Annotated in this window: 50 protein-coding genes (1 of these 50 running past the window's edge); 38 read left to right on the top strand and 12 right to left on the bottom strand. The window is 71.2% G+C overall.

The features are described 5' to 3' along the window. Positions 1–465: the final stretch of an acyl-CoA dehydrogenase family protein gene (locus AC5WRT_RS04805; protein WP_496096297.1), read on the top strand. Its footprint begins 1473 nt before the window's first position; 465 of the gene's 1938 nt are visible here — the last part of the coding sequence; the start codon falls outside the window, past its left edge; the stop codon is at positions 463–465. 35 nt (positions 466–500) lie between these two features. On the opposite strand, the gene AC5WRT_RS04800 is transcribed toward AC5WRT_RS04805, so the two are convergent. Then, positions 501–968 carry a hypothetical protein gene (locus AC5WRT_RS04800; protein ID WP_496096343.1) on the bottom strand — a complete coding sequence of 156 codons (468 nt, stop codon included), beginning with the start codon at positions 966–968 and terminating at the stop codon, positions 501–503. A 279-nt stretch (positions 969–1247) separates the two neighbouring features. Between AC5WRT_RS04800 and dxr the strand changes: the two genes are divergently transcribed. The 8 genes from dxr (at position 1248) to AC5WRT_RS04760 (ending at position 9431) form a co-directional block, all read left to right on the top strand. After that, entirely contained in the window at positions 1248–2519 is a 1272-nt protein-coding gene (gene dxr / locus AC5WRT_RS04795; protein WP_496096298.1) for a 1-deoxy-D-xylulose-5-phosphate reductoisomerase, read from the top strand. Beyond that, on the top strand, positions 2516–3820 hold the full coding sequence (locus AC5WRT_RS04790; RefSeq protein WP_496096299.1) for a M50 family metallopeptidase: 1305 nt from the start codon (positions 2516–2518) through the stop codon (positions 3818–3820). The genes dxr and AC5WRT_RS04790 overlap by 4 nt, the downstream gene beginning before the upstream one ends. 170 nt (positions 3821–3990) lie before the next feature. After that, positions 3991–5148: a flavodoxin-dependent (E)-4-hydroxy-3-methylbut-2-enyl-diphosphate synthase gene (ispG, locus tag AC5WRT_RS04785; RefSeq protein WP_496096300.1), complete on the top strand. Its 1158-nt coding sequence runs from the start codon at positions 3991–3993 to the stop codon at positions 5146–5148. 302 nt (positions 5149–5450) lie between these two features. Continuing rightward, positions 5451–5681 carry a hypothetical protein gene (locus AC5WRT_RS04780; RefSeq protein WP_496096301.1) on the top strand — a complete coding sequence of 77 codons (231 nt, stop codon included), beginning with the start codon at positions 5451–5453 and terminating at the stop codon, positions 5679–5681. Next, complete coding sequence (locus tag AC5WRT_RS04775; RefSeq protein ID WP_496096302.1) at positions 5678–6241, top strand: barstar family protein; 564 nt, start codon at positions 5678–5680, stop codon at positions 6239–6241. The genes AC5WRT_RS04780 and AC5WRT_RS04775 overlap by 4 nt, the downstream gene beginning before the upstream one ends. Positions 6242–6253: 12 nt before the next feature. Then, positions 6254–7102, top strand: coding sequence for a GNAT family N-acetyltransferase (locus tag AC5WRT_RS04770; RefSeq protein WP_496099955.1), 849 nt, complete (start codon positions 6254–6256; stop codon positions 7100–7102). Positions 7103–7122: 20 nt separating this feature from the next. Continuing rightward, the gene (locus AC5WRT_RS04765) at positions 7123–7653 is read left to right on the top strand and encodes a GNAT family N-acetyltransferase (protein ID WP_496096304.1); all 531 of its coding nucleotides are present in this window, start codon (positions 7123–7125) and stop codon (positions 7651–7653) included. 74 nt (positions 7654–7727) lie between these two features. Next, positions 7728–9431: a proline--tRNA ligase gene (locus AC5WRT_RS04760; RefSeq protein WP_496096305.1), complete on the top strand. Its 1704-nt coding sequence runs from the start codon at positions 7728–7730 to the stop codon at positions 9429–9431. An 85-nt stretch (positions 9432–9516) separates the two neighbouring features. On the opposite strand, the gene AC5WRT_RS04755 is transcribed toward AC5WRT_RS04760, so the two are convergent. From AC5WRT_RS04755 to AC5WRT_RS04745, 3 genes are all read right to left on the bottom strand, one after another. Beyond that, positions 9517–10416, bottom strand: a complete 900-nt coding sequence (locus tag AC5WRT_RS04755; protein ID WP_496096306.1) for an aminoglycoside phosphotransferase family protein — start codon at positions 10414–10416, stop codon at positions 9517–9519. A 62-nt stretch (positions 10417–10478) separates the two neighbouring features. Then, on the bottom strand, positions 10479–10967 hold the full coding sequence (locus AC5WRT_RS04750) for a DUF4439 domain-containing protein (RefSeq protein WP_496096307.1): 489 nt from the start codon (positions 10965–10967) through the stop codon (positions 10479–10481). After that, on the bottom strand, positions 10964–11470 hold the full coding sequence (locus tag AC5WRT_RS04745; protein WP_496096308.1) for a hypothetical protein: 507 nt from the start codon (positions 11468–11470) through the stop codon (positions 10964–10966). Before AC5WRT_RS04745 ends, AC5WRT_RS04750 begins: the two co-directional genes overlap by 4 nt. Positions 11471–11751: 281 nt before the next feature. Between AC5WRT_RS04745 and rimP the strand changes: the two genes are divergently transcribed. The 9 genes from rimP to AC5WRT_RS04700 all read left to right on the top strand — a co-directional run bounded on the left by rimP (position 11752) and on the right by AC5WRT_RS04700 (position 24073). Next, positions 11752–12264, top strand: coding sequence for a ribosome maturation factor RimP (rimP, locus tag AC5WRT_RS04740; RefSeq protein WP_496096309.1), 513 nt, complete (start codon positions 11752–11754; stop codon positions 12262–12264). Between the two features lie 2 nt (positions 12265–12266). Next, positions 12267–13256, top strand: coding sequence for a transcription termination factor NusA (gene nusA / locus AC5WRT_RS04735; RefSeq protein WP_496096310.1), 990 nt, complete (start codon positions 12267–12269; stop codon positions 13254–13256). A gap of 128 nt (positions 13257–13384) precedes the next feature. Next, positions 13385–13681, top strand: a complete 297-nt coding sequence (locus AC5WRT_RS04730; protein WP_496096311.1) for a YlxR family protein — start codon at positions 13385–13387, stop codon at positions 13679–13681. Positions 13682–13826: 145 nt separating this feature from the next. Next, on the top strand, positions 13827–16874 hold the full coding sequence (gene infB / locus AC5WRT_RS04725; RefSeq protein ID WP_496096312.1) for a translation initiation factor IF-2: 3048 nt from the start codon (positions 13827–13829) through the stop codon (positions 16872–16874). A 272-nt stretch (positions 16875–17146) separates the two neighbouring features. Next, positions 17147–17440, top strand: a complete 294-nt coding sequence (locus tag AC5WRT_RS04720; RefSeq protein ID WP_496096313.1) for a DUF503 domain-containing protein — start codon at positions 17147–17149, stop codon at positions 17438–17440. Between the two features lie 61 nt (positions 17441–17501). Next, entirely contained in the window at positions 17502–17960 is a 459-nt protein-coding gene (gene rbfA, locus AC5WRT_RS04715; protein ID WP_496096314.1) for a 30S ribosome-binding factor RbfA, read from the top strand. Continuing rightward, positions 17957–18862, top strand: coding sequence for a tRNA pseudouridine(55) synthase TruB (gene truB, locus AC5WRT_RS04710; RefSeq protein WP_496099954.1), 906 nt, complete (start codon positions 17957–17959; stop codon positions 18860–18862). The genes rbfA and truB overlap by 4 nt, the downstream gene beginning before the upstream one ends. A 260-nt stretch (positions 18863–19122) precedes the next feature. Next, positions 19123–22977, top strand: a complete 3855-nt coding sequence (locus AC5WRT_RS04705) for a trypsin-like peptidase domain-containing protein (protein WP_496099953.1) — start codon at positions 19123–19125, stop codon at positions 22975–22977. Between the two features lie 148 nt (positions 22978–23125). After that, positions 23126–24073 carry a bifunctional riboflavin kinase/FAD synthetase gene (locus AC5WRT_RS04700; protein WP_496096317.1) on the top strand — a complete coding sequence of 316 codons (948 nt, stop codon included), beginning with the start codon at positions 23126–23128 and terminating at the stop codon, positions 24071–24073. Positions 24074–24160: 87 nt separating this feature from the next. On the opposite strand, the gene AC5WRT_RS04695 is transcribed toward AC5WRT_RS04700, so the two are convergent. The 3 genes from AC5WRT_RS04695 to eccE form a co-directional block, all read right to left on the bottom strand. Continuing rightward, positions 24161–27259 (bottom strand): SCO5717 family growth-regulating ATPase, encoded by a 3099-nt coding sequence (locus AC5WRT_RS04695; RefSeq protein WP_496096318.1) that lies wholly within the window; start codon positions 27257–27259, stop codon positions 24161–24163. Between the two features lie 368 nt (positions 27260–27627). Then, the gene (locus tag AC5WRT_RS04690; RefSeq protein ID WP_496096319.1) at positions 27628–28392 is read right to left on the bottom strand and encodes a hypothetical protein; all 765 of its coding nucleotides are present in this window, start codon (positions 28390–28392) and stop codon (positions 27628–27630) included. Further along, positions 28392–29753: a type VII secretion protein EccE gene (eccE, locus tag AC5WRT_RS04685; RefSeq protein ID WP_496099952.1), complete on the bottom strand. Its 1362-nt coding sequence runs from the start codon at positions 29751–29753 to the stop codon at positions 28392–28394. The genes AC5WRT_RS04690 and eccE overlap by 1 nt, the downstream gene beginning before the upstream one ends. A 207-nt stretch (positions 29754–29960) precedes the next feature. Between eccE and eccB the strand changes: the two genes are divergently transcribed. Both eccB and mycP read left to right on the top strand, forming a co-directional pair. Continuing rightward, positions 29961–31481 (top strand): type VII secretion protein EccB, encoded by a 1521-nt coding sequence (gene eccB, locus AC5WRT_RS04680; protein ID WP_496099951.1) that lies wholly within the window; start codon positions 29961–29963, stop codon positions 31479–31481. Positions 31482–31506: 25 nt separating this feature from the next. Beyond that, the gene (gene mycP / locus AC5WRT_RS04675; protein ID WP_496096322.1) at positions 31507–32784 is read left to right on the top strand and encodes a type VII secretion-associated serine protease mycosin; all 1278 of its coding nucleotides are present in this window, start codon (positions 31507–31509) and stop codon (positions 32782–32784) included. Between the two features lie 346 nt (positions 32785–33130). Here the strand turns inward: mycP and AC5WRT_RS04670 are convergent, their stop codons facing one another. Beyond that, positions 33131–33643 carry a hypothetical protein gene (locus AC5WRT_RS04670; RefSeq protein ID WP_496099950.1) on the bottom strand — a complete coding sequence of 171 codons (513 nt, stop codon included), beginning with the start codon at positions 33641–33643 and terminating at the stop codon, positions 33131–33133. A 412-nt stretch (positions 33644–34055) separates the two neighbouring features. Between AC5WRT_RS04670 and AC5WRT_RS04665 the strand changes: the two genes are divergently transcribed. From AC5WRT_RS04665 to AC5WRT_RS04630, 8 genes are all read left to right on the top strand, one after another. After that, the gene (locus AC5WRT_RS04665) at positions 34056–34508 is read left to right on the top strand and encodes a DUF2563 family protein (protein WP_496099949.1); all 453 of its coding nucleotides are present in this window, start codon (positions 34056–34058) and stop codon (positions 34506–34508) included. 2 nt (positions 34509–34510) lie between these two features. Beyond that, on the top strand, positions 34511–36307 hold the full coding sequence (locus tag AC5WRT_RS04660; protein ID WP_496099948.1) for a WXG100 family type VII secretion target: 1797 nt from the start codon (positions 34511–34513) through the stop codon (positions 36305–36307). 89 nt (positions 36308–36396) lie between these two features. Continuing rightward, positions 36397–37644, top strand: a complete 1248-nt coding sequence (locus tag AC5WRT_RS04655; protein WP_496099994.1) for a S8 family serine peptidase — start codon at positions 36397–36399, stop codon at positions 37642–37644. A 142-nt stretch (positions 37645–37786) separates the two neighbouring features. Next, positions 37787–38137, top strand: a complete 351-nt coding sequence (locus AC5WRT_RS04650; RefSeq protein ID WP_496096326.1) for a WXG100 family type VII secretion target — start codon at positions 37787–37789, stop codon at positions 38135–38137. A gap of 78 nt (positions 38138–38215) precedes the next feature. Beyond that, positions 38216–38515: a WXG100 family type VII secretion target gene (locus AC5WRT_RS04645; protein WP_496096327.1), complete on the top strand. Its 300-nt coding sequence runs from the start codon at positions 38216–38218 to the stop codon at positions 38513–38515. A 112-nt stretch (positions 38516–38627) separates the two neighbouring features. Next, positions 38628–38948 carry a hypothetical protein gene (locus AC5WRT_RS04640; RefSeq protein WP_496096328.1) on the top strand — a complete coding sequence of 107 codons (321 nt, stop codon included), beginning with the start codon at positions 38628–38630 and terminating at the stop codon, positions 38946–38948. Between the two features lie 226 nt (positions 38949–39174). Next, positions 39175–39603, top strand: a complete 429-nt coding sequence (locus AC5WRT_RS04635) for a hypothetical protein (RefSeq protein ID WP_496099947.1) — start codon at positions 39175–39177, stop codon at positions 39601–39603. Continuing rightward, positions 39600–39833, top strand: coding sequence for a hypothetical protein (locus tag AC5WRT_RS04630; protein WP_496096330.1), 234 nt, complete (start codon positions 39600–39602; stop codon positions 39831–39833). Before AC5WRT_RS04635 ends, AC5WRT_RS04630 begins: the two co-directional genes overlap by 4 nt. Positions 39834–40263: 430 nt before the next feature. Here AC5WRT_RS04630 and eccCa read toward each other — a convergent pair whose 3' ends face one another. Beyond that, entirely contained in the window at positions 40264–44229 is a 3966-nt protein-coding gene (gene eccCa, locus AC5WRT_RS04625) for a type VII secretion protein EccCa (RefSeq protein WP_496099946.1), read from the bottom strand. Positions 44230–44561: 332 nt separating this feature from the next. On the opposite strand from eccCa, the gene eccD reads away from it, so the two are divergent. Further along, on the top strand, positions 44562–46070 hold the full coding sequence (gene eccD, locus AC5WRT_RS04620; protein ID WP_496096345.1) for a type VII secretion integral membrane protein EccD: 1509 nt from the start codon (positions 44562–44564) through the stop codon (positions 46068–46070). Positions 46071–46142: 72 nt separating this feature from the next. On the opposite strand, the gene AC5WRT_RS04615 is transcribed toward eccD, so the two are convergent. Further along, positions 46143–46469 (bottom strand): DUF397 domain-containing protein, encoded by a 327-nt coding sequence (locus AC5WRT_RS04615; RefSeq protein WP_496096332.1) that lies wholly within the window; start codon positions 46467–46469, stop codon positions 46143–46145. A gap of 220 nt (positions 46470–46689) precedes the next feature. Between AC5WRT_RS04615 and AC5WRT_RS04610 the strand changes: the two genes are divergently transcribed. The 6 genes from AC5WRT_RS04610 to AC5WRT_RS04585 all read left to right on the top strand — a co-directional run bounded on the left by AC5WRT_RS04610 (position 46690) and on the right by AC5WRT_RS04585 (position 52604). Further along, positions 46690–46905: a hypothetical protein gene (locus AC5WRT_RS04610; RefSeq protein ID WP_496096333.1), complete on the top strand. Its 216-nt coding sequence runs from the start codon at positions 46690–46692 to the stop codon at positions 46903–46905. 176 nt (positions 46906–47081) lie between these two features. Further along, positions 47082–47369: a 30S ribosomal protein S15 gene (gene rpsO / locus AC5WRT_RS04605; protein WP_030657602.1), complete on the top strand. Its 288-nt coding sequence runs from the start codon at positions 47082–47084 to the stop codon at positions 47367–47369. 393 nt (positions 47370–47762) lie between these two features. Then, positions 47763–49985 carry a polyribonucleotide nucleotidyltransferase gene (locus AC5WRT_RS04600; RefSeq protein ID WP_496096334.1) on the top strand — a complete coding sequence of 741 codons (2223 nt, stop codon included), beginning with the start codon at positions 47763–47765 and terminating at the stop codon, positions 49983–49985. Next, positions 49982–51373 carry a M16 family metallopeptidase gene (locus AC5WRT_RS04595; RefSeq protein WP_496096335.1) on the top strand — a complete coding sequence of 464 codons (1392 nt, stop codon included), beginning with the start codon at positions 49982–49984 and terminating at the stop codon, positions 51371–51373. The genes AC5WRT_RS04600 and AC5WRT_RS04595 overlap by 4 nt, the downstream gene beginning before the upstream one ends. Before the next feature lie 13 nt (positions 51374–51386). Continuing rightward, complete coding sequence (gene dapB, locus AC5WRT_RS04590) at positions 51387–52139, top strand: 4-hydroxy-tetrahydrodipicolinate reductase (protein ID WP_496096336.1); 753 nt, start codon at positions 51387–51389, stop codon at positions 52137–52139. 12 nt (positions 52140–52151) lie between these two features. Continuing rightward, positions 52152–52604 (top strand): hypothetical protein, encoded by a 453-nt coding sequence (locus AC5WRT_RS04585; protein ID WP_496096337.1) that lies wholly within the window; start codon positions 52152–52154, stop codon positions 52602–52604. Between the two features lie 116 nt (positions 52605–52720). Here the strand turns inward: AC5WRT_RS04585 and AC5WRT_RS04580 are convergent, their stop codons facing one another. Both AC5WRT_RS04580 and AC5WRT_RS04575 read right to left on the bottom strand, forming a co-directional pair. Beyond that, a complete protein-coding gene (locus AC5WRT_RS04580) occupies positions 52721–53281 on the bottom strand; it encodes an SCO5741 family PH domain-containing membrane protein (protein WP_496096338.1) in 561 nt (186 codons plus the stop codon). Positions 53282–53370: 89 nt separating this feature from the next. Further along, positions 53371–53631, bottom strand: a complete 261-nt coding sequence (locus AC5WRT_RS04575; RefSeq protein ID WP_496096339.1) for a hypothetical protein — start codon at positions 53629–53631, stop codon at positions 53371–53373. 168 nt (positions 53632–53799) lie between these two features. On the opposite strand from AC5WRT_RS04575, the gene thyX reads away from it, so the two are divergent. The 3 genes from thyX to AC5WRT_RS04560 all read left to right on the top strand — a co-directional run bounded on the left by thyX (position 53800) and on the right by AC5WRT_RS04560 (position 57511). Further along, positions 53800–54549, top strand: coding sequence for an FAD-dependent thymidylate synthase (thyX, locus tag AC5WRT_RS04570; protein WP_496096340.1), 750 nt, complete (start codon positions 53800–53802; stop codon positions 54547–54549). A gap of 220 nt (positions 54550–54769) precedes the next feature. Beyond that, positions 54770–55669, top strand: coding sequence for a 4-hydroxy-tetrahydrodipicolinate synthase (gene dapA, locus AC5WRT_RS04565; protein WP_496096341.1), 900 nt, complete (start codon positions 54770–54772; stop codon positions 55667–55669). Between the two features lie 156 nt (positions 55670–55825). Then, positions 55826–57511 (top strand): ribonuclease J, encoded by a 1686-nt coding sequence (locus AC5WRT_RS04560; RefSeq protein WP_496096342.1) that lies wholly within the window; start codon positions 55826–55828, stop codon positions 57509–57511. Positions 57512–57671 lie beyond the last annotated feature (160 nt).

Genomic DNA, 57671 nt, shown 5'->3' with positions numbered 1-57671 from the left:
TTCAAGCACGGCATCGACTTGTCCGGACATCTGCGCTACGTCGAGCGCACCGCCCGCAAGCTGGCCCGCTCCACCTTCTACGCCATGTCCCGCTGGCAGGGGAAGATGGAGACCAAGCAGGGCTTCCTCGGGCGGATCGTGGACATCGGCGCCGAACTGTTCGCGATGAGCGCGGCCTGCGTCCGCGCCGAATGGCTGCGCAGCCGGGGCGACCACGGACGCGAGGCCTACCAGTTGGCCGACGCCTTCTGCCGACAGGCCCGCATCCGGGTCGACGAACTCTTCGACCGCCTGTGGACGAACACCGACGACCTGGACCGCAAGGTGGTCAAGGGCGTCCTCGGCGGCGCCTACACCTGGCTGGAGGAAGGCATCCTCGACCCGTCCGCGGAAGGCCCGTGGATCGCCGACGCGACCCCCGGACCATCCACCCGGGAGAGCGCGCGCCGCCCCTTCGAGGCCTGACCCGCTCTCCCGCCCGTCGACCGGGCGCCTGGGGGTCAGTTGCCCCAGGTGCCCTGGTTCACGGCACAGGTCCAGCCCGAGCCGTGCAGGGTGAACTTCGCCCTGTAGCTGTGGGTGTTGAGCAGGTGCGTCTGCACCTTCACCCCGAGGCTCGCCTTCTTGTTCAGCGTCCCCGTGTACACGGTCACCGTCTTCGACGTCTTGGAGGTGACCTTGCCGCCCGTGGCCTTGGCCGAACCGAAGCGGATGTTCTTCACGTCCGAGACGGTGAGGCCGACCTTCTTGAACGCCTTCGTCGTGCTCTTGTTCTTGATGCCGAAGTACAGGCCGCCGTTGGTCACCCACCCGTGGGAGTCGATGGAGAAGCGGGACGGGTAGACCAGGTCGATCGGGCAGCCGGAGCTGGTCGGCGCCTGTGCGGCGGCGAAAGCGCCCCCGGCGAGTGCGAGCTGAGCGGCGGTCAGCAGGCCGGCCGTCGCCAGAACGGTCGTGGTCGTACGCATACGGTTCAAGGCGGTGATTCCTCCCCCATCTTCTGCGCGCCCCTCGTGCCGGCCGCCTACGGAAGGATGCCATCGCCGGCGGCGCGACACGCTGAAATTCGGCAGGAAGGAGATCCGCTGCGGGGACAGGCCCCCGCAGCGGGGAACCGCAGTCTCACCAACGGCCTTCACCGATGCTTTGAAACCGGACAATGTTCCGTTCCGTGACGAAACCCGTTCACACACCCGCCCGAGGGACACCCTGTCCTCGCTGTCGGTGGATGCGGCAACAATGGGGGGATGACCGACAGCCCCGCCCATCCGGCACCCCTCGCCGATCCGCACCTCGTCTACGACCCCCTCGCGGCCGACGGCCCCAAGGACGTGGTGATCCTCGGCTCCACCGGATCCATCGGCACCCAGGCCATCGACCTCGTGCTGCGCAACCCCGACCGCTTCCGGGTCACCGCGCTGTCCGCGAACGGCGGCCGCGTCGCCCTCCTCGCCGAGCAGGCGCACCGGCTGCGGGTGCGCACCGTAGCGGTCGCCCGCGAGGACGCCGTACCCGCCCTGCGCGAGGCACTCGCCGCCGCGTACGGACCCGGCGAGCCGCTCCCCGAGATCCTCACCGGGCCGGACGCGGCCACCCAGGTCGCCGCCTCCGACTGCCACACGGTGCTCAACGGCATCACCGGCTCCATCGGCCTCGCCCCCACCCTGGCCGCCCTGCAGGCGGGCCGCACCCTGGCGCTCGCCAACAAGGAGTCCCTGATCGTCGGCGGGCCGCTGGTCAGGGAACTGGCCGAGCCCGGCCAGATCATCCCGGTCGACTCCGAGCACGCGGCGCTCTTCCAGTCGCTGGCCGCGGGGACGAGGGACGACGTCCGCAAGCTGGTGGTGACGGCGTCCGGCGGACCCTTCCGCGGCCGGACGAAGGCCGAGCTGGCGGACGTGACCGTCGAGGACGCCCTCGCCCACCCCACCTGGGCGATGGGCCCGGTGATCACGATCAACTCCGCGACCCTCGTCAACAAGGGCCTGGAGGTCATCGAGGCACACCTGCTCTACGACATTCCCTTCGACCGCATTGAGGTGGTCGTGCATCCCCAGTCGTATGTCCACTCGATGGTCGAGTTCACCGACGGATCCACGATCGCCCAGGCGACGCCCCCCGACATGCGCGGGCCCATCGCCATCGGTCTGGGCTGGCCCGAACGGGTTCCGGACGCGGCGCCCGCCTTCGACTGGAGCAAGGCCTCCACCTGGGAGTTCTTCCCCCTGGACAACGAGGCCTTCCCCTCGGTGAACCTCGCCCGGCACGTGGGGCGGCTCGCGGGCACGGCCCCGGCGGTGTTCAATGCCGCAAACGAGGAGTGCGTCGAGGCCTTCCTGAACGGCGCGCTGCCCTTCAACGGCATCATGGAGACCGTCACCAGGGTCGTCGAGGAGCACGGCACCCCGGCCACGGGAACTTCCCTCACCGTGTCGGACGTCCTCGAAGCGGAGACCTGGGCCCGCGCCCGGGCCCGCGAACTCACAGCCACGACGGCGACCGCGGAGGCGCGTGCATGACGACCTTGATGTTCATCCTCGGGATACTGGTCTTCGCGTTCGGCCTGCTCGTCTCCATCGCCTGGCACGAACTGGGGCACCTGTCCACGGCCAAGCTCTTCGGCATCCGGGTGCCGCAGTACATGGTCGGCTTCGGCCCGACCGTCTGGTCGCGGAGGAGGGGCGACACCGAGTACGGCATCAAGGCCATCCCGCTCGGCGGCTACATCCGCATGATCGGCATGTTCCCGCCCGACGAGAAGGGCCGGGTCTCCGCCCGCTCCACCTCCCCGTGGCGCGGCATGATCGAGGACGCCCGCTCGGCCGCCTTCGAGGAACTGCAGCCCGGTGACGAGACGCGCATGTTCTACACGCGCAAGCCGTGGAAGCGCGTCATCGTCATGTTCGCCGGCCCCTTCATGAACCTGATCCTCGCGGTCGCCCTGTTCTTCACCGTGCTCATGGGGTTCGGCATCCAGCAGCAGACCACCACGGTCGCCTCGGTCTCCCCCTGCGTCATTGCCCAGAGCGAGCACCGCGACAGCTGCAAGAAGTCCGACCCCGCGTCCCCGGCCCAGGCCGCCGGCATGAAGAAGCGCGACAAGATCGTCGCCTTCGCCGGCAAGCCGACCAAGGACTGGAACACCCTGTCGGACCTCATCCGCGACAGCGCCGGCAAGAGCGTCCCGATCGTCGTGGAGCGGGACGGCAGGCAGCTCACCCTGCACGCCACGATCGCCACCAACCAGGTCGCCGAGAAGGACTCCAGCGGCCAGTACGTCGAGGGCAAGTACGTGAAGGCCGGCTTCCTCGGCTTCAGCGCCGCCACCGGCGTCGTCCACCAGGACTTCGGCCAGTCCGTGACCTGGATGACCGACCGCGTCGGCGACGCCGTCGACTCCCTCGCCGCCATCCCCGGCAAGATCCCGGCCCTGTGGGACGCGGCCTTCGGCAACGCCCCGCGCCAGCCGGACTCCCCGGTCGGCATCGTCGGCGCGGCCCGCATCACCGGCGACATCGCCACCCTCCACATCCCCGCCTCCCAGCAGGTGGCGATGTTCGTGATGCTCCTCGCCGGCTTCAACCTCTCCCTGTTCCTGTTCAACATGCTCCCGCTGCTCCCGCTCGACGGCGGGCACATCGCGGGCGCCCTGTGGGAGGCACTGCGCCGCAACGTGGCCAGGGTCATGCGCCGCCCGGACCCGGGCCCGTTCGACGTGGCGAAGCTGATGCCGGTGGCGTACGTGGTGGCGGGGATCTTTGTGTGCTTCACGATCTTGGTCCTGATCGCGGATGTCGTTAACCCGGTGAAAATCTCCTAGCCGCATGGCGTTCGAGGCGGCCCGGAACCCTGTGCTCCGGGCCGCCTCCTCTCGAGGGTGTCTGCGGGGTGGGATGTGCTCGCGCCAAGGCTCGTGCCGTAATCTCGAAGCCTGGAGCCCGCCCGACGACGGGACCGGATCTTGATCCACGACTTGGGGTTGCACAGCAGATGACTGCGATTTCTCTCGGCATGCCGTCCGTTCCGACCAAGCTCGCCGAGCGCCGGAAGAGCCGGCAGATCCAGGTCGGAAGCGTGGCGGTCGGCGGGGACGCGCCCGTCTCGGTCCAGTCGATGACGACGACCCGCACCTCCGACGTCGGCGCCACCCTCCAGCAGATCGCCGAGCTGACCGCGTCCGGCTGCCAGATCGTCCGCGTGGCCTGCCCCACCCAGGACGACGCCGACGCCCTCGCGACCATCGCCAGGAAGTCGCAGATCCCGGTGATCGCGGACATCCACTTCCAGCCGAAGTACGTCTTCGCCGCCATCGAGGCCGGCTGCGCCGCGGTGCGCGTGAACCCCGGCAACATCAAGCAGTTCGACGACAAGGTCAAGGAGATCGCCAAGGCCGCCAAGGACCACGGCACCCCGATCCGCATCGGCGTCAACGCCGGCTCCCTGGACAAGCGCCTGCTCCAGAAGTACGGCAGGGCGACCCCCGAGGCCCTGGTGGAATCCGCCCTCTGGGAGGCGTCCCTCTTCGAGGAGCACGACTTCCGGGACATCAAGATCTCCGTCAAGCACAACGACCCGGTCGTCATGATCGAGGCCTACCGCCAGCTCGCCGAGCAGTGCGAGTACCCGCTCCACCTCGGCGTGACCGAGGCGGGCCCCGCCTTCCAGGGCACGATCAAGTCGGCGGTGGCCTTCGGCGCGCTCCTGTCCCAGGGCATCGGCGACACGATCCGGGTCTCCCTGTCGGCCCCGCCGGTCGAGGAGGTCAAGGTCGGCCTCCAGATCCTCCAGTCGCTCGGCCTGCGCCAGCGCGGCCTGGAGATCGTCTCCTGCCCGTCCTGCGGCCGCGCCCAGGTCGACGTCTACAAGCTCGCCGAAGAAGTCACAGCGGGCCTGACCGGCATGGAGGTCCCCCTCCGCGTGGCCGTCATGGGCTGCGTGGTGAACGGCCCCGGCGAGGCCCGCGAGGCCGACCTCGGCGTCGCCTCCGGCAACGGCAAGGGCCAGATCTTCGTCAAGGGCGAGGTCATCAAGACCGTCCCCGAGTCCAAGATCGTCGAGACTCTCATCGAGGAGGCCATGAAGCTGGCCGAGCGGATGCAGGACGAGGGCGTGGAGTCCGGCGAGCCGTCGGTGTCGGTGGCCCCCTGATCTTTTCTGCTCTCGTGAGTCCCGTCACCGCTGGGTGGCGGGACTCAGCCGTACCTCCGCCCGGACGGATGTGCCGGGGTGTAGCGGCGTGACGCCCCACTTGCCGGCGAGCGCCCCCGCCAGGATCAGCCCACGACTCCGAGGGCACCCCGCAGGCGATCGCGTCGTCCGGCGGCTACCGCCTGAGGAGCACGACATCCGGGGACCGGATCACGGCCCTGCACCTGGCGGGCGTGCCCCTGACGGCACGGACCAGGAGAAAAAGCGGTACACCTGCTCTGCCGAGGGCCAACCTGCAGCGCATGGGTCCCTCCTTGCCAAAGCCATTCGAAAACAGTGGAAATAACGGCGGCTACAAGCTTCCGGAGTTCGACAGCCAAGGGAACCCCATCACATATACAGAATGGGGAACGGTGCAGTCGGCCGATAACCCGAACTGGGGCGGCGAGCGAATAGTGGCAGGATCCGACGGCTCCGCCTACTGCACTCCGACCCATTATCAGACCTACATCGTCATGGAGGCCGGTCGATGAACGAAAGCTTCTGGTGGACGCGGGATGAAGCCGCGGTCCGTGTCACATCGCCGGATACCTCCATTCCTGCCACTCACGCTCTTCCGCCCACCGGCCTGATCTATTCCGCCCGCATGCAGGGCCGGGAGATGCGTGACTCCGACGGGGTGTTCACCCAGTACTACGAGGCTCTCCGCTTGCCGGACTGTTTCGGCTGGAACTGGAACGCCTTGCGAGACTGCCTTCAAGATCTGCATTGGCTTGATGCCGCACATTTCCTTCTCGTCATCGACAACGCGGAAGCGGTCCTGTCGGAAGATATCGAAGAACGCAAGATCCTGTGGCGTGCCATGAATGACTCGGTGAGGTTCTGGGCAGGGAAACCGGGACTGCCCGGACAGGAAAAGACGACCTTCGATGCCGTGCTGCTGTGCCCGCCCCACGTCCGAGGAACGCTGCACGGCGAGGTTCTCGGTACCCAGCCGCACTCTCCGCCGCTCTCGCCCGAGCCGGTTCCTCGCGATGAAGCGCTCCGCAAAGCTCCGGGGTACAGTTCCACGACCAGCAGAACCCCAGGGTGAGGCCCCCGCCACGTGTTGACCCAGACGACCTCTCGGGTGCTCGAACCGAGCGACCTTGACGCCGCGCTCGCCGTTCTCGACCGCGAGCCGGTCGCGAACGCCTTCGTGACCTCGCGGGTGCAGGTCGCCGGTCTCGACCCGTGGCGGCTCGGCGGCGAGATGTGGGGCTGGTACGCGGACGGCATGCTCACGTCCCTGTGTTACGCGGGCGCGAACCTGGTCCCGGTCTGCGCCACCTCGCGCGCCGTGCGTGCCTTCGCCGACCGGGCGCGGAGGGCCGGCCGCCGCTGCTCCTCCATCGTCGGCCCCGCCGACGCCACCGCCGCGCTGTGGGGACTGCTGGAACCCCACTGGGGCCCGGCGCGCGAGGTCCGTGCCCACCAGCCCCTGATGATCACCGACCGCATGCCCGCCGACATCGCCCCGGACCCCTACGTCCGCCGCGTCCGCAAGGACGAGATGGAGACGATCATGCCGGCGTGCGTGGCGATGTTCACCGAGGAGGTCGGCGTCTCGCCGCTGGCGGGTGACGGCGGGCTGCTGTACCAGGCGCGCGTCGCCGAACTCGTCGGCTCCGGGCGTTCCTTCGCCCGCCTCGACGAGGACGGCAAGGTCGTCTTCAAGGCGGAGATCGGCGCCGCGACGAACCACGCCTGCCAGATCCAGGGCGTCTGGGTGGCCCCCGAGTACCGGGGGAGGGGCCTTGCCGCCCCCGGCATGACGGCGGTCCTGCGGTACGCACTCGTGGACGTGGCGCCGGTCGTCAGCCTCTACGTGAACGACTTCAACACCGCGGCCCGCAGGACGTACAGGCGAGTGGGCTTCCAAGAGGTCGGTGCCTTCATGAGTGTGCTGTTCTGAAGCCGCTGTACGCTCCCCGCATGGACCTCGTGATCGGCCCCCTGGACCTCGCAGCCCACGTCGACGAGGCCCTCGCCGTCCAAGCCGTCGCCTTCGGCCTGGGCCCGGACGAGGTCGCCGTACGCCGGCAGATCGTCCAGCGTCACATGCGGTTCCCGGGCGCGCGGGCCCTCGGCGCGACGGTCGGCGGTCGCCTCGTCGGGTTCGTGTACGGCATGCCCAACTCCCGTACCCACTGGTGGTCCACCGTCGTGGAGCCCTACCTCCGCGCGGCCGGCAACGACCACTGGCTGGACGACTCCTTCGTGATCACGGAGCTGCACGTGCACCCCGATCACCAGAACCGCGGTATCGGCCGGAACCTGATCACCGGAATCACGGACACGGCCACCGAACCCCGCTCGATCCTCTCCGCGATCGACACCGACAGCCCGGCCCGCGGCCTGTACTTCTCCCTCGGCTACGTCGACCTCGCCCGCCAGGTGCACTTCCCGAGCGCTCCGAAGCCGTACGCCGTCATGGGCGCCCCGCTGCCACTGCGCAGGCGCTAACCGATTTCCGCCCGCACAGCCCGCCCGGCTAACCTCCTTGCCATCACTGTTTTCCCGGCAGGAGTACGAGAACCATGGCGAACGCATCGGTCCAGCGCATGTCCCAGTTGATGGCGAAGACCTTGCGCGACGACCCGGCGGACGCCGAGGTCCTCAGCCACAAGCTCCTCGTCCGCGCCGGCTACGTCCGCCGCACGGCCGCCGGCATCTGGAGCTGGCTGCCCCTCGGCATGAAGGTCCTCTCCAACGTGGAGCGGATCGTCCGCGAGGAGATGGACGCCATCGGCGCCCAGGAGGTCTCCCTCCCCGCCCTGCTGCCGCGTGAGCCGTACGAGGCGACCGGCCGCTGGGACGAGTACGGCCAGGAACTCTTCCGGCTCAAGGACCGCAGGGGAGGCGACTACCTTCTCGGCCCCACCCACGAGGAGATCTTCACCCTCCTGGTCAAGGACCAGTGCACGTCCTACAAGGACCTGCCGGTGATCCTCTACCAGATCCAGACCAAGTTCCGGGACGAGGCCCGCCCGCGCGCCGGCATCCTGCGCGGCCGTGAGTTCCTGATGAAGGACTCGTACTCCTTCGACCTGGAGGACGAGGGCCTGGCGACCTCCTACGCCCTGCACCGCGAGGCCTACCAGCGGATCTTCGAGCGCCTCGGCCTGGACTACCGCATCTGCGCGGCCACCGCCGGCGCCATGGGCGGCTCGAAGTCCGAGGAGTTCCTGGCTCCCGCCGAGGCCGGCGAGGACACCTTCGCGGACTGCCCGAACTGCGACTTCGCCGCCAACACGGAGGCGATCAGCCATCCGCTGAAGCCGGTGGACGGCTCGGCCGTCCCGGCGCTGGAGGAGATCCCGACTCCCGACACCCCGACCATCGAGACTCTGGCCGCCTCCCTCGGCGTCCCCGCCTCCGCCACCCTGAAGAACCTGCTCGTGAAGGTGGACGGCGAGATCGTCGCCGTCGGTGTCCCCGGTGACCGCGAGGTGGACCTGGGCAAGGTCGAGGCGCACTTCGCGCCGGCCGTCGTCGAGATGGTCACCGAGCCGGACTTCGCCGGCCGCCCCGACCTGGTGCGCGGCTACGTCGGCCCGCAGGGCCTGGGCGAGAAGGTGAAGTACATCGCCGACCCGCGCGTGGCCCCCGGCACCTCCTGGATCACCGGCGCCAACAAGGAGCACACGCACGCCAGGAACGTCGTCGCCGGGCGTGACTTCGAGGTCGACGAGTACGTCGACGTCGTGGTCGTGCAGGAGGGCGACCCGTGCCCGAAGTGCGGCACCGGCCTCAAGCTGGACCGCGCCATCGAGATCGGCCACATCTTCCAGCTCGGCCGCAAGTACACCGACGCCCTCAAGCTCGACGTCCTCGGCCAGAACGGCAAGCCGGTCCGGGTCACCATGGGCTCCTACGGCATCGGAGTCTCCCGCGCGGTCGCGGCGATCGCCGAGCAGAGCGCCGACGAGCACGGCCTGGTGTGGCCCAAGGAGGTCGCCCCGGCCGACGTGCACGTGGTCGCCGCCGGCAAGGCCCTGCAGACCGAGCTGGCCCTCGACGTCGCGGAGCAGCTGGCCGCCGCCGGCGCCCGCGTCCTGGTGGACGACCGGGCCGGCGTCTCCCCGGGCGTGAAGTTCACCGACGCCGAGCTGATCGGCGTCCCGCAGATCCTGGTCGCCGGGCGTCGCTCCGGCGAGGGCGTCCTGGAACTGAAGGACCGAAGGACCGGCGAACGCGAGGAGCTGACCGTCGAGGACGCGATCGCCCGCCTGACGGCCTGACAAGGACAGCCGCGCACAGAAGGCCCCTGAGACCGGCGGCGGTCTCAGGGGCCTCTCGCGTGGTCACAGGGCTGCTGGCCGCCGCTCACAGCCAGCCGGCGAACTCCAGCAGCAACTCCCCGTCCTTGGGCCGCCCCACCCGCAGCGCACGGACGCCGGACTCCACCGCCCGGAACAGGGTCCAGCCGCGCAGGCGGTCCTGGTCGACCTCCAGCGACTCGGCGAGGCGTTTGATCCGGCGGCGGGTCGTGGCCGGACCGGAGGGAGAGGCGATCAGGTCCTCCACGCGGTCGCGCACCAGGCGCGCGAGGTCGAACGCGCACTCGCCGAGCACCGGGTCCGGTCCCACCGCGAGCCACGGCATCCGCTCACCGGCGAGCACCTTGCTCTGCCGGAACGTTCCGTGCAGCAACTGGTGCTCGGGCGGCGCGGCGACCAACTCGTCGCGGACCGCGAGCGCCGCGTCGACCAGCGGCGCCACCTCGGGTTCGGCCTCGGCACCCGCCCGCATCGCCGTCGCCTGCCGTCCCGTGCGCTCGGCGACCGTCTCGAAGGCCTCACCTGCGGGCGGCTGGACCCACAGCCGCCGCAGCGTGCCCGCGGCCTCCAGCAGCGCCTTCGCCTCCGGCAGCGACCGCACCGAAACATCCGGGTGCAGCCGCTCCAGCAGCAGCACCCCCTCCTCCGCGCCGTCCTCCAGCAGCTGTACGGCGCCCAGGCCGCCCCAGTGCGCGAGGGCCGTACGCTCGCTCTCCGGGCGGGCCCGGGGCGGGGCCAGCTTCAGCACGGCCGGGGTGCCGTCCGGGCGCCGTACCAGGACCACCAGACTGCTGCGGCCGCCCGGCACCTGGACCCTCTCCACGGTCAACTCGCGTGCGGTCACGGCCTGTTCGGCGATCGCGGGCAGCCGGGCGAGCCAGTCGTCCCCGGCCGGTGCCGTCTCACCGAGCGCCCGTACCAGGCGCGGCGGCGGTTCGAAAGCCATGCGCGAGTCGTTCCCTTCCGGTCCGGGTCCTGTCGTACGGGCACACCTGGCGGGTCACCGGGTCACGAGGCCGAGGTGGAGGCCGACGGCGTGGCCCCGGCCGCGTCCGTCCCCTCGCCGGCGCGTTCGGCGAGCCCAGGGAAGGCTACGCTCTCCCCGCTCCAGCGCACCGCGCGCACCGCGGCCTCGCGCAGCGCCGCGGCGGCCGCGGCGCGCCGGGTGCCCGTGGCCGCCCGCACCAGGTCCGCGTAGACGTCGGCCACCCGCTCCTCCAGCCGGGCGGCGAGCCGTACGGCGGCGGGCGCGTCCGGCACCGGGAACGGCAGCGCGTACGCGGCGTTCGCGGCGACCGGCTCCCCGCCCAGGTCCCGGATCTCGCGGGTCAGCGCGTCCCGGCGGGCCCGGTGCGCGGCATAGGCCGCCCGCGCCTCGCTCCGGCGCGCCGCGCCGATCCGGCCGCCGACGACGCCGTAGCCGTACACCGCGGCGTGCTCCGCGGCCAGCGCCGCCTGCAGTGCCGTCAGCTCGGCCCGCTTCGCCCCGTCGCTCACTTCGCCCCCTCCGTCAGCAGGTACGCGTGCGTGGCCCCGGCCGCCGCCACCGACGCCAGCAGCCGCGCCAACTCGCCCGGCACGTCCAGCAGGGCCCGGGCGCGCCGGTCGGCGAGGGTGCGTTCGGCGGCGGCCAGGCCGGCGAGCGCGTCCTTCTCGGTGACCGGAACGGGCGGCGCGGCGGACGGGGAGGGCGAGGAGCTCGCCGGCGTGGGTGCCGTACCGGACCGCAACGCCCGGACGTGGGCCGCGACCTGGGCCCGCAGCGGGCCCAGTCGCTGGGCGAGCGCCGGGTGCGCGGCCAGGACGGCGTCGTACCGGGCGAGCAGGGCCTGGCTGTCCCCTGCCGCACGCGCGCGTGCCCGCTCCGCCGCGGAGGAGGTGCCGCCGCCGGAGCCCGGATCGGCCGTGCAGCCCGTCAGCAGGGCCGCGCCGGCGGCCGAGGCGAGCAGGGATCTTCTGCGCGGCCCCGAGGGGATGCGCGGCGGCGGGGGGTACGGCACTGCAGGCGTCCTCGGGGGCTCGTACGGAGGGGAAAACATGGGTGAAGGCCGCACGGGTGGTCGGCACGTCCGTGATCACGGTACCCGCGCGCCCGTCCCACACCAGTCACCGGCACCGGTGGTCCCGCACGGGCAGGCGAATCGTCCCTGCAGATGTGCTTTTCCACAGTGATCGTCCCGGTTGTCCACAGGTGGACGGCGACACTCCCCGCGACCGGATACGCTTTGACCAGACACGCGACCCATCCCACAACAGCACACGCGGCCGAGGAGTCACCCGGATGAGCACCACCCAGAGCGAGAGGCTGCGAGAGCTGCTGGAACCGCTCGTCACGTCCCAGGGACTGGATCTCGAAGAGATCGCCGTCGACTCCGTCGGACGCAAGCGGGTGCTGCGTGTGGTCGTCGACTCCGACACCGGAGCCGATCTGGACGCCATCGCCGATGTGAGCCGTGCGCTCTCGGCGAAGCTCGACGAGACCAACGCGATGGGTGACGCGGCGTACGACCTGGAGGTCGGAACCCCCGGCGCGGAGCGCCTCCTCACCGAGCACCGGCACTTCGTGCGCGCCACCGACCGGCTCGTGAAGTTCGAGCTGACCGAGGGCGGCGAGCTCGTCGCCAGGATCCTGAAGGTCGACGAGGACGGTCTGGACGTCGAGGTCCCCGGGGTGAAGGGCCGCAGGCCCACCACCCGCAGACTCGGCATCCCGGAGATCGCCAAGGCGCGCGTGCAGGTCGAGTTCAACCGCAAGGACACCGAGAAGGACATGAAGGAAGAGGAGGAGGCGTAGCCGTGGACATCGACATGAGCGCCCTGCGGGGCTTGGTTCGGGAGAAGGAGATCTCCTTCGACCTGCTGGTCGAGGCGATCGAGTCGGCCCTCCTCATCGCCTACCACCGCACCGAGGGAAGCCGCCGGCACGCGCGCGTGGAGCTCAACCGGGAGACCGGGCATGTGACCGTGTGGGCGAAGGAGGACCCCGAGGACCTGGAGGAGGGGCAGGAGCCGCGCGAGTTCGACGACACCCCGTCGGGCTTCGGGCGGATCGCCGCCACCACCGCCAAGCAGGTGATCCTGCAGCGGCTGCGCGACGCCGAGGACGACGCCACGCTCGGCGAGTACGCCGGCCGCGAGGGCGACATCGTCACCGGCGTGGTCCAGCAGGGCCGCGACCCGAAGAACGTCCTGGTCGACATCGGCAAGCTCGAGGCCATCCTGCCGGTGCAGGAGCAGGTGCCGGGCGAGACCTACCCGCACGGCATGCGCCTGCGCTCGTACGTCGTCCGGGTGGCCAAGGGCGTCCGGGGTCCCTCCGTGACCCTCTCCCGCACACACCCGAACCTGGTGAAGAAGCTCTTCGCCCTGGAGGTGCCGGAGATCGCCGACGGCTCGGTGGAGATCGCCGCGATCGCCCGTGAGGCCGGTCACCGCACCAAGATCGCCGTACGGTCCACCCGCTCGGGCCTGAACGCCAAGGGCGCCTGCATCGGCCCGATGGGCGGCCGGGTGCGCAATGTGATGGGCGAACTGAACGGCGAGAAGATCGACATCGTCGACTGGTCGGACGACCCGGCCGAGATGGTGGCGAACGCCCTGTCACCCGCTCGGGTGAGCAAGGTCGAGGTCGTCGACATGGCCGCCCGCTCCGCCCGGGTGACCGTGCCGGACTACCAGCTCTCCCTGGCGATCGGCAAGGAAGGGCAGAACGCCCGCCTCGCCGCCCGGCTCACGGGCTGGCGCATCGACATCCGGCCCGACACCGAGCCGACGGCCGCCGAGTGACCGAGTGACGCCCGCTGACCGCGCGGCTTGGGGAATAGATCCGAGCCGCAGGCCGCTGGATTTACGACAACAACCGTTCGATCTTTGCCCCGAAGGGGTGAGGCCGGAACGGGGAGGTAGACTTAACCGTGTCTGGCCGGACGCACGCCCGAGTACGCCCTGAGCGCACCTGTGTGGGGTGCCGGGAGCGGGCGGCCAAGAACGATCTCTTGCGGATCGTGAGGATCGAGGACGCATGCGCCCCTGATCCTCGCGGTACGCTGCCCGGCCGGGGTGCGTACGTACACCCCGCCCTGGTCTGTCTCGACCAGGCGGTACGCCGCCGGGCGTTCCCGCGGGCACTGCGCGCCCCGGGGCCGCTCGACACAAAGGCGTTGCGCCAATACGTCGAGCAGACAACAGTTGCCGAGCAGGCAACACCGTAAGACGTGCCGTACGGAACCCCGTGCGGCCTGGTACCTCGCGAGTCGAAAGCAGGTCGAGATTGCGATGAGCACTCGATGAGTACGCGATGAGTACGCCCATGAACTAGCGACGGTCCGGCTTCAACCCGGACCTCAAAGGAGCGAAGTGGCTAAGGTCCGGGTCTACGAACTCGCCAAGGAGTTCGGTGTCGAGAGCAAGGTCGTCATGGCCAAGCTCCAGGAACTCGGTGAATTCGTCCGTTCGGCGTCTTCGACCATCGAAGCGCCCGTAGTACGCAAGCTGACCGACGCCTTCCAGGGCGGTGGCAACGGCAGGTCCGCCGCGAAGCCCGCCCCGCGCAAGGCTGCCCCCAGGCCCGCCGCGCCCTCCCCGGCGCAGGCGGCTCGTCCGGCTGCCCCGGCCCCGAGGCCGGCGGCTCCCAAGCCTCCGACGGCGCCCGCCGCCCAGCAGCCCGCGGCCCCGTCGGCTCCCTCGGCGCCCGCGCCGGCCCCGGGCCCGCGCCCGGTGCCGGGTCCCAAGCCCGCGCCGCGTCCGGCTCCGGCCGCCCCGGAGTTCACGGCTCCGCCCGCCCAGACCCCGCAGGCCCCGGCCGCGCAGGGTCCGCGCACCGGCGCCCGTCCCGGCGCACCGAAGCCCGGTGGCGCCCGTCCGGGTGCTCCCGGCCAGGGTCAGGCCCGTCCGGGCCAGGGCGGCCCGCGTTCCGGTGGCCAGGCCGCGCGTCCGGGTGCCCGTCCGGCCGGTCCGCGTCCGGGTAACAACCCCTTCACCTCCGGTGGCTCCACCGGCATGGCCCGCCCGCAGGCCCCGCGCCCGCAGGGCGGTCCGCGTCCCGGTCCCGGCGGCGCTCCCCGTCCGCAGGCGCCCGGCGCCCAGGGCGGCGGTCCGCGTCCGCAGGCTCCCGGTGGTCCCCGTCCCTCTCCGGCCGGCATGCCCCGGCCGCAGGGCGGTCCGCGTCCCGGTCCGGCCGGTCCGCGTCCGAACCCCGGCATGATGCCGCAGCGTCCCGCTGCCGGCCCGCGTCCCGGCGGCGGTGGCCCCGGCGGCCGCGGTCCCGGTGCCGGCGCCCGTCCCGGTGGCGGCGGCGGTCGTCCGGGTGGCGGCTTCGCCGGTCGTCCCGGCGGCGGTGGCGGCGGCGGCTTCGCCGGTCGTCCCGGTGGCGGTGGCGGCGGTGGCGGTTTCGCCGGCCGTCCGGGTGGTCCCGGCGGTGGCGGCGGTGGCCGTCCCGGCTTCGGTGGCCGTCCCGGTGGCCCGGGTGGCCGCGGTGGCACGCAGGGCGCCTTCGGCCGTCCCGGCGGTCCCGCGCGTCGTGGCCGCAAGTCGAAGCGGCAGCGTCGCCAGGAGTACGAGGCCATGCAGGCCCCGAGCGTCGGCGGCGTGATGCTGCCGCGCGGCAACGGCGAGACCATCCGTCTCTCCCGCGGCGCGTCGCTCACCGACTTCGCGGAGAAGATCAACGCCAACCCGGCGTCCCTCGTCGCGGTCATGATGAACCTCGGCGAGATGGTCACCGCGACGCAGTCCGTCTCCGACGAGACGCTGCAGCTCCTCGCCGACGAGATGAACTACGCGGTTCAGATCGTCAGCCCGGAGGAGGAGGACCGCGAGCTGCTCGAGTCCTTCGACATCGAGTTCGGCGAGGACGAGGGCTCCGAGGAGGACCTGGTCGTCCGTCCGCCGGTGGTGACCGTCATGGGTCACGTCGACCACGGCAAGACCCGACTGCTCGACGCGATCCGCAAGACGAACGTCATCGCGGGCGAGGCCGGTGGCATCACCCAGCACATCGGTGCCTACCAGGTCGCGACCGAGGTCAACGACGAAGAGCGCAAGATCACCTTCATCGACACCCCGGGTCACGAGGCGTTCACCGCCATGCGTGCCCGTGGTGCGAAGTCGACCGACATCGCGATCCTGGTCGTCGCGGCCAACGACGGCGTCATGCCGCAGACGGTCGAGGCGCTCAACCACGCCAAGGCGGCCGACGTGCCGATCGTTGTCGCGGTCAACAAGATCGACGTGGAGGGTGCCGACCCGACCAAGGTGCGCGGTCAGCTGACCGAGTACGGCCTGGTGGCCGAGGAGTACGGCGGCGACACCATGTTCGTCGACATCTCCGCCAAGCAGGGTCTGCACATCGACTCGCTGCTGGAGGCCGTGATCCTCACGGCCGACGCCTCGCTCGACCTGCGGGCCAACCCGAACCAGGACGCGCAGGGCATCTCGATCGAGTCCCGCCTCGACCGCGGCCGCGGTGCCGTGGCCACGGTCCTCGTCCAGCGAGGCACGCTGCGGGTCGGCGACACGATGGTCGTGGGCGACGCCTACGGTCGCGTGCGCGCCATGCTCGACGACAACGGCAACAACGTCGCCGAGGCCGGCCCGTCGACGCCGGTCCAGGTCCTGGGCCTGACCAACGTCCCGGGTGCGGGTGACAACTTCCTGGTGGTCGACGAGGACCGTACGGCCCGTCAGATCGCCGAGAAGCGTGCCGCCCGTGAGCGCAACGCGGCCTTCGCCAAGCGCACGCGCCGCGTGTCCCTGGAGGACCTGGACAAGGTGCTCAAGGCCGGCGAGGTCCAGCAGCTGAACCTGATCATCAAGGGTGACGCTTCCGGTTCCGTCGAGGCTCTTGAGTCCTCCCTGCTCCAGCTGGACGTCGGCGAAGAGGTCGACATCCGCGTCCTGCACCGCGGCGTCGGTGCGGTCACGGAGTCCGACATCGACCTGGCGATGGGCTCCGACGCCATCGTGATCGGCTTCAACGTCCGCGCGGCCGGCCGCGCGGCGCAGATGGCCGAGCGCGAGGGTGTGGACGTCCGGTACTACTCGGTCATCTACCAGGCGATCGAGGAGATCGAGGCGGCCCTCAAGGGCATGCTCAAGCCGGAGTTCGAGGAGGTCGAGCTCGGTACGGCGGAGATCCGCGAGGTCTTCAAGTCGTCCAAGCTGGGCAACATCGCCGGTGTCCTCATCCGCTCCGGCGAGGTGCGCCGCAACACCAAGGCCCGCCTCATCCGGGACGGCAAGGTGGTCGCGGAGAACCTCACCATCGAGGGCCTCCGTCGCTTCAAGGACGACGTCACCGAGATCCGCGAAGGCTACGAGGGCGGTATCAACCTCGGCAACTTCAACGACATCAAGGTCGACGACGTCATCGCGACGTACGAGATGCGGGAGAAGCCGCGGGCGTAACGGCCGACGGCTTCTGAAAGCTGGCCGGCGGGATCTCGGTCCCGCCGGCCAGCGTGCCGTTCCCGGGAGCTGCGCGCCCCCGGACCCCCGTTCGCCGAGACTGTCGGCCAGGAGGCACCCGCTTCTCGGCCGAGCGACACGGGCCGGCGAGCGGGCCGGGGCGGTTCCGCAGCCGACGGTGCCCGGAAAACCCGGTCGAGTCACTGCCGGCCGAAGCGGTACCGTGGCTGCAGGCCATCGATCCCGTACCGGCGGGTTAACCCGGCACACACATGTACGTGGGGACTCTGTCCTTCGACCTGCTCCTCGGCGACGTCCACTCGCTGAAGGAGAAGCGCTCCGTCGTCCGCCCCATCGTCGCCGAACTCCAGCGCAAGTACGCGGTGAGCGCGGCAGAGGTGGACCACACGGACCTCCACCGGCGAGCGATCATCGGCCTCGCCATGGTCTCCGGTGACGCGGCGCACCTCACCGACGTACTGGACCGGTGCGAACGGCTGGTCGCCGGCCGCCCCGAGGTCGAGCTGCTGTCCGTACGACGGCGCTTCCACGGCGAAGACGACTGACACGACGACGCCGAACAGACCACAGCAACGCAAGAAGAAACAACGAACGGGAGACGGACCAGTGGCCGACAACGCGCGGGCGAAAAGGCTGGCGGACCTCATCCGGGAGGTGGTGGCCCAGAAGCTGCAGCGCGGGATCAAGGACCCGCGGCTCGGCTCGCACGTCACCATCACGGACACCCGGGTCACGGGTGACCTGCGGGAGGCGACCGTCTTCTACACGGTCTACGGCGACGACGAGGAGCGCAAGGCCGCGGCGGCCGGACTCGAGAGCGCCAAGGGCATCCTGCGCTCCGAGGTCGGCCGCGCCGCCGGGGTGAAGTTCACACCCACCCTGACCTTCGTCGCGGACGCCCTGCCGGACACCGCCCGGACCATCGAGGACCTCCTCGACAAGGCCCGGCAGTCCGACGCGAAGGTCCGCGAGGCGGCCACCGGCGCCACGTACGCCGGCGGTGCGGACCCCTACCGCAAGCCGGCCGAGGACGAGACCGACACGGACGGCGACGCCGCGGAATGACCCAGAAGCACACCACGCCCGACGGCCTCGTCATCGTGGACAAACCGTCGGGCTTCACTTCGCACGACGTGGTCGCCAAGATGCGCGGGATCGCGAAGACCCGCCGCGTCGGCCACGCCGGCACGCTCGACCCGATGGCGACCGGCGTCCTGGTCCTCGGCGTCGAGCGCGCCACCAAGCTCCTCGGGCACCTCGCCCTCACCGAGAAGGAGTACCTGGGCACCATCCGCCTGGGCCAGAACACGGTCACCGACGACGCCGAGGGCGAGATCACCTCGTCCACCGACGCCTCCAAGGTGACCCGGGACGCCATCGACGCCGGGATCGCCAAGCTGACGGGCGACATCATGCAGGTGCCGTCCAAGGTCAGCGCCATCAAGATCGACGGCGTGCGGTCGTACAAGCGGGCCCGCGAGGGCGAGGAGTTCGACATCCCGGCCCGGCCGGTGACCGTCTCCTCCTTCGCGGTGTACGACGTCCGTGACGCCGTCGCCGACGACGGCACCCCTGTGCTCGACCTGGTCGTCTCCGTCGTCTGCTCCTCCGGCACCTACATCCGCGCCCTCGCCCGTGACCTGGGTGCCGGCCTCGGCGTCGGCGGCCATCTCACCGCGCTGCGCCGAACGCGCGTCGGGCCGTACAGGATCGACGCGGCGAAGACGCTGGACCAGCTCCAGCAGGAGCTGACCGTGATGCCGATCGCGGACGCCGCCGCGGCCGCGTTCCCGCGCTGGCAGGTGGACGCCCGGCGGGCCCGGCTGCTGGTGAACGGCGTCCGGCTGGAGATGCCCGACGAGTACGCGGGCACCGGTCCCGTCGCCGTCTTCGACCCCGAGGGCCGCTTCCTCGCGCTCGTCGAGCAGGACAGGGGCAAGGCCAGGAGCGTGGCCGTCTTCGGCTGAGGCTCCCGGCAGGACGAGCTGCCCGTGGAGCGGCGGCCGGCCACGGGGTGTGCCCCTGCCGCCGCTCCGCGGTCCCCCCTCGATTCCCCCACCCCTAGGGTTATCCAACGGCTTCCGCCTATTCACCCGTCCGGGCAGGCGCTCGGAGTGAACCGGGGAGCGGAGGGGGGCGCGTTCGCCACGCGATCTGTCCCGTCGATCATCGTGCGCCCTACCGTCGTCGGAAGAGGCCACACGGGCAAGGGCGGGGAGGTACGGCCATGGCGGGACGAGGTCCGCGCACCGGAGACGCTCGCCGCCCGGCGGCGGACGGCACGCGGGAGGCGGCGGGCGGCCTGCGACACCCCCGTCGCGACCGTACGGCCGACAGGGGCACCGCCGGCCACGACGGCGCGGGCATCCCGGGCCCGGGTGCCGTCGGCTACACCACGGGCGCCGCATGCTTCGAGCACACCACGGACGCGGCCGGCGGCACCGGCGCCGAAGGTCTCCCCGGCACGGGTCCCTGCCTGCCGGGCGCCCTCGACCGCGCCGGAACGCCCGCCCTCCCCACTCCAGGTCCCCTCGGCCCCGCGGACCCGTCCGTCTCCACCCCCGACCACCCGCACCCGCCCCTCGTCCAGATCCGCGACCTCGCCGGCCGCCCTCGAGGCGTCGGCTTTCTCGCCGATCACCAGGGCACCCTCCTCACCAGCCACGAGACCGTCGACGGCCTGCCCCGGCTCGTACTGCAGGCGGCGGGCGGCGACCGCACCTGTGTGGTGGCCGCCGATGCCGTGACCCCGCTTCCCGCCCTCGGCCTGGCCCTGGTCCGCACCGAGGGCCTGGGCCTCGACCCGCTGCCGCTGACCGTACGGGAACGGGTCGACGCCGGAACCTATGTACAGCTCCCCGCGGGCTGCTGGCGGGAGGCCCGGGTGCTGGCCACGACCGAGGTGACGTACACCGCCACCGACCGCTTCCACCTCCTTCCGGACGCGCTGGAGCTGGCCATCGGCACGGCCGGCCGGGACGCGCTCCGGCTCGGCGGCGGGGCGGCCGGGGGACCGGTGCTGGACGCGCGGACCGGCGCGGTCCTCGGCGTCCTCGGCACCGCCCTGCACTCCGCGCAGCGCGACACGGGCTTCGCGGCACCGCTGCGGCCCACCGCCGGCGCCCTCGCCGAGCTGCTCGCCCGGAACGCGGCCACCGTGCCCGCCTATGGCGCCGACCTCAACCTGGCCGGCATCCTGCAGCTCACCGGGACTTCGGTCTGCCGGGACGGCCCGCAGCGCACCCTCGCCGGCCCCGTGGAACCGGTCGAACGCCCGACTGTCGCGGGGGAGTTGGCTGCCTTCACGGACGGCGACCGGGCCGTGCTCGGGCTCGTCGGCGCTCCGGGCAGCGGTCGTACGACGGCACTCGCGGCTCTCGCCGCCCGCCGGGCCCGCGACGAGCGGCCCGCGCCGACCCTGTGGCTGCGCGGCGCCGACCTGGAGGACACCGACGCCTCCGTGGCCGCCGCGGCCCGCCGCGCCCTGGCACGGTCGGCCCGGATCGTCGCCGCGACCCGCCGCCTCCACCCCGAGTCCCTCGGCGACCCCACCCCTGAGGACCTGGCCCGACTCGCCGACCGCGCCGGACGCCCGCTCCTGCTCGTCCTGGACGGCCCCGAGGAGATGCCTCCCGCGCTCGCCCACCGCCTCCCCGACTGGACCCGGGGCACGGCCGACTGGCTGCGCCGGACCGGCGCACGTCTGGTGGTCGCCTGCGGACAGGAGTACTGGGAGCGCGCGGGAGCGGAGTTCCCGGCCGACCTGCTGCACACGCCGACGGCTCCCGCAGCGGCTGCCACCGCCGAGAGCACCGGGTCCTTCGCCGCGCCGGCCCCCCTCGCCGCCGCGGCCACCGCGTCCGGCAGAACCGAGACCACGGACACGGCATCCCCCTCCGCCCCGCCGCCCTGCCTGCGCCTTTCCGGCCTGACGGAGGACGAGGCCCGGTCGGCCCGCGCCCGCTACGGGCTGCCCGCCGGCCTCCTCACCGACCGTGACGCCCGGCACCCGCTCGCCCTCCGGCTGCTCTGCGAGGTACGGGCAGCCGCCCCGGACCTCCAGGGCAGCCCCGCGCCCCTCGACCGGCACGACGTGTTCGCCGCTCACCTGGACCTGATGTGCCTGCGGATCGCGGTCCGGCTCGCCGCCGGGAGCGGGCTGCGCGGGACGGCCGTACGCCGGCTGGCCGCCCGGGTCGCCGGGCAGGTGCACGAGGCCGCCAGGCGGAGCCTCGGGCCGGGGCAGGGCGAACTGGACCGGGCGTCGTTCGAGGCCGTGTTCCCCTGGGGTGCCGCCCCGGCACGGCTCGGCGGCGGCATCGGCTGGGCGTCCGCCGTCCTCGCCGAAGGCCTCCTCGTCCCGGCCGGCCGGGGTTACCGCTTCGCGCACGAGGAACTGGCCGACTGGATCCAGGGCATGCACCTCGACCTCGACGATGCCCTGCACGCCCTGGTCCATCGCGCCCGCGGCCCGCACCCGGTGTCCGTACCGCACCACCGCGCCGGCCCCGTCGTACAGGCCCTGCTGCTCCTCGCCCGGCAGCAGGGACACCGCCGGCTCGCCGCACGCCTGCGCGACCTGACGGACGCCCTGGACCGCGACCCCGGCTCCTGGTGGGCCGCCCGGCTGCTCGCCCGCACCCTGCTCCAGGTCCCGGACGCCACGCCGTACACCGAGGTGCTGCGGCGGCTCGCGGACCGGATCGTCACCTGGCGCCGCACCCGGCGGCCGGTGCCGGCCGAGTTCGGTCCCGGTTTCTGGACCGAGGTGCCCGTCACCGACACCGAGCGGCTCGACCTGCTGCGCAGGCTGGTGCCGGCCGACCGGGCGCCTTCGGAGCCCGGCGAGCGCTACCTCGACGCCGTCGCCCGGCTGCTCGCCGCCGCCCCCGCCGTCGTACAGCCGGGACTGATCCGCTGGTTCGACGACGAACGGCCGCTGCCCGCGACCCCGCACGCCACCGTCGCGACCGCCGCCCAGGCCCTGCTGCACACCCACCGGCGCGGCGCGCTGGACGGCCTCACCGACGTCCTGGCCGCCGGCGCGCACCGGCGTGCCGACGAACTGCTCGCCACCCTCGCCGAGGACGAGCCGTCGGCCGTGTGCCGGGCCGTCGACCGCTGGGCGCACGACGAGCGCCCCGCCCGCCGTCTCGCGGCCGTGACCCACGGGCTGCGCGCGGCCCCGCGCGTGCGCTCGGAGGCCGACCGCCGACTGCTGCGCAACGCCGCCCTGACCCTGCTCGCCCGCCCCGCCGACCGCGCCCTGCACGGTGGCGCCCTCGCCCTGCTGGTCCACGACCCGGACAGCCGTGACCGGCACCTCGCCGCGGCCCTGCGGCACTTCGTCGACGGCGATCCGCACCTCCCCCCCAGCGCCCTGGCTCCCGCCCTGACCACCCATCCCGAACCGGTCCTGGAGGCCTTCCGCGCCCGGTTGTGCGGCCCGGACGCGGCGCAGGCACACCCGGCGACGGCACACCCCGACCAGGCGCTGCCCACCCTCATCGACGTCACCACCCCGGGGCTCGCCCGCCGCGTCGCGCCCCTGCTCCAGGAGGCGGCACGGCTGCGTCCCGCGGCCGCCGGGCACATCGCCGCCCACGTCGACCGCCGCCTCGCCGAGGGCCCCACCGCCCGGTCTGTCCTGCTGCCGCTGGTCACCGGCCTGCTCGACGGCGCTCCCGAAGACCTCCGCGCGGCCCTCGCCGGCGTCCTCGCCGCCGTCGGCACCCCCGCCTGCCGTCCGCTGCGCCGCCAACTGCTGGAGCCGCTGCTCGCCCGGGAACAGGATCCGTCCGTGTTGGACGCCGTCCTGCACGCCGCGGCCCAGCACGGCGACGACCGCGAGGACGAGGACGTCCGCGGGCTCCTGCGCCGCACCGGTCTGCTCCTCGTCCGCACTCCCGAGGGCGCCGCCCGCTTCGACCGCGGCCTGGTCGACCTGGGCCGGCACGTGCCCGGCTTCGCCGCCCGGATGACCGGCTGGCTGGCCGCCGCCCCGGACGACTGGGCCGCGGTGGTCGGCCCCAGCACCCGCCGCATGCTCGCGAACCTCGCCGGCGTCCGCGTACCGGCGTGACCGGCGTGACCGGCGACAGGGAGTCGCCGCGGACGTGCGCCCGGTCACAGCCCGGATACCGATGCGGGCCCCGAGCATCCGGCATGGCACCCTTAGACCTGCGCAAGTCTTAGGCGTCATTTGGACACGGGTTCGAGGAGCGGTCACAGTGCAGCGCTGGCGTGGCTTGGAGGACATCCCCCAGGACTGGGGGCGCAGCGTCGTCACCATCGGTTCCTACGACGGCGTCCACCGCGGCCACCAGCTGATCATCAAGCACGCCGTCGACCGCGCCCGCGAGCTGGGCGTCCCCGCCGTCGTGGTCACCTTCGACCCGCACCCCAGCGAGGTCGTCCGTCCCGGCAGCCACCCGCCGCTGCTCGCCCCGCACCACCGTCGCGCCGAGCTGATGGCGGACCTGGGCGTGGACGCGGTCCTCATCCTGCCCTTCACCACCGAGTTCTCGAGGCTCTCGCCCGCCGATTTCGTGGTCAAGGTCCTGGTGGACAAGCTGCACGCGAAGGCGGTCGTGGAGGGCCCGAACTTCCGCTTCGGCCACAAGGCCGCCGGCAACGTCGACTTCCTCGCCGAGCAGGGCAAGGTGTACGACTTCGAGGTCGAGGTCGTCGACCTGTACGTCACCGGCGCGGCGGGCGGCGGCCGGCCGTTCTCCTCGACTCTGACCCGGCGTCTGGTCGCCGTGGGTGACGTCGAGGGCGCCCGCGAGATCCTGGGCCGTCCGCACCGGGTGGAGGGCGTGGTCGTCCGCGGCGCCCAGCGCGGCCGCGAACTGGGCTTCCCGACGGCCAACGTCGAGACGCTTCCGCACACCGCGATCCCCGCCGACGGTGTGTACGCCGGTTATCTGCACGTCGAGGGCGAGGCCATGCCCGCCGCGATCTCCGTCGGCACGAATCCGCAGTTCGACGGCACCGAGCGCACGGTGGAGGCGTACGCCATCGACCGCGTCGGCCTCGACCTGTACGGACTGCACGTCGCCGTCGACTTCCTCGCCTACGTGCGCGGCCAGGCGAAGTTCGACACGCTGGAGGCCCTGCTGGAGCAGATGGCCGCCGATGTGAAGCGGTGCCGGGAGATCGTGGCGGCGGAGGGGTAGCTTCCGCCGGTTCCCCGACTCCTGCGGACCTCTGACACGTGAGGGCGGCCGGTGCGCTGAGCACCGGCCGCCCTTTGCCGTGCCGCCCTACTGCTGGGGCGGACCCGGCGGGGGCTGTGGAGCCTGCTGTGCCTGCGGGTAGCCGTAGGCCCCCGGCTGGGGCGGCTGCCCCGGCTGTGGCGGGTACGGCTGCTGTCCCGGAGCGGCCTGCGGGTACGGCTGTCCCTGTTGCGGCGGGTACGGCTGCTGCCCGTGCTGCTGTGGCGGGTACGGCTGCCCCGGAGCCTGCGGATAGGGCTGGGCCGGCGTGGGCTGGCCCGGCATCGGCGGCGCGGCCACCGGCGGCGGGTTGCCGTCGCTGGTCCACAGGCCGTGCGCCTGCTGATGGCGGGTGACGTCCTCGGCGACCAGCGCCGCCAGGTTGAAGTAGGCCTCGCGGGTCTTCGGCCGCATCATGTCGAGGTCGACCTCGGCGCCGGCGGCCAGATGCTCGTCGAAGGGCACCACGACGACCGCGCGGGTGCGCGTCTCGAAGTGCGCCACGATGTCCTCGACCTTGATCATCTTTCCGGTCTCCCGGACCCCGGAGATCACGGTGATCGAGCGGGAGACCAGGTCGGCGTACCCGTGCGCGCCCAGCCAGTCCAGTGTCGTACTGGCGCTGCTCGCGCCGTCCACGGACGGCGTGGAGATGATGATCAGCTGGTCGGCGAGGTCGAGCACCCCGCGCATGGCGCTGTACAGCAGACCCGTGCCAGAGTCGGTCAGGATGATCGGGTACTGCCGGCCGAGCACGTCGATCGCGCGCCGGTAGTCCTCGTCGTTGAACGCGGTCGAGACGGCCGGGTCCACGTCGTTGGCGATGATCTCCAGACCGGAGGGTGCCTGCGAGGTGAACCGCCGGATGTCCATGTACGAGTTCAGGTACGGGATCGCCTGGACGAGGTCACGGATGGTCGCCCCGGTCTCCCGGCGCACCCGTCGGCCGAGCGTGCCGGCGTCCGGGTTCGCGTCGATGGCGAGGATCTTGTCCTGCCGCTCGGTGGCGAGGGTGGAGCCCAGCGCTGTGGTGGTGGTCGTCTTGCCGACGCCGCCCTTGAGGCTGATGACCGCGATCCGGTAGCAGGACAGCACCGGCGTGCGGATCAGCTCCAGCTTGCGCTGCCGCTCGGCCTCCTCCTTCTTGCCGCCGAGCTTGAACCGGCCGCCCGCCGCCGCGGGTCGGCCGCTCTTCGCCTTCTGCCGTTTGTTGTTGAGCAGCCGGTCCGAGGACAGCTCCACGGCGGCCGTGTAACCGAGCGGCGCGGCACCGGGGTTGGTGGGCTGCCGCTGGTCGTGCCGGACGGGCTGCGGCCAGGCGGCACCGGACCGCGGATCCACGGGCGCGTGCGGGGCGTGGGGCGCCTGCGGCGCCTGCTGTCCCTCGGCAGCCGGTGCGCCGCCGGGACCCTGCGGCGGCTGCGGGAAGCCGTAACCGCCGGGCTGTTGCTGTGCGTCGGGGGTGCCGGGCTGCGGGAAGCCGTAACCGCCCTGTTGCGGTTGGGGTTGCGGCTGCGGGGCGGGCGACTGGGGGAAGCCGTAACCGCCGGGCTGTTGCTGTGCGTCGGGGGTGCCGGGCTGCGGGAAGCCGTAACCGGCCGCCGGATGGGGGCCGTTGGGGTTCGGCCGGGAAGCGGGGGGCTGCGGGAAGCCGTAGCCGCCTGCCGTGCCGGGGCCCGCCGGGGCCGGCTGCGGCCCCGGGCCGGCCGTCGGCTGCCCCGCCGTGTTCGGCTGTCCGGGCTGGGGTGCGGCGGGCGCACCGGGCTGGTTCTGCTGCGGCTGGTTCCATGCCGCGGGCGACTGGGGGGCCTGCGGCTGGAACGGTGGCTGCTGGCCGGGCACAGCGCCGGGCCCCTGAGCGGCCGTCGGCTGCGGCTGACCGGGCATGGGCATCGGGCCGGGCTGCTGCTGTGCGGGCCACTGGGCCGCCGGGGCGGGCGCCGCGGGCTGATAGGACGGCGGCAGCGGGGGCACCCCGTTCTGCGGCGCGGGCGGAGGCGTCCAGCCTGGCCCGCCGTCCTGGCCGGCCTGGGCGGGGGCGGCCGATATGCCCGCCTGCGGGGTGGGGTCCGGCCGGGCGCCGGTCTCCGGCGTACCCGGCTGCGGGGTGGCGCCGGTGGTGGCAGCGGCCTCGGGTGCCGCGGCGTCCTGCGGGCCCGCGTCCGTGGGCGAGGAGGAGTCGGACCGGGCGGTGCCCGAGCCGGTGTCGTCGGTCGCGCCGCTCTCGGACGTCGTGTGGGCGGACGGTGCGGTCCCGGACTCGGCGTTGTCCGCGGACTCCTCCCGAGCACCGGCCGTGTCCTCGGCGTCCGTACCGGCGTCTCCCTCGGCCGTGTCCTCGGGCGGGGCCTGGTTCTCGTTGTCGCCCTCGTTCTCGCCGTCGCCGAGACCCTCGTCCTCGTCGGTGTCGGCCGGGGAACCGGCGGAGGCCTTCGCGGAACCCCCGGACTCCTCGCCCGGCTGCTCCTCGCCGCTCTCGGCCATGCCCTCGGCCACGTCGCCCTCGGCCCCGGCGGAGCCCGTGGCCGTGCTCTCCACGGGGCCCTCGTCGCCGGAACCGATCTGCGTCGCGGCCGCCGCCGCACGCTCGGCGATCTCGGCCATCTCGCGCTTCAGGGCCACGGCGGAGAACCGCATGGTGGCCCCGCTCTCCAGGTCCCCGTTGCTCGTCTCCGGCTCGACGGCCTGCGCCGGGGCCTCCGGCTGTGCCTGCTGGGGCGGCTGCGGCTGCCCCGGCTGGACGGCATGCGGCTGCTGCGGCTCGAATCCCTGCGGCAACTGGGGCATCGGCACGGGGTTTCCGACGGGCGGCACCGGAGCGGCGTGGGGCGCGCCCTGGGCCGGCGGGGGCGGCGGGGGCGGCGGTGCGTACGGAGTGCCCTGGGGCGGGGTGCCCTGGGGCGGGCCGTACGGGGCGTCCTGCACCGGGGCCGGCGGCGTGTAGGGGGCGCTGTTCGGCGGCGGGGGCGGCGGCACCGGGGCCGACGACGGCGCGCCGGACGAACCCTGTGCGTTCTGCGTGTACCAGGCGGGCGGCGCGTAGTCGATGGTGAACTCGCCCGTCATCTCGATGGCGGACTCCGCGTCGGTCTGGTCGTCGTCGGGTGTGTCCCAGCCCCCGCGGATCCCGTCCCGATCGCTGTTCACAGTTCCTCCTGGTGTGGTCGTACACCCTCATGCCGTGCTGGGGGCGACCGTCCTGTCGTACGATCCGCCGGGCTTCCCCCTCGGGTCACCGGACCCCTTGGTCGCAGAGCGCACCACCCGCTCGTGGGAACTCGCGACTGCCCGGTCCCAGCCTAATCACCAATGCGACGGCGCTGGCAGGCCCGGCCGCCGCTTCCTGCCCGTCCGACGCGTCACATCGGGGCCGTTACGGCCGCAGCGCGTACGGACGTACACCAAAACGTGACGCGGCAACGCCCCAGCCGGGCACGATAACGGGTGAATTCCCGAACCAATTCCCCAACTTCCTTGAAAACGGGCAAGTTGGGGCCAGCCGCGCCGGACGCCCCTCAGTCCATGCGGCGTGCCACGCCCAGCAGACCGGTCTCGGGATCGGTCGCCTGCGTCACCACGTACTGCCGATCCCGCTCCGTGCACCACAGCGTCACACCGTCCGGAAGCGTGGGCAGCGTCTCCACCTCCGTACGGGGCAGCCCCAGCACCCGCCCGATCTCCGCCGCCTCGTCCGGCGACACCCGCTGCACGCCCACCAGCCGCGCCTGGCGCATCAACCGCGGCGCGACCGGGCTCAGATACGGCAGCAGGGTCAGCACGGACTGCCAGGGAGCCGACACCACGCGTCCGCGCGGCGGGCGCATGCCGCAGTCCCGGACCACCAGCACGGGCGTACCGGCCGAGGCGCCCTGCGGAGGTACGCGGCCGACGTCGTACACCGCCAGGCCGTTCTGCCCGCCGCCCATGGCGTGCACCATCGGCATCCAGGCCTGCGCGCGTCCCGTCTCCACGGCCACGCGCGCGCCCGTCGCCGCTGCCCGCAGCGCCATGACCTGCGCGGTCCACAGGCCGCCGATGAGCACGATGTCGTACGGCGTCGGACGGTTGACGCCGAGCACGGCGGGCCGGCCCTCGGCGTTGACACCGACGACGACGCCGTCGTCGCCGATGGGCAGCGACAGCGTGTCGGCCTGCTCCACGGGCAGGGTGTGCCGTGGGTGGCGGGGGCCGAGCAGACCGAAGCCGGTGCGCAGCCGTTCGCCGAGACCCGCCGCCGGCGAGGCCGGGCGCGACGGTGCGTGCGAGGTCGACAGGGCCATCAGCGGGCACCTCCGAGCGGCAGGGTGGCCAGAACGCCGGGCAGTTGCTCCCGGTCCAGGCGAGCGAGTCCGGTCCGCGCCCGCCGCGCCGCCTGTTCCAACTCGCGTCGCGCATCGGTCAGTTCCTGGTTGCTGCGGCCGGTGATGCGCACGTGGCCGGTGATGACCACGTCCTGCTGCGCGCCCTTGGCCAGCGTCAGGCTGAACGTCGTCGCCAGCGCGGGCACCTCCGTCAGCTGCGCGACCAACTGGGCCAGCGAGCCGCCGGATCCGCCCAGCTGGGGCCAGCGGCGCACCCAGTAGGTCGTGTGCCGGCGGTTGTCGCAGCGCCAGCTGCGGCTGGACTCCTCCGTACGGCGCTGCGGCGCCTCGCCCCGCCCGGCCTGCGCCGTCACCATGGGGTTGGCGCACGCAGAGGTCGCGATGGCGGCCGTCAGCTCCTCCTCGGTGAGCACACTCGCCCGGAACCCGGCGCCGGTCAGCCGGCTCGACAGGTGCTCGGCCGCGCGGGTCAGGGCCTTCTGCGCGCCCGTCAGCCCGCCGCCGCGCGCGGCCACCGCCTCCGGGCACAGCTCGGGATCCAGCTTCAGCGCGATCCAGGTGATGCGCACCGCCGGGGAACCGGTCTGGGCCTGCAACGGCGCGTAGTTGCTGACCACGACCGACTGCTGGGGCAGGTGCAGCGCGGGCGCCGGCTGGGTGTGCACGACGATCTGCGCCGACTCCAGCCGTATCCCGTCGACTTCGAGGGCGTCCCGCACCAGCCGCACGGGCAGCGGTCTGCGGCCGCGCTCGGCGCGCAGCACGTCGGCGTCCGACTCGACCTGCAGTACCGTGGTCAGGAACCCGCCGTCACCGATCATGCCGATGGGCCGCTGGTCGCGGTCGTCGCCGCGGTTGCAGCTGTAGGTGCGCAGCGTCGGGTCGCACTCCACGGCCGGGGTGAGTCCGGCGTCGGTCCCCGGCGGGACCACCGCGCCCGCCGCCCGGCGGTTGCGGGCCCGCAGCGCCAGCAGGGTGCTGAGCCACTCCGGCAGGGAGCGCCCCCGGCGCCGTACGACCGCGAGGACCACGAGCAGCGCGGCGACCGGGACGGACGCGATCAGCGCGATCGTGCCCACGAGCCACCCGCACAGCACGAGTGCGGGAGCGATCTCCAGCAGCACCAGCCGCTGCAGCGCGAACGAACCTCCGCGGCCCGAACGGGACTCCGGATGCGGGGTGAAAGTGCCCTGGTGGGGCGTGGCGGACGGCTGGGCGGTGGGCTGAGCGGAAGAAGGGCCGTGGGAACTCGACCGGCGCGCACGACGTGGTCGTGATCCCGGTTGCGATCGCGACCGGGTCCGCGTTGCGGAAGCCATCACTCCAAAACCCCCGAACTCACCCGGAAACCCTTTGAGCTCCGGTCCCTTCAAGCCGTGAGCACCCTACCCGTGCCACACGCACGTCCACGCGACAGGCATAGTAGGGGGCGGGTCTGACAGTCGAGTCACCAGAGGCAACCGAGGGCGGGGGACGGATCTTCACAGGTCCCCCACGGCTCCGCAACGGGGAGAGAGCGGACACAGATGGCATCACGGCGGGACGAACTCAACGCCTACACCTTCGCGAAGCGCCGCACGCTCGCAGCATTCCTCCAGCCCTCGCCCTCCGGCTCGGAGGAGGGCGCCCCCAAGCCGCTGGGCGCGCTGGTGCCCGGCCTCGTCGTCGGCGTCGTGATCCTCGCGGTGTTCGGCGCGGTCGGGATGTTCAGGCCGACGGCGCCCAAGGGCTGGGACGACCCGGAGAAGCACGTCATCGTCGCCAGCGAGTCGACCACGCGGTACGTCGTGCTGCGGACGGGCAAGCAGGTGCAGTTGCACCCGGTCCTCAACATGGCCTCCGCCAAGCTGCTGTTGAGCCCCGAGAACGACAGCGTCATCACGGTCGACGAGAAGGTGCTGGACAGCGGCAGGCCCCCGCACGGCGTCACCATCGGCATCCCCTACGCCCCCGACCGCCTGCCCTCCCCGGGCGAGGCATCGGCCGCCAAGCGCTGGGCCGTCTGCGAGCGTCCCGGCCCCGGCGGCCGCGCCATCCAGAAGGCGGCCTTCGTCCTCGCCAAGAAGGAATGGCCCAAGACGGAGGGCCCGAACCGGCTCACCGGCGGCGACCTGATGTACGTCGTCGCCCCGGACGGCAAGACCCAGTACGTCGTCGACGCGCACGGCACGGCGTACCCGGTCAAGAACCCGGACGACAAGGAACTGCTCAAGGCCCTCGACACCCAGGGCCGCGCCCCGCAGCGCATCTCGCAGGACTGGCTCGCCACCCTCCACAAGGGCGACGCCGTCTTCATCCCCCGCGTCCCGGGCACGCCCGGCACGAAGGCCGGCGCCGGCCTGCCCGCTCAGTACGACAAGGTCGGCGAGGTCATCAAGGCCTACGACGGCCACACGCTGCGGTACTACGTCGTGCTCCAGGGCAAGGTCGCCCGCGTCTCCGAGTTCACCGCGACGCTCCTCCTCAACAGCGGACAACTCGTGAACGTCGGCCAGTCCGGCGAGGCGCAGCAGGTCAGCCCCGGCGCGGTCGCCGACAGCACCACGTTCCAGGGCGGCCGGAACTGGCCGGCGTACCGGCCCAGGACGGTGAACGACGGCTCCGGCGCCACCAGCGGCCGCAACACCGTGTGCAACGTGCTGCGTTCGGTCGGCGCCCAGGGCCGGACCACCCTGTCGACCTGGGTGGGCGAGGCCTTCCCCGCCCAGCTGCCCACCGGCTCCTCCAGCGGATACGTCACCCCCGGTTCCGGTCAGCTCTACCGCCAGTTCCAGGGCACGGAGACCTCGGTCGGCGGCGTCTTCCTGGTCACCGACACCGGCCTGCGCTACGCCCTGCAGTCCAACAGCGACAGCGACAGCGACAGCGAAGGCATCGGCACCGACGCCAAGAAGCGCAAGGAGGAGCTGCAGGAAGCGAAGATCGCACAGACCCACCTCGGATACGAGAACGTGAATCCGACCCCCGTCCCCATGGAGTGGTCGACGTTCCTGCCGACGGGCCCCCGTCTGTCGGAGGCGGCGGCGCGTCAGCCGCAGGGTTCCTGACGGCCGGGCGGAGGAGAACGCAATCATGCTGAAGGCAAGGAGGCCCGGGGCCTCGGGCACCGTTGCGAGAGCGACGACCCTGGCCGCCGCGCTGGCCCTCACCGCCACGGCCACCGTGATCGTCCTGCCCGCGACCCCGGCCCGCGCGGACGACGGCCAGTGCACGTTCCCGTCGAAGCCGTACGCGGGCCGGCCATGGGCGCTGCAACGCGTCAACCTGGACGAGCTGTGGGCGCTGTCGACCGGCAAGGGCGTCCGGGTGGCAGTGATCGACACCGGGGTCGACGTCAAGAACCCGCAGCTCACCAAGGCCGTGGACGCGGCCGGCGGCAAGAACCTGCTGCCCGCGAAGAACTCCAGGGGCGAGAAGATCGACCGCGGCAACAGCTCCGGCACCACGGACACGGTCGGCCACGGCACGCGCGTGGCCGGCATCATCGCGGCCCGCCCGATGAAGGGCACGGGCTTCGTCGGCCTGGCCCCGGACGCGACCATCATCCCGATCAAGCAGAACGACGCCGAGGGCGACGGCACCGCGGACACCCTGGCCCAGGCCGTTCTCGACGCGGTCCACGCCGGCGCGGACGTCATCAACATCTCCCAGGACACCGCCAACGCGCTCGATCCGCGGGACTCCAAGCTGAAGGACGCCATCGACTCCGCCCTCGCCCAGAAGGTCGTCGTGGTGGCCTCGGCCGGCAACGACGGCCTCGGCGGCAACGTCAAGGTCACGTACCCGGCGTCGTACCCGGGCGTCCTGGCGGTGGCGGCCTCCGACCGCAACAACGAACGCGCGCCCTTCTCGCAGTCCGGGGATTTCGTGGGAGTCGCCGCTCCCGGGGTCGACATGATCTCCACGGTTCCCGGCGGTGGCCACTGCTCGGACAACGGCACGAGCTTCTCCGCCCCCTATGTGGCGGGAGTCGCGGCCCTGTTGAAGGCCAAGTACCCCAACTGGACGGCCCAGGAGGTCGTCGCGCAGATCGAACAGACCGCGGAACGCTCGATCCCCGGCCACGACAGGCTGGTCGGCTGGGGCGTGGTGGACCCGGTGAAGGCGCTCACGGACGTGGACCCGGAGCACCCCGTCCAGTCCCCGCACCCCGAGGGCGGCGTGTCGAGGGCCGAGGCCCCCGACGTCACGCCTCTGCACTTCGGCGAGACGGCGGAGCAACGCGACAGCCGCATGGCCACCTACGTCGTCGTGGGCGTCCTGGTCCTGGTGGCCGGCCTGAGCGGTACGGCGGTGGCGGTACGGGACGCGCGGCGCAGGCGCGCGGGACGACTGCAGACCGGCCGGTGAACGCCCTGGACCAGCTGGGCCCGCTGGCCCCGTTCCTCTCCGTGCTCGTGGCCATGGCGTGCGTGAAGGCGGGCCGCGAGTCCGGCGTCAGGGCCTCAGCCCTTCGGCACCGGAGCTGCCCGACACCGCCTTCGTCCGCGCCCGGGTCCTCTTCGTGGCCCTCGCCGCCCACGACGTCCACGCGGCCGTCCGGGGCAGCGACGAACTACTCCCCGCCGGGCCCGCTCAGCGGGGAGGGTTCACTGACGTACCGGGGACACCGGATCGCTGTGACGACGCGGAAGGGGGTGCTGAGGCGGGGTGCGGAGGAGCGGGGGAGCGAGGGGCAAGGGGAAGCCGACCGCCCTCACAGCTTCCCGAAGACAACACCCCGCCAGGTCCACCCGCACTCGAGCACGGTGTCCCGAAGCGGATCGCGCAGCCGGGCACTGTCGAAGCGGAAGGTCTCGGTCACCTCCAGCCGACCGCTCGCTCCCCGCCCGATGGTCACCGAGCGGGTGACGGTTCGACTCGGCCCGCGCGAGCACTGCGACGACACCTTGAGCCTCGCGGGATTTCCGACCCGCTGGACCTCCCACTGCTCCTCGAGAGCGCGCACCTCGTGCTCCTCGCGGTCCAGCCGCATCCGGATCCGCACGACGTGACTGATCCGGGACTGCACGAAGAGGTGCTGCCAGGCGGGCTCCCTCAGCCGCCACTCCGCCAGCAGGTCGCACCCCTCACCGCCGCCGTAACGGACGACGTACGGAACATCCGGCTGATCGAGCCCGAGCAGAGCGGCCCGCAACTCCTCACCGGGGACCGGGGAAACTCCCTCCGGAGGGCGCCGGGTGCCGGTGAGCCTGTCGAAGAGACCCATGAGACTCCTGCCTTGTGTGACGCCGGGGGACCCGCTGCCGGGCGGTTCCGGGAGGAGCCTCCGGCGCGCTCGGGGTCCACTTCGGCGACTTGCCTGTGGAAGTTCTGCAAAGATCCGAGCAATGACGCGCCGTCGCCGACCGATCGCGGTCAGCGTCGGCCGGCGACCTCGCGCATGTGCGGCCGGTCACCCGCGCCGCCCTCCGCCACGGGCTCGCAAACCGGGCAAAGCGCGGCGCCTGATTCAGTCTCGTAACCGAGTCAACACATATGCAGGTTGGACCCGTTGAGCCGGTTGACTAGAGTAGTCGGGTGCTGTGAGTCGCGGCTCGCTTTGCGATCGTATGGCGAGCGGTCGGTCGGTCCGGGTTGGTCGAGGCCGACGGATGTACGGGGAAACGGGGAGGAGCGTCGTGCTTCCGGCAGACATGGTGGGGGGCGTGTCGGCGACCAGGGCGGCGAACCTGGAAGCCAGCAGTGAGGCGCTGGATGCGTTCGTGAAGCGGGTGGACAACGTCCTGAAGACGCTGGAGGGGTCCGCGGGCAACCCGGCGAAGGTCGGGGCTCAGACGATCAGGCAGGCGTCACTGACGTCCGGTGGGCCGGACGTCTTCCCTGAAGCGCACGGTCTGTACCACCAGTACAGGCGGGTCCATGGTGAGCTGACGCGGCTGTCCAGGAACCTGCATCTGCAGATCGAGGCGATCGGTATCGCGGTACAAGGTGCACGTGTCGGCTTCGACAACCTCGAAGAGGAGCAGCGTCAGCGGTTCTGGGCGATCCAGGCGCAGATCGGAAAGGACCACGCTGCGGCGGACGACAAGAGCCACACCGGTAACGACGCGCAGAGCGGTGCGGGGTTGTAGCGATGACTGACAAGCACGACGCGGATCTGAAGCGAGTCGGCGATTGGAACAAAGCCACTGACTGGGTCCGCCGTTACGAGAGCGGCCCGCACCCGGGCGGACTCCTCTTCGGCGTGGTCGACGCAGCGATCAGGGCCACTCCGACGGGGCAGGGGGTGGCTATCCGGACTGATTTCGGCAAGAAGGACCTCCCGCTCAACGAGATGATCGACTTGGTTGAGCAGACCGATCCGGAGGACCTGGAGTCCTCGGGCAAGGCCTTGTGGGACGCGCGCGACGCCATCAAGGGGGCAGCCGACGAGCTTGACGGCCACATCCAGAAGGTGCACTGGGTTGGTGAGTCTGGTGACTCGTTCCGCGACTGGGGCGGCAAGCTCGTCACACACGCCCACTATCTGAGTGAATTCGCCGGAGCTGCGGGGGACCAGATCACGGCTGCCGCCGTGGGTCTTGCCGCCGTCCGGGGCGCCATGCCGAATCGTGATACGGAGGCGAACCGGAAGCGCCCCGAGACGTTCACGGCCGCCGAGAAGGCGGCGGACAAAGAGGGATACGCCACTGCCGTAAAGGTGGAGAAGGACCGCCAAGAGGCGATCAACCAGATGAACCGGTTGGCGTCGTACTACGCGGTGTCCGAAGAGGTGCTGTCGACCTTGCCTGACAAGGAGAAGGCGACGTTCACCGCCATGCCCAATGTGGGGGTTCCCAAGCCCTCGCGGTGGAGCAGCGATGGCGACCCGACGCCCGCCGCAAGCTCGGGCTTCGCCTCGCATGCAGGTACAGGATCCGCATCCGGCGGCGGCCATCACGCCGCAGTGCGGAGCGGTGACGTGACCCGGCACGTGACGAGCGTCAGCCCGACGCCCACCCAGCACGTCCCCGACAAGATTCCGCATGTCGACCAGCCTGTCGGCACGCACATCGATACCACTGGCACGTTGCCTACGCCCACGACCACCACACCTGGGCCCAGCCACACGCCGTCGGTCACGGGCACGCCTCCTACCAGTGGTGGCCAGCCCAATGTGTTCGACGGTGGTGGATACCGGCTTCCGGTGCCCAATGCCCCCTCGGGCCGCGGCCTGAGCGGCGCCGGTGGCCTCCGTACGCCTCGGTCCGCTCAGGGGCGCTCGGGAACGTCCCGTTGGACCAACCCGGGTTCCGGGCGTGTCGCCGGGGGAGAGCCCGTGGACGAGGTGGGCCGCTCGACGTCGGCCGGCCAGTCCACTGTCAAGGGCACCGCTTCCGGGCCGAGGTCGTCCTCGCCGATGGGCCGAGGGGTTACAGGCGGTACACCACGGCCCGGAGGTGCCGGGGCAGCACGCACGAGCAGCGGGCCGGTCACCGGTGCCGGACGGTCCGACGGAGTCGTCGGGGGGCGGCCCTCCGCCACGAATCCGTCGTCGAGGAACGGGTCGAGGCTTCCACGGGGCACGGTCATCGGCGGTGAGGAGGAGGCCAACTCCCGTTCCCTCACTGGTCGGCTCGGCCAGCGTGGTGTCTTCGGAGCGTCCGAGTCCACGACGCGGCCAGGCGCGGGGGCGACCGGCTCTCGGCTTGGTGCCGGAACGTCCGAGCCCGTCACCGGCAATGCCACCGCGCGCAACTCCGCGGCAGGCGCTGAGCGCAACGGCATGACCCGTGGTGGTGCCGGCCTCACTCGTGATGCCGGCCACGACCGAAAGCCCGGCGACGCACGGAAGACGGACGGGTCGCCGCGGCCCGACTACCTCGTCGAGGACGAAGAAACACACCTGCCCGACAAGCCCCGGCGTGATGTGCCGCCGGTGGTCAACTGAGTGTGAGCGAGGACAGAAGGACGATGAAGTCAGGGATCAGCCGACGCGCCGAGCAGGCCAGGGTGCGCAGAACAGGCCTTGCTGGACGCGTGCGTGTTGTGGCCGCGGTCGTCGGTGCCCTGGCTGCTACGACGGTGGGCTTGGCTCCGAGCGCCTCCGCTGGTGATGTGCAGTCGAAGCAGTGGTACCTCGGTCCGATGCAGGCCGAGAAGATGTGGAAGGTCAGCACCGGGAAGGGCGTGAAAGTCGCTGTCATCGACACCGGGGTGAACGCGAACACTCCGTCGCTCAAGGGGCAGGTCCTGACCGACGAGGTGCCGACATCCGTTGCGTACCGGGCCACTGACGATTACGTCGGCCACGGTACAACCATGGCCGAGCTGATCGCAGGTACCGGAGCAGGTGGTGGGCTGAAAGGCCTGGCGCCGGGGGCGAAGATCATCCCGTTCCGCGTCAAGTTCGACGGCATGAAGCGCAGTGCGGAAGAGAAGAAGAAGACGCCTGGTTCCACCGCCGCGATCAGGGCGGCGGCCGACACGGATGCAAAGATCATCAGCATGTCGTTCGGTTCCCCAGGGCCCGACTCCGACGAACAGGCCGCCATCGACTACGCGGCGTCGAAGGGGAAGCTGCTGATCGCGGCAGTCGGTAACGACGGCCGGAAATCAGGTGACACCATCGGTTATCCGGCGGCTGACGATTACGTGATCGGTGTTGCGGCGACTGACGCGTCCGGCACGGCATCGAAGTTCTCCTCGCACGGCGGCTACGTCGACCTCTCGGCCCCGGGGCAGAACTTCCCCGGCTGGTGCGACGCCACGTTCCGTTCGTACTGCGACAACGTGAACGGTACGAGTTCGGCCGCGGCCATCGCCTCGGCCTCGGCCGCTCTGATCTGGTCCGCCCACCCCGACTGGACGGTGAACCAGGTCACCCGCGCGCTGGTCGACACGGCAGGCCGTAGCTGGCCGAAGAACAAACCGAGCACATATCTCGGTTACGGTGCCGTGCGCCCTCGCGTGGTGCTGGCGAATCCTCACTACAACCCCGGTCCGGCGAACGTGGACCCCCTCCGCAAGGAGAACGGCGGGGATCTGCTGGCCAAGTCGGCAAGTTCGTCCTCGTCTTCCCACCAGTCCTCGTCCTCCGCTTCTGCATCAACCCCGTCACAGGCCCCGGAAAACAGTTCAACCGGCGGCACTTCGGCGGCAGGATCAAGCACGCACTCGTCAAGCGACAGCAACTCCACTCTCTGGATCGCACTCGGCGCCGTCGCCGCGATCGTCGTGATCGGCGGTGGAGGCGTGGCCGTGGCGCGAGTACGACGCGCCAGGTGACGTTCTCGGCCGTCAACGGCCCGCGCAGCTCGGTGCAGTCGGGCAGGCCAGGCACTGCGTGCTCACCGCTGGCAGCGACACGCACCGGCGGTGGGCCGACCCCATCAGATCAACAACGGACACATGAAAGGCAGGGCCGACCATGGCCGGCGGAAAGCAGAAGCTCCAAGACGATGCAGTAGTCCGTCTCCAGAAGCAGATGCTCGAGAAGTACGAGAACATCCAGAAGCGCGTGCACACGCTTCAGGGCGTCATCGACGGCCTCGAGGGCCAGTGGCAGGGTATCGGCCGCGCCGCGTTCGACAAGAAGCAGCTCGAGATCAACGAGTCGCTGCGCAACATCGGCACGATCCTCGGTGACGTCATCGAGGCCATGACCACGACGCGCAACATCAAGGACAGCAAGGAGGACGAGGTCCGCGCGGCCGTCAACAAGATCGACGTGCGCGACGGTGCCTCCTCGATCCCGCCGTCCGCCCTCAGCTCCTACTGAGTCGAGCGAGACACAGGACAACCGCCGGGAATCCGGCCCACTCACCAGGCACACACCAGCGAGACGAGGTAAACAGGCATGGCCAACAACGCTGAGGGGCTGTCGGTCACTTACGACGGGCTCGACACCGCGGCGACCAGCATCGGCAACCAGGCGAGCCAGCTCGAGCAGGACCTGCACGACCTGCGCGGTCTGGTGGTGAACAGCCTGCAGTACTGGGAGGGCCAGGCCCAGGGCACCTTCCACGAGAAGCTGCAGCGCTGGGACAAGGAAGCCAACGACATCCACCAGGCGCTGGCCGGCATCGGTCACGTCGTCGCCCAGTCCGGCGGTACGTACATGGAAGGCGACAAGAAGGCGGCCAGCTACTTCCAGTAGGACGAGGCTCGCAGAATCAACTCCAGGGTGGGCGCGCGCGGGAGGCGCCCACCCTGCTGTTGTGCCGAGAGGCAGAAGCCGAGTTGTCGGACCAGAAGGACGAAGACAGAGCATGCGTGCGTCAGGAGCCGGACCGGGTACGCGAGGTACCCGGCAGATCGGACCGTACGCGGTCGTCACGCGGCTCGACTCCGGGCTTCCCGCGCAGACCTCCGTCCCCGAGCGCCGTTTCATCGCCCGCAGCGCCGACGGCGACCGGACCGTACTGCTCAGCACGCCGCTGGCCACGGCCGACCCGCAGCGGTTCATGGCCGAGGCCGATGCCTCCCGCTATCTCCTCGGCTCCTGGGTGCTCCCGGCCGTCGAACTCGCCGCGTCCGGCGAACAGCCGTGGCACGCGCGCCCGTACGTGCCCGCGCTTCCACAGCGGTGAGTTCGCAGAACACCTGCCAACCGAGCTGCTCGCGGACATCGGGGGCCGGGCTGCCGACGTCTGGCGGCTCACACCCGAGGGGCTGCCGGCGCCGGCCAATGGGGCGGGCCCCACCACGGTCACCTCGCCGTCGGCGCGAGGGCTCTCGCGCCGCGGGTTCCTGGCGGCGGGTGGAGCGCTGGCGGTCACCGCGGCAGAGGGCGGGGGCGGCGTGTGGTGGTACCGCGTGCATGCCGCAGCTCCGGCCAGGAAGGCGCCCCGGCAGACGCGCAGCCTCGACGCGTTGTGGCAGTACGGCGGCAAGGGCGGCATGGAATACGACAACTGGGGGATCGTCGCCCCTTGCCACGCCAACGGATCGATCTGGCTTCCGCTGAACGCGGAGTTCCAGCGCATCGACCCGGCGAACGGATCGAACCGCGAAATGGCGATGAGCGGGAACTGGTGGCAGGTGACGGTGGTCGACGGTCGGCTGTACATGCTCGAACGGGACTGGGACCACCACGCGAGCGGAGCGGCCATGACGATCTGCACGTGGGACGATGGCCAGGACTACGTGAAGCCGACCTCCCCCGCCTGGTGGACGCCGATTTCGGCATCCCGCCCCACCAGTTGCTCTGCATGGAGCGCACGGGGGCGTACAACGCACCGATGACCGCTCTGACCAACAGCCGCGTGGTGCTGGGCGGTCACGGCGTCTGGGCGTTGGACACCGACGGTTTCTCCGATTCGGACTCGATGTTGCTCAAGACAGCGAGGGCGAAGGACGGCGGCCGGGGTTGGACGTACAACGTCGACCAGTTCACCCATGGTCACCTGGCCTCCGCCGCCCACCGCGTCTTCCTCATGCACGACAGCTGGGTCGAGGCCCTGACGACGTTCTGAGTCCCCGCCTGCCGTCCGTGGGCGGACGGCAGACTTCCAGACGCGTGGAACCCGTGCGGGCGGTGCCGCTTGGGACGTGCAGCCCAGTTGCTCGGCCGTACCGCGTGAAGCGGAAGTCCGCCACCGCGCACCATCCGAGCCCACGTGACACGACGGGAAACGGCGAACACCCTGTATCGGACAGGGGTCTACGCAAGAAGCCACGGAAACACCGGCGCCACGACGAGAGCTTCTAGTGCCGCAACAGGCAACGTTCGCCCCGTCGCGACGCCCGGCACGCTCCCCCACTGCCTCAAGGGCGTGGGAGGTGCCCCCACTCGCCGCACCGGGCACAAACCCACGTACATCCAGTACGAGGGCTTGCACCCGGCACGCCGAGAGCACGCACCGGACGCCGCTCCTCGACGGGCAAACGTTGCCTGTCGCGGCACTAGGACTCCACGAGCCCCACCTGCACCATCGGCTTCCCCCGCTTGCGGGACACGAAGATGCCCCGCCCCGCGGGCATCGCTCGCGGCCGGACCCCGCCCAGCAGTTCGCCCTCCGCCGGATCGCCGGCCAGCACCACGCCCTGTGCGCCGAGTTCCTTGATGCGCTGCATGAAGGACTCGTAGCCGGCGCGCCCCGCGCCCGCCGTGGAGCGGGCGATGACGAAGCGGACGCCGACGTCGCGGGCGAAGGGGAGGAGTTCGGTCAGGCCGGCCAGCGGGTTGCCGCTCGACGTGGAGACCAGGTCGTAGTCGTCGATGATCACGTACACCGTCGGGCCCCGCCACCAGCTGCGGTTGCGCAGCTGCTCGGGGGTCACGTCGGCCGTCGGCGTGCGGCGCTGCATCAGGTCGGCCAGCGCGTCCATGTGGTGCTGCATCTGGTTCGACATGGGGATGTACTCGGCCAGGTGCGAGTCCGGGGTCACCCCGAGGAGCGAGCGCCGGTTGTCGACCACGAACAGCTTGCAGCTCTGGCCGTCGTACCGCTCGGTCAGCCGCTTGATGATCAGCTTCAGCAGGTTGGACTTGCCGGACTCGCTCTCGCCGAACACCAGGAAGAACGGGTCCTGTTCGAAGTCCACGAAGACGGGCTCGAGGTTGTCCTCGTCGAGTGCGAAGGAGATGCCCCGGTTCGGGAAGCGGTCGCCCGGCGGGAGCTGGGCCGCCGGGAACTCGCGGGGCAGCAGGCGCACCTCGGGCGCGCCGGGCTCCTGCCAGTGCCGGGCGACCTCGGCAGCGAGAGCGGTGGTCGCCTCCGCCAGGTCCGTGTCGGAGGAGAGGCCGTCGATGCGCGGGACCGCCGCCATGAAGTGCTGCTTCTGCGGGGTCTGACCGCGGCCCGGCACCCCGGTGGGCACGTTGGCCGCGATCTTGCGGTCGATCTCCGAGTCCATGGGGTCACCCAGCCGCAGCTCCAGGCGGTTCATCAGGTGGTCCTTCATGTTCGCCCGGACTTCCATCGAGCGGGACGCGGTGACGATCACATGGATGCCGTAGCCGAGACCGCGCGCGGCGATGTCCAGGACCAGTGGCTCCAACGCCTCGTAGTCCGTGCGGAAGTTGCCCCAGCCGTCGATGACCAGGAAGACGTCGCCCCAGGGCTGGTCGGTCACCGAGATGTCGCCACGCGCGCGTCGGGTGCGGAACTCGGCGATGGAGGAGACGCCCGTGGAGCGGAAGTACTCCTCGCGGCGGGTCATGACGCCGTACACCTCTGCCGCCGTACGGCGCACCTTCTCCGGGTCGAGGCGCGAGGCCACACCGCCCACGTGCGGCAGACCCGCCACCGCGGCCATACCGCCACCACCGAAGTCCAGGCCGTAGAACTGCACTTCGAAGGGCGTGTGGGTAAGGGCGAACGACGAGATGATCGAGCGCACCAGCGTCGACTTTCCGGACTGGGGGCCGCCGATGATCTGCATGTGGCCGGCCGCGCCGCCGAAGTCGAGCCACAGCGGGTCGCGCCGTTGCTCGTAGGGCTTGTCGATGAGGCCGACGGGGACGACGAGCCGGCCCGCGCCCTCGTAGCCCGGCTGGGTCATGCCGCGGTCGGGCACCGGGGCGAGGCCCGGCAGCAGCGCGTCGAGCGACGGCGGGCTGTCCAGCGGGGGCAGCCACACCTGGTGGGCGGCGGGGCCCTGCGCCTCCAGGCGCCGCACGATCACGTCGAGGACGGTGTCGGCGAGCGCGTCGTCCTGCCGTTCGGTCGCCACCTCCTGGCGCTGCTTCGGGACCGCCGCGTACCGCACCGGCACCTCGGCCGCGGTGAACAGGACCGGCCTGCGGTCGACGGGCATCGGGCCGCCGAACGCCGCCGCGTGCTGCGAACTCGTGCGGTACACGCCGGAGACGTACGCCGCCTTGAAACGCACCATTTCGTCGGTGCCGAACTTCAGGAAGCCGGAGCCCGGGACGTTCGGCAGCTCGTACGCGTCCGGGACGCCGATCGCGGCGCGGGACTCGGCGGCCGAGAACGTGCGCAGACCGATGCGGTACGACAGATACGTCTCCAGGCCGCGCAGCCGGCCCTCCTCCAGACGCTGCGAGGCCAGCAGCAGGTGCACGCCCAGCGAACGGCCGATACGGCCGATCTGCACGAACATCTCGATGAAGTCCGGCTTCGCCGTCAGCAGCTCGCTGAACTCGTCGATCACCAGGACGAGGGAGGGGATCGGCTGGAGCGGGGCGCCGGCGGCGCGGGCCTTCTCGTAGTCGTGGATGTTGGCGTAGTTGCCCGCGTCGCGCAGCAGCTCCTGGCGGCGGTTGAGCTCGCCGCGGATCGAGTCGCCCATGCGGTCGACGAGGGTGAGGTCGTCCGCGAGGTTGGTGATCACGGCTGCCACGTGGGGCAGCTGGGCCATGCCCGCGAACGTGGCACCGCCCTTGAAGTCGGCGAGGACGAAGTTCAGCGTCTCGGAGGAATGGGTCACCGCGAGGCCGAGGACCAGCGTGCGCAGCAGCTCGGACTTGCCGGAACCGGTGGCGCCGACGCACAGCCCGTGCGGGCCCATGCCCTCCTGCGCGGCCTCCTTGAGGTCGAGCATGACGGGTCGGCCGTCCTCACCGACACCGATCGGCACCCGCAGCCGCTCGGACTGCGAGCGCGGCCGCCAGGTCCGCTTCGGGTCGACCGAGGCCGCGTCGCCCAGGTTCAGCAGGTCCGTGAACTCCAGGTTCGCCAGCAGCGGTTCGACGTCGTCCCCGCCCGACGCCACGCGAAGCGGGGCCAGTTGGCGGGCGAGCGCCTCCGCGGCCTCGTACGACAGGACGTCTGGAGTCCCCTCGTAGACCATGCCGTGGGCGGACTCCAGGCGCAGCTCCGCGGGCTGTACGACGACGGACAGGTCGCCCCGGCCGGTGGTGAGGTCGCCCGGCACGATCTCCAGCACCGTGACTCCCTGCATGCCCTCGGGGCTGGCCAGCAAGGACGTGGGCGGCAGGGAGGCACCGTCGAGCACGACCACCACGTGCGGCTGCTCGGGAACGGGCGGTCCACCGGGGTGGAAGCGAGGGCGGCCCTGGAGCCGGGAGGCGAGCCGGTCCTCCAGCTCGACGGGGTCGGTGCCGATCAGACGGATACTGCCGGCGCCGTCGGCCAGGCCCGGGGCCTGCACGTGCGGCAGCCACTTGGCCCATTCCCACTCGGGCGCCGACTGCCGGTCGGCGACGACGGCGACGACCAGGTCCTCGGGGGAGTGCAGCGAGGCGAGGGAGGCGGTGAGGGCACGGGCGGCGCCGCGCACGGTGCCGGGCTCGCCGCTGATCGTCACGTGGTAGAAGGCGCGCAGCGAGACCGCCATCGGCAGCTCGTCGAGGGTGCTGTGCGTGGCCAGGAAGCGCTGCATGGCGCCGGCGGTCAGCGGCTCCAGGTCGTCCACAGGGGCGGTCTGCGGCGGGATCAGGGGAGTGGCCAGGGACTGCGGGCCGAGCCCGACGCGCGCCTGCCCGAAGTCCTCGTCACCGGTGCGCCGTTCCCACACCCGGCTGCCCTCGGCGACCAGCGCCCACAGTTGCTCCGGCGAAGGGTGCAGGTAGTACTGCGCGTCCCGCTGGGCCTGTGCGGTCTCCAGGGCGGCGCGCCGGGTCTGGGACAGGTAACGCAGGTAGTCACGGCGCAGGTCGGCCATCTGCCCCTGGTTGCCGCGCCGGTAGCGGACCAGCATCGAGATGCCCATGGCGATCGTCGAGGCCACCATCACCATGCCCATGATCTTCATGAAGGGCTGGGCCTGGGGGTTGAAGAAGAACACCACCGAGCCGCCCATGCCCAGCATCGGCAGGAGCTGCATCCAAGCGCTTTCCTGCTGGCCGCGCGGCAGTTCCGGCGGAGCTTGCAGCACGACCTCGTCCGTGGGCACTTCCTTCGGCAGTGCCCGCGGAGGGCGCTTGACGACGATGTGGCTCACTACGCACCAATTCCCTTGCCGGACCGAGATTTTTCGTCCGCCGCCCCGTGTCAGGCGAACGTCGATCGCGAAGCGCGATCCTACTGACAACCACGGACAACGGCTGGCGGTAGGGTGCCGGTGAGACGCGTGAACAGGTGCGAATCGTTCCGGGAAAACCCGGGCAATCCGCAACGGTTCGAAGGAGGCGCCCGTCCGCGAACCCCGGCCACGGCCACCGGGTTCACCGGCGGAGCGTGGGGCGCCGCACAACCTACACAGGATTTTTACGGGCGGAAGGTGCGCGGCGGCGCCGCACGCCCACCACCGACGAGGGGGAACAGCAGGTGAGCATGACGGCCTCCGCGCCGGCCGGCGCGCCCGGCGGACACGGCACCGGAGCCCCTTCCGGGGCCGGCATGGGGTTCGGCTTCTGCCGCGTCACCATCGTGGCGCCCGACAGCCGTATCGACGTGGCGCTGCCCGACGACGTGCCCGTCGCCGACCTCTACCCGGAGATTCTGCGTCTGTCCCAGCAGAGCCCCGCCGAGGGCGCTCCGGTCGGCTACCACCTCGTACGGCGCGACGGCACCGTCCTCGACGGCGCACGGTCCTTCACGGCGCAGCGCATCCTCGACGGCGAGCTGCTCACCCTGCGTCCGTTCGCCGAGTCGCTGCCGCCCGCCGTCCTCGACGACGTCTCCGAGGCGGTGGCCGCCGCCGTCACCCGCGACCGCACCCTGTGGAGCGGTGAACTCACCCGCGCAGCCGGTCTCGTCGCGGGCGGAGTCCTGCCCGCGCTGCTCGCGTTCGTGGCCTGGAGTTCCCAGGTCCACCACGACATGCACAGCCTGCAGGGCATCATCGCGGCAGTCACCGGCGCCCTGCTGGTCACCATCGCCTGTGTACGCGCGCGCGTGTACGACGACCGGGGCTCCGTGGTGGCGCTCGGGCTCGGCGCCCTGCCGAACGTCGGTGTGGCCGGCTCCGGGCTGCTGCCGCTCGCCCACCACGAGGGCATCGGACGGCTGCAGTTCCTGCTCGCCTGCACGGCCGTCCTCGTCGCCTCCCTGGTGCTCACCCTGGTGTCGCCCGGCGGCGACGGACCCTTCGTGGCGTTCCTGTTCGCCTCCGCCGTCGGCCTCGTCACCACCTTCATCGCGACTCTCACCGACCTGCGGCCCATCGAGACGGCCGCCATCTGCGCCCCGCTGTCGGTCGTGGCGCTGGCCTTCCTGCCGGGGCTGTCCATGCGCTTCGCGCGGCTGCCCATCGGCTTCGAACCGCCCAATCCCTCCCGCGGCGGCTACGACACCGGTGAGCCCGCCCCGCAGGAACCCGTGGATGCCGAGCGGGTCGCCGCCCAGGCCCGGCGCGGCCACGAACTCCTCGTCGGCCTCGTCGGCGGCTGCGCGCTCGTCGCCGTGGGCGCGTCGATCGTCCTCGGTTTCTCCAGCAACGTCTGGGCGCAGCTCCTGGCCCTCGCGACGGGTGCGGCGATGCTGATGCGGGCGCACCTGTTCCGCTACACCGCGCAGGTCGGCGCCACCCTGGCCGCCGGCCTCGCCGCCATCGTCTTCCTCGGCCTCGGCCTCGCCCTGAACCCGCCCCGGACGTATCTGATCGACGCCTTCCAGGGCGACACCTCGTCCCTCGACATCCGCAGCCTCTGGCTCGCCGCGGCCGTCGGCGCGGCCACCGCGCTGGTCACCGCGATCGGCCTGATCACCCCGCGGCGCGGTGTCACCCCCTTCTGGGGGCGCTTCCTGGAGATCGCCGAGAGCTTCGTCCTGCTCACCCTGATCCCGCTGGCGCTGGCCGTGTTCGACGTGTACGCGCGGGCACGCGCCACGACCAGCTGACGACGGCGCAGGACGAGCCACGGAAAAGGGGCGGCACGCATGCGTGCCGCCCCTTTCTCGGTTTCCGCCGGATTACGCCCCGAGCCCCCCGTTGTGCTCATTGGGCTCCAGATCGAACTCGCCGTCCCGCGCTCCCAGGACGAACGCCCGCCATTCCGCCTCGGTGTAGCGCAGCACGGTGTCGTGGTCGAGGGAGGAGCGCATGGCCACCGCGCCGCCGGGCAGGTACGCGATCTCGACCCGCTCCTCGTGCTCCTCCGTGCCGGGCGCGCAGTGCCACTCCACGCCGGAGATGTCGAGGGCGTACAGCTCGTCCCGCTCCCGCTCCTTGCGTGCCTTGACGTCCTCCTGCGATTCCGGCGCCGATGTCCCGGCGCTCGTGCCCTGTGTCTCGGCCATGGTGAAGCGGCCCCCTTCGGCATACGGACAGCGTTGCGTTGTCACCCTACTGGGAGGACACGCGCGCGTACGGTGAAACCGGCTGGTCAACGCCCGCAGGAGAGTCCGGCGGGACACGCGGGGCCCCCGGACGTCCGGGCGTGCCGGGGAAGCGGAGGTTTCGTCACGGGCAGGCGACAGGCGTGCCCACGCCATGCCATGGTCACGTAAATTCCCGGCCATGAGCATGCCCGGCACTGCCCCATGGACCCTCCGGTCGACCGACGTACTCGCCCTGGGCGGCCGTCGGGGCCGCGGCCACCACAGCAGCCATCACGGCGGTCACCATCACTACGGGAGCCACGGATCCGGCGACGGCTTCGTCTGGTGGACGGTCCTGCTGCTGGTCCTCGTGATCGTGGCCGTCCTGGTCCGGTACGTCCGGCGCGACCAGTGACACGGGCGGCCGAAGCACCCTGGTACCCTGACTGACGGCCGTTTGTGTACGCACCCCCGGAGCCTTCGGTTCTGGTGGCCGCGCCCAGCGGATCCCCGCCTCCCGAGTAACGGAAGCTCCCCCGAGAAGCAGACCGGGGGCACTCGGTGGCCACTCACAGACTATGAGGAGTACGCGTGTCGCTCGACGCCGCCACGAAGAAGCAGATCATCGCCGAGTTCGGTACCAAGGAGGGTGACACCGGCTCCCCCGAGGTCCAGGTCGCTCTTCTCTCCCGTCGGATCTCCGACCTGACGGAGCACCTCAAGACCCACAAGCACGACCACCACTCCCGCCGTGGCCTGCTGATCCTCGTCGGTCAGCGCCGCCGCCTCCTGCAGTACCTGGCGAAGAAGGACATCCAGCGCTTCCGTACGCTGGTCGACCGCCTCGGCATCCGCCGTGGTGCGGCGGGCGCCAGGTAGGACGCCGTGAAGGGAGCGGTTCCCGGCAGTACCCGGGGACCGCTCCCTTCGTCGTACGTGGGAAACCCCTCGTCGCACGGGGCGGACCCTCGTCGTGCAGGCGGAAACGTGCGGAGTGTCACTCACGCTTTGTAGTGTGGTAGCACAACGCAATACGTGCGACACAGAACGACGTACCACAACGACGTTCGGCACAGAACGACGTTCAAGACAGAACGAGGAGAAGCGCACCTCGCCGCCGCCGGTCCTCGGTAGTGGCCCCCGGGGGGAAGTGAGCCCCGGGTGCTTCGATCGAAGACCGGCCCGCACCAGACGGCGCGCTTCTCCACCACCGTCCCCCTGCCACACGGGCAGCCAAGGGACGAAAGACGATATGTAACGGAGAAAACGCTAGTGGAGAACGAGACCCACTACGCCGAGGCCGTCATCGACAACGGCGCCTTCGGCACCCGCACCATCCGCTTCGAGACGGGCCGCCTGGCCAAGCAGGCCGCCGGTTCCGCCGTGGCGTACCTGGACGACGACACCATGGTGCTGTCGGCCACCACCGCCTCCAAGCAGCCCAAGGACCAGCTGGACTTCTTCCCGCTCACGGTCGACGTCGAGGAGCGGATGTATGCGGCCGGGAAGATCCCCGGTTCCTTCTTCCGCCGTGAGGGCCGGCCCTCCGAGGACGCGATCCTCACCTGCCGCCTCATCGACCGCCCGCTGCGCCCGTCCTTCAAGAAGGGCCTGCGCAACGAGATCCAGGTCGTCTGCACGGTCATGGCGCTCAACCCCGATCACCTGTACGACGTCGTGGCGATCAACGCCGCTTCGGCGTCCACGCAGCTGGCCGGCCTGCCCTTCTCCGGCCCGATCGGCGGCGTCCGCGTCGCGCTGATCCGCGGCCAGTGGGTCGCGTTCCCGACGCACACCGAGCTCGAGGACGCCGTCTTCGACATGGTGGTCGCCGGCCGCGTCCTGGAGGACGGCGACGTCGCGATCATGATGGTCGAGGCCGAGGCCACCGAGAAGACCATCACGCTGGTCGAGGGCGGCGCCGAGGCGCCGACCGAGGAGGTCGTCGCCGCCGGTCTGGAGGCCGCCAAGCCCTTCATCAAGGTCCTGTGCCGCGCGCAGGCCGACCTCGCCGCCAAGGCCGCCAAGCCGGTCGGCGAGTTCCCGATCTTCCTGGACTACCAGGACGACGTCCTGGAGGCCCTGACCGCCGCGGTCAAGCCCGAGCTGGCCCGGGCGCTCACCATCGCCGGCAAGCAGGAGCGCGAGGCCGAGCTGGACCGCGTCAAGCAGCTTGCCGCCGAGAAGCTCCTGCCGGAGTTCGAGGGCCGCGAGAAGGAGATCTCCGCCGCGTACCGCTCGCTGACCAAGACCCTGGTCCGTGAGCGCGTCATCAAGGAGAAGAAGCGCATCGACAGCCGCGGTGTCACCGACATCCGCACGCTGGCCGCCGAGGTCGAGGCCATTCCGCGGGTGCACGGCTCCGCGCTGTTCGAGCGTGGCGAGACCCAGATCCTGGGCGTCACCACCCTCAACATGCTCCGCATGGAGCAGCAGCTGGACACCCTCTCCCCGGTGACCCGCAAGCGCTACATGCACAACTACAACTTCCCGCCGTACTCCACCGGCGAGACCGGCCGCGTCGGCTCTCCGAAGCGCCGCGAGATCGGCCACGGCGCCCTCGCCGAGCGCGCGCTCGTGCCGGTGCTGCCGTCGCGCGAGGAGTTCCCCTACGCGATCCGTCAGGTGTCCGAGGCCCTCGGCTCCAACGGCTCGACGTCCATGGGCTCGGTCTGCGCCTCCACCATGTCGCTGCTGAACGCCGGTGTGCCGCTGAAGGCCCCGGTCGCCGGTATCGCCATGGGCCTGATCTCCCAGGAGATCGAGGGTGAGACGCACTACGTCACCCTCACCGACATCCTCGGTGCGGAGGACGCCTTCGGCGACATGGACTTCAAGGTCGCCGGCACGAAGGAGTTCGTGACCGCCCTCCAGCTCGACACCAAGCTGGACGGCATCCCGGCCTCCGTCCTGGCCGCGGCCCTCAAGCAGGCCCGCGACGCCCGCCTGCACATCCTCGACGTGATGATGGAGGCCATCGACCGGCCCGACGAGATGAGCCCGCACGCCCCGCGGATCATCACCGTCAAGATCCCGGTCGACAAGATCGGCGAGGTCATCGGCCCCAAGGGCAAGATGATCAACCAGATCCAGGAGGACACGGGCGCCGAGATCACCATCGAGGACGACGGCACCATCTACATCGGTGCCGCCGACGGTCCCTCGGCGGAGGCCGCCCGCGCCACGATCAACGGCATCGCCAACCCGACGATGCCCGAGGTCGGCGAGCGCTACCTCGGTACGGTCGTCAAGACGACCACCTTCGGCGCGTTCGTCTCCCTGCTGCCCGGCAAGGACGGTCTGCTGCACATCTCGCAGATCCGCAAGCTCGCCGGCGGCAAGCGTGTGGAGAACGTCGAGGACGTGCTCGGCGTGGGCCAGAAGGTCCAGGTCGAGATCGCCGAGATCGACTCCCGCGGCAAGCTCTCCCTCGTCCCCGTGATCGAGGGCGAGGAAGGTTCCTCCGACGAGAACAAGGACGACGCCGAGCAGTGACGTCCCGTAGCTCGCAGGTGACGGCCCGCCCCTCCTCGGAGGCGCGGGCCGTCGCCCGTACCCAAACCCTCATCAAGGGCACCAACGGCATCGGCACCGTCCGCAAGACGACCCTTCCGGGCGGCCTGCGCATCGTCACCGAGACCCTGCCCTCGGTCCGTTCCGCGACCTTCGGCATCTGGGCACACGTCGGCTCCCGCGACGAGACGGCGGCCCTGAACGGCGCCACGCACTACCTGGAGCACCTGCTCTTCAAGGGCACGCGGAAGCGCAGCGCGCTGGACATCTCCGCCGCGATCGACGCCGTCGGCGGCGAGATGAACGCGTTCACGGCGAAGGAGTACACGTGCTACTACGCGCGCGTGCTCGACACCGACCTGCCGCTCGCCATCGACGTCGTCTGCGACATGCTGACCGGCTCGCTCATCCTCGAGCAGGACGTCGACGTCGAGCGCGGCGCGATCCTCGAAGAGATCGCCATGACCGAGGACGACCCGGGCGACTGCGTGCACGACCTGTTCGCGCACACCATGTTCGGCGACAACGCCCTCGGCCGCCCCGTCCTCGGCACGGTCGACACCGTCAACGCCCTCACCGCCGACCGCATCCGCCGCTTCTACAGGAAGCACTACGACCCCACCCACCTGGTGGTCGCCTGCGCCGGCAACATCGACCACACCAAGGTCGTACGACACGTCCGCGCGGCCTTCGAGAAGGCCGGCGCCCTGCGCAACCCGGACGCGCGGCCCATCGCCCCGCGCGACGGCAGCCGTACGATCCGCACCTCCGGGAAGGTCGAACTGCTCGGCCGCAGGACCGAGCAGGCACACGTCGTCCTCGGCATGCCGGGCCTCGCCCGCACCGACGACCGCCGCTGGGCCATGGGCGTGCTCAACACCGCCCTCGGCGGAGGCATGTCCTCGCGCCTCTTCCAGGAGGTGCGGGAGAAGCGCGGCCTGGCCTACAGCGTGTACTCGTACACCTCCGGCTTCGCCGACTGCGGCCTGTTCGGCGTCTACGCCGGCTGCCGGCCGAGCCAGGTGCACGACGTGCTGAAGATCTGCCGCGACGAACTCGACCACGTCGCCCACAACGGCCTCACCGACGACGAGATCGCCCGCGCCATCGGCCAGCTCCAGGGCTCCACGGTCCTCGGCCTGGAGGACACCGGCGCGCTGATGAACCGCATCGGCAAGAGCGAGCTGTGCTGGGGCGAGCAGATGTCCGTCGACGACATGCTGGACCGGATAGCCGCGGTCACCCCGGACGAGGTCCGCTCCGTCGCCCGCGACATCCTGGGACAGCGCCCGTCGCTGTCGGTCATCGGCCCGCTGAAGGACAAGCAGGCCGCGCGGCTGCACGACGCCGTCGCCCAATCACTCCCGTAAGGAAGCACAAGAGATGAGCAAGCTGCGCGTGGCGGTCCTCGGCGCCAAGGGCCGGATCGGCTCCGAAGCGGTCAGGGCGGTCGAGGCCGCCGAGGACATGGAGCTGGTCGCCGCCCTCGGCCGCGGGGACACCCTGGAGACGCTGACGGCGGCCGGCGCTCAGGTCGCCGTGGAGCTGACCACCCCCGACTCCGTCATGGACAACCTCGACTTCTGCGTGCGGCACGGCATCCACGCGGTCGTCGGGACGACGGGCTGGACCGAGGAGCGCCTCGCGCAGCTGAAGGGCTGGCTCGCCGAGTCACCGGAGACCGGTGTGCTCATCGCGCCGAACTTCTCCATCGGCGCCGTCCTCACCATGAAGTTCGCGCAGATCGCGGCGCCGTACTTCGAGTCGGTCGAGGTCGTCGAGCTGCACCACCCCAACAAGGTGGACGCCCCGAGCGGTACGGCCACGCGCACGGCCCAGCTCATCGCCGAGGCCCGCAGGGCCGCCGGTACGGCCCCGGCGCCGGACGCCACGGTCACGGCTCTGGACGGCGCTCGGGGCGCCAGCGTCGACGGCGTCCCGGTCCACGCCGTACGGCTGCGCGGACTCCTGGCCCACCAGGAGGTGCTGCTCGGCGGCGAGGGCGAGACCCTGACCATCCGCCACGACTCCCTGCACCACAGCAGCTTCATGCCGGGCATCCTGCTCGGCGCCCGCCGCGTGGTGTCCACTCCGGGCCTGACCTTCGGCCTGGAGCACTTCCTGGACCTGAGCTGAGACCGACCTGCCATGCGCGCGAAGATCACCTACCTCGTCACGGCCGCCGTCCTCGTCTTCTACTTCGTCCTGGTCGGCAGCCGCGGCGTCATGCTCATCCAGACCGGCACGGTGCTCACCGTCACCTTCGGGATCGCGGTGCTGATCCTGCCGGTCATCGGCCTGTGGTTCCTGTGGAAGAACACCCAGTTCGTCCGCAGGGCCAACGCCCTCGCCGCGGAACTCGACGCCGAGGGCGGACTGCCGGTGGACGAACTGAAGCGCCTGCCCAGCGGCCGGATCGACCGTGACTCCGCCGACGAGGTCTTCGCCAAGCGCAAGGACGAGACCGAGGCGTCCCCCGACGACTGGCGCTGCTGGTTCCGCCTCGCCGTCGCCTACCACGACGCCCGCGACACACCGCGGGCCCGCAAGGCCATGCAGAGGGCCATCGCCCTGCACGACGGCAGGCCGGTCGAGGCCTGATCGAGGCGCTCGCCCGCCGAGTGACGTCACGCCGTGCGCGCCTGCGGCTGCGTGGTGGGCCGGCCGCGCGGTTCCCCACCCCCCGGCGAAGCGCTCGCAGTTCGCGCATGCTCCGGTCAGCGGCGCCCGTGCCCGTACTCCGCCGCCCACGCCTCCACCGTGTCCGCCGCGCGGTCGAACGCCGACGGGCGGCCCAGGAAGTCCAGCGTGTGCGTGGTCAGCAGGGGCGGTGTGTCCGCGGCCGGCCGGTCCTTGCGGACGAGCACCAGTGCCTGCCCCTGCACCGTCCGCGGCAGCCCCAGCCAGCGCACCGGCTGCTGTGCCGTCCGCACCGAGACCACCCGGGCCCACGGCGCCGTCCGCGTCACCAGGAAACCGACGTGACGCAGGCCCCGCCCGCTCACCCACACGCCCGTGCGCAGCAGCCGCAGCGCCCCGGCGATGACCACGCATGCTCCGCCGAAGACCGCTCCGGCGGAGGAGACCGAGCCGGTCAGGGCGAGGGCCACCGCGGAGAACAGCACGAAGGAGGCCAGTAGCAGCGCCAGCGCCGCGACGGCCACCCGCCAGGGACCGGGGCGGTAGGGACGTCGCCAGCGCTCCCGGTCGTCGTACGGCAGCGCGCTGTCGGAAGCGGCCTCCAGGGTGCGGTCGGCCGTCAGGAAGGACAGGGGCACGGCTGGTCCTCACTCGATCCTCGCGTGGGCTGTGCCGGTGAGGCTATCTGCCGTTGTCGCCGCTCACCACCCTCGGGCGGCTGTCGGGGTCAGTGCCCCTGGGAGGCCTGGGACTGCTGCGTCGGCGCATGGGACGGCGTCGACATCGCGGGCTCGCCGAGTATCAGGGCACCCACCAGCCCGGCGACGATCGTCAGTCCCAGCAGCCAGCGCCCGGCCATCTCGCCGAAGGACGCCCGCGGACGGGGCGGGGGAGTCACATTGCTGCGGAACCTGTCCGCCTCGGCCAGAAAGGCGAAGGGTGCGGGCTCGCTGGGGGCACCTCCCGGCGGTAGCTGGGGCAGGGACATCGCGGTACGTCTCCTTTCGGGGTCGAACGAGCGGGCTTCACCGATACAGACGCTCGAGTGACACAAAAGGTGCCCATGTCGGAAAAAATCCATGGTGGGATTTTTGAGGCCGGGTACTGCCGTGGCCGTGGCGGGTGCCCCGTAAGGTGGGCGCGAACCACAGCTGTGATGGGAAGGACCCCGACCCCCGTGACCACCCCCGAGTCGCTCACGTTCCGCAGTGACGTCACCGTCGAGCTGGTGAAGTCCAGCGCGTCGGACGCCGACGTCCTCTTCGCCGCGCGGGTCTCCACCGCCGGCGAGCAGTCCCTGGACGAGCTGAAGAAGGACCCCGAGCGCTCCAAGGGGCTGATCAACTTCCTGATGCGCGACCGGCACGGCAGCCCGTTCGAGCACAACTCGATGACGTTCTTCGTCAGCGCCCCGATCTTCGTCTTCCGCGAGTTCATGCGGCACCGCGTCGGCTGGTCGTACAACGAGGAGTCCGGCCGCTACCGGGAGCTCCGGCCGGTCTTCTACGTCCCCGGCGCCGACCGCAAGCTCGTGCAGGAGGGGCGCCCGGGCAAGTACGTCTTCGTCGAGGGCACCCCGGCCCAGCACGAGGCGGTCAGCGGCACGCTGCGCGAGTCGTACGAGCAGGCGTACGCGGCCTACCAGAAGATGCTCGCCGAGGGCGTCGCCCGCGAGGTCGCCCGCGCCGCCCTCCCCGTCGGTCTCTACTCCTCGATGTACGCCACCTGCAACGCCCGCTCCCTCATGCACTTCCTCGGCCTGCGCACCCAGCACGAGCTGGCCAAGGTGCCGTCCTTCCCGCAGCGGGAGATCGAGATGGTCGGCGAGAAGATGGAGGCGGAGTGGGCCAGGCTCATGCCGCTGACCCATGCCGCCTTCAACGCGAACGGGCGCGTGGCCCCGTGAACAAGGCCTACGAAGCCCTGTTCCCCCACCAGGAACGGATGTACGGATCAGCCTCGCGAGGTGTCCGTATTGCGGCATTTAGAGAAGTTCATCTAGCCTGATCAAACGGACCCGGCACTGCTTGAACCCCCGAGCAGGCAGTGCCGGGCTCCGCATTTGTCCTGACTTTCCCGACCCCCGAGGGCAGACCCCGCAGGGAGCACCGAGTAGCGTGTCACCCATGGCTCCGACCTCGACTCCGCAGACCCCCTTCGGGCGGGTCCTCACCGCCATGGTCACGCCCTTCACGGCGGACGGCGCACTCGACCTCGACGGCGCGCAGCGGCTCGCCGCCCACCTGGTGGACGCAGGCAACGACGGCCTGATCGTCAACGGCACCACCGGCGAGTCCCCCACCACCAGCGATGCGGAGAAATCGGACCTCGTACGAGCCGTCCTGGAGGCGGTCGGCGACCGCGCCCACGTCGTCGCCGGCGTCGGCACCAACGACACGCACCACAGCATCGAGCTGGCCCGCCAGGCCGAGCGCGACGGCGCACACGGCCTGCTGGTCGTCACGCCGTACTACAACAAGCCCCCGCAGGAGGGCCTGTACCGGCACTTCACCGCCGTGGCCGACGCCACGGGCCTGCCGGTCATGCTCTACGACATTCCCGGCCGCAGCGGCGTCCCGATCAACACCGAGACCCTGGTCCGGCTCGCCGAGCACCCCCGGATCGTCGCCAACAAGGACGCCAAGGGCGACCTCGGCCGTGCCAGCTGGGCCATCGCCCAGTCCGGCCTCGCCTGGTACTCGGGCGACGACATGCTGAACCTCCCGCTGCTCTCCGTGGGCGCGGTCGGTTTCGTGTCCGTCGTCGGCCACGTCGTCACTCCCGACCTGCGCGCCCTCGTCGACGCGTACGTCTCGGGCGACGTACAGAAGGCCACCGAGATCCACCAGAAGCTGCTCCCGGTCTACACCGGCATGTTCCGCACCCAGGGCGTGATGACCACCAAGGCCGCGCTCGCCCTGCAGGGACTGCCGGCGGGACCCCTGCGCTCGCCCATGGTCGAGTGCTCGCCCGAGGAGATCGCCCAACTCAAGATCGATCTTGCCGCCGGCGGGGTACAGCTCTGACAACAGACTTGGCACCACACGGGCTTCACAACTGAAGAACAAGAGAAGACAGCGGGCCACCGGTGCCCGCACCCCACAACGACAACTGCTTCTGCACGAACGTCTCACGCGCCACGTGCCCGACCGGTACGTGGCGCGTGTGGTGAGGAGAGTCTTTTGAGTCATCCGCATCCTGAACTCGGCCCGCCTCCGCCGCTGCCCGAAGGCGGCCTGCGGGTCACCCCGCTCGGCGGTCTCGGCGAGATCGGCCGAAACATGACGGTCTTCGAGTACGGCGGCCGCCTCCTGATCGTCGACTGCGGAGTGCTCTTCCCCGAGGAGGAGCAGCCCGGAATCGATCTGATCCTGCCGGACTTCTCGTCCATCCGGGACCGTCTCGACGACATCGAGGGCATCGTCCTCACGCACGGCCACGAGGACCACATCGGCGGCGTCCCCTTCCTCCTCCGCGAGAAGCCGGACATCCCGCTGATCGGCTCCAAGCTCACCCTCGCCCTCATCGAGGCCAAGCTCCAGGAGCACCGGATCCGCCCGTACACCCTCGAGGTGGCGGAGGGGAACCGCGAGCGCATCGGTCCTTTCGACTGCGAGTTCATCGCCGTCAACCACTCCATTCCGGACGCGCTGGCCGTCGCCATCCGCACCCCCGCCGGCATGGCGGTGCACACCGGCGACTTCAAGATGGACCAGCTCCCGCTGGACAACCGCCTCACGGACCTGCACGCGTTCGCGCGCCTGAGCGAGGAGGGCATCGACCTTCTCCTCACGGACTCCACGAACGCCGAGGTCCCCGGCTTCACGCCGCACGAGCGCGACATCTCCAGCGTCCTGCGGCAGGTCTTCGCCGGCGCCCGCAAGCGGATCATCGTGGCGAGCTTCGCCAGCCACGTCCACCGCATCCAGCAGATCCTGGACGCCGCGCACGAGTACGGTCGCCGGGTCGCCTTCGTCGGCCGCTCCATGGTCCGGAACATGGGCATCGCCCGCGATCTCGGCTATCTGAAGGTCCCGCCGGGCCTGGTCGTCGACGTGAGGACGCTGGACGACCTCCCGGACCACGAAGTGGTCCTCGTCTGCACCGGCTCCCAGGGCGAACCGATGGCGGCCCTGTCGAGGATGGCCAACAGGGACCACCAGATCCGTATCGTCGAGGGCGACACGGTCATCCTGGCCTCGTCCCTGATCCCCGGGAACGAGAACGCGGTCTACCGCGTGATCAACGGCCTGACGCGCTGGGGCGCCAACGTCATCCACAAGGGCAACGCCAAGGTGCACGTTTCCGGCCACGCGTCCGCGGGCGAGCTGCTGTACTTCTACAACATCTGCCGCCCCCGGAACCTGATGCCGGTCCACGGCGAATGGCGCCATCTGCGCGCCAACGCCGAACTGGGAGCGCTCACCGGCGTCCCGCACGACCGCATCGTCATCGCCGAGGACGGCGTCGCCGTCGACCTCGTCGAGGGCAAGGCCAAGATCTCGGGCAAGGTCCAGGCGGGTTACGTCTACGTCGACGGGCTCTCCGTCGGCGACATCGGCGAGCCGGCCCTCAAGGACCGCAAGATCCTCGGTGACGAGGGCATCATCTCGGTCTTCGTGGTCGTGGACTCCTCCACGGGCAAGATCACTGGCGGGCCCCACATCCAGGCGCGCGGCAGCGGCATCGAGGACTCGGCCTTCGCCGACGTCATCCCGAGGATCACGGACGCGTTCGATCGGTCGGCCCAGGACGGCGTCGTCGAGCCGCACCAGTTGCAGCAACTCGTCCGGCGCACCCTCGGCAAGTGGGTCTCGGACACCTATCGCCGCAGGCCGATGATCCTCCCTGTGGTCGTGGAGGTCTGACGGTCCGTCGGAGCATCACCCGAGCGGGGCGTCTCGATTTGCATCGAGGCGCCCCGCTCCAGTACGTTTACGGCTCCGCCCGACCGGGAACCCCAGCACTTCACGCGCTGGACACGGTTGCCCGGAGCGGGTGGGAAAACCGACTCAGAACTTCTGATAA

This window comes from Streptomyces sp. NTD91, assembly GCF_059510455.1.
The sequence above is the reverse complement of the archived record's forward strand: the minus strand, read 5'-3'. Positions and strand labels throughout refer to the sequence as shown.

What these genes read in the sequence shown, in the direction of transcription:
- AC5WRT_RS04645 (WP_496096327.1), top strand. Translation starts at nt 38,216, where the DNA reads ATGGCCAACAACGCTGAGGGGCTGTCGGTCACTTACGACGGGCTCGAC.
- AC5WRT_RS04780 (WP_496096301.1), top strand. Translation starts at nt 5,451, where the DNA reads ATGGGTCCCTCCTTGCCAAAGCCATTCGAAAACAGTGGAAATAACGGC.
- thyX (WP_496096340.1), top strand. Translation starts at nt 53,800, where the DNA reads ATGGGAAGGACCCCGACCCCCGTGACCACCCCCGAGTCGCTCACGTTC.
- AC5WRT_RS04765 (WP_496096304.1), top strand. Translation starts at nt 7,123, where the DNA reads ATGGACCTCGTGATCGGCCCCCTGGACCTCGCAGCCCACGTCGACGAG.
- dapB (WP_496096336.1), top strand. Translation starts at nt 51,387, where the DNA reads ATGAGCAAGCTGCGCGTGGCGGTCCTCGGCGCCAAGGGCCGGATCGGC.
- AC5WRT_RS04640 (WP_496096328.1), top strand. Translation starts at nt 38,628, where the DNA reads ATGCGTGCGTCAGGAGCCGGACCGGGTACGCGAGGTACCCGGCAGATC.
- AC5WRT_RS04650 (WP_496096326.1), top strand. Translation starts at nt 37,787, where the DNA reads ATGGCCGGCGGAAAGCAGAAGCTCCAAGACGATGCAGTAGTCCGTCTC.
- AC5WRT_RS04610 (WP_496096333.1), top strand. Translation starts at nt 46,690, where the DNA reads ATGAGCATGCCCGGCACTGCCCCATGGACCCTCCGGTCGACCGACGTA.
- dxr (WP_496096298.1), top strand. Translation starts at nt 1,248, where the DNA reads ATGACCGACAGCCCCGCCCATCCGGCACCCCTCGCCGATCCGCACCTC.
- AC5WRT_RS04800 (WP_496096343.1), bottom strand. Translation starts at nt 968, where the DNA reads ATGCGTACGACCACGACCGTTCTGGCGACGGCCGGCCTGCTGACCGCC.
- AC5WRT_RS04775 (WP_496096302.1), top strand. Translation starts at nt 5,678, where the DNA reads ATGAACGAAAGCTTCTGGTGGACGCGGGATGAAGCCGCGGTCCGTGTC.
- AC5WRT_RS04790 (WP_496096299.1), top strand. Translation starts at nt 2,516, where the DNA reads ATGACGACCTTGATGTTCATCCTCGGGATACTGGTCTTCGCGTTCGGC.
- AC5WRT_RS04760 (WP_496096305.1), top strand. Translation starts at nt 7,728, where the DNA reads ATGGCGAACGCATCGGTCCAGCGCATGTCCCAGTTGATGGCGAAGACC.
- AC5WRT_RS04755 (WP_496096306.1), bottom strand. Translation starts at nt 10,416, where the DNA reads ATGGCTTTCGAACCGCCGCCGCGCCTGGTACGGGCGCTCGGTGAGACG.
- AC5WRT_RS04705 (WP_496099953.1), top strand. Translation starts at nt 19,123, where the DNA reads ATGGCGGGACGAGGTCCGCGCACCGGAGACGCTCGCCGCCCGGCGGCG.
- AC5WRT_RS04615 (WP_496096332.1), bottom strand. Translation starts at nt 46,469, where the DNA reads ATGGCCGAGACACAGGGCACGAGCGCCGGGACATCGGCGCCGGAATCG.
- ispG (WP_496096300.1), top strand. Translation starts at nt 3,991, where the DNA reads ATGACTGCGATTTCTCTCGGCATGCCGTCCGTTCCGACCAAGCTCGCC.
- mycP (WP_496096322.1), top strand. Translation starts at nt 31,507, where the DNA reads ATGCTGAAGGCAAGGAGGCCCGGGGCCTCGGGCACCGTTGCGAGAGCG.
- rimP (WP_496096309.1), top strand. Translation starts at nt 11,752, where the DNA reads ATGAGCACCACCCAGAGCGAGAGGCTGCGAGAGCTGCTGGAACCGCTC.
- AC5WRT_RS04585 (WP_496096337.1), top strand. Translation starts at nt 52,152, where the DNA reads ATGCGCGCGAAGATCACCTACCTCGTCACGGCCGCCGTCCTCGTCTTC.
- AC5WRT_RS04630 (WP_496096330.1), top strand. Translation starts at nt 39,600, where the DNA reads ATGACCGCTCTGACCAACAGCCGCGTGGTGCTGGGCGGTCACGGCGTC.
- eccB (WP_496099951.1), top strand. Translation starts at nt 29,961, where the DNA reads ATGGCATCACGGCGGGACGAACTCAACGCCTACACCTTCGCGAAGCGC.
- AC5WRT_RS04720 (WP_496096313.1), top strand. Translation starts at nt 17,147, where the DNA reads ATGTACGTGGGGACTCTGTCCTTCGACCTGCTCCTCGGCGACGTCCAC.
- AC5WRT_RS04660 (WP_496099948.1), top strand. Translation starts at nt 34,511, where the DNA reads ATGACTGACAAGCACGACGCGGATCTGAAGCGAGTCGGCGATTGGAAC.
- AC5WRT_RS04670 (WP_496099950.1), bottom strand. Translation starts at nt 33,643, where the DNA reads ATGGGTCTCTTCGACAGGCTCACCGGCACCCGGCGCCCTCCGGAGGGA.
- eccD (WP_496096345.1), top strand. Translation starts at nt 44,562, where the DNA reads ATGACGGCCTCCGCGCCGGCCGGCGCGCCCGGCGGACACGGCACCGGA.
- AC5WRT_RS04575 (WP_496096339.1), bottom strand. Translation starts at nt 53,631, where the DNA reads ATGTCCCTGCCCCAGCTACCGCCGGGAGGTGCCCCCAGCGAGCCCGCA.
- truB (WP_496099954.1), top strand. Translation starts at nt 17,957, where the DNA reads ATGACCCAGAAGCACACCACGCCCGACGGCCTCGTCATCGTGGACAAA.
- eccE (WP_496099952.1), bottom strand. Translation starts at nt 29,753, where the DNA reads ATGGCTTCCGCAACGCGGACCCGGTCGCGATCGCAACCGGGATCACGA.
- AC5WRT_RS04690 (WP_496096319.1), bottom strand. Translation starts at nt 28,392, where the DNA reads ATGGCCCTGTCGACCTCGCACGCACCGTCGCGCCCGGCCTCGCCGGCG.
- dapA (WP_496096341.1), top strand. Translation starts at nt 54,770, where the DNA reads ATGGCTCCGACCTCGACTCCGCAGACCCCCTTCGGGCGGGTCCTCACC.